The sequence below is a fragment of the Halorubrum trueperi genome, from assembly GCF_042662525.1.
GTDB lineage: Archaea > Halobacteriota > Halobacteria > Halobacteriales > Haloferacaceae > Halorubrum > Halorubrum trueperi.
On sequence record NZ_JBHSXI010000012.1, the window covers coordinates 409,424 to 461,512 of the forward strand.

Annotated in this window: 62 protein-coding genes and 1 tRNA gene; 31 read left to right on the forward strand and 32 right to left on the reverse strand. The window is 68.0% G+C overall.

From position 1 onward, the window contains the following. The coding region (locus ACFQEY_RS12460; RefSeq protein ID WP_379768992.1) for a hypothetical protein at positions 1–227 on the forward strand (227 nt) is incomplete at its 5' end. Between the two features lie 215 nt (positions 228–442). Here ACFQEY_RS12460 and ACFQEY_RS12465 read toward each other — a convergent pair. From ACFQEY_RS12465 to ACFQEY_RS12485, 5 genes are all read right to left on the reverse strand, one after another. After that, positions 443–757, reverse strand: coding sequence for a CGCGG family putative rSAM-modified RiPP protein (locus ACFQEY_RS12465; protein WP_379768995.1), 315 nt, complete (start codon positions 755–757; stop codon positions 443–445). Next, positions 754–1,497, reverse strand: coding sequence for a helix-turn-helix domain-containing protein (locus ACFQEY_RS12470; RefSeq protein ID WP_379768997.1), 744 nt, complete (start codon positions 1,495–1,497; stop codon positions 754–756). Before ACFQEY_RS12470 ends, ACFQEY_RS12465 begins: the two co-directional genes overlap by 4 nt. Before the next feature lie 112 nt (positions 1,498–1,609). Continuing rightward, positions 1,610–2,158 (reverse strand): halocyanin domain-containing protein, encoded by a 549-nt coding sequence (locus ACFQEY_RS12475; protein ID WP_379769000.1) that lies wholly within the window; start codon positions 2,156–2,158, stop codon positions 1,610–1,612. A gap of 250 nt (positions 2,159–2,408) precedes the next feature. Further along, complete coding sequence (locus ACFQEY_RS12480; RefSeq protein ID WP_379769003.1) at positions 2,409–2,579, reverse strand: hypothetical protein; 171 nt, start codon at positions 2,577–2,579, stop codon at positions 2,409–2,411. Further along, on the reverse strand, positions 2,576–2,974 hold the full coding sequence (locus tag ACFQEY_RS12485) for a DUF2249 domain-containing protein (RefSeq protein WP_379769005.1): 399 nt from the start codon (positions 2,972–2,974) through the stop codon (positions 2,576–2,578). The genes ACFQEY_RS12480 and ACFQEY_RS12485 overlap by 4 nt, the downstream gene beginning before the upstream one ends. 148 nt (positions 2,975–3,122) lie before the next feature. On the opposite strand from ACFQEY_RS12485, the gene ACFQEY_RS12490 reads away from it, so the two are divergent. Both ACFQEY_RS12490 and ACFQEY_RS12495 read left to right on the forward strand, forming a co-directional pair. Next, positions 3,123–3,398, forward strand: a complete 276-nt coding sequence (locus tag ACFQEY_RS12490; protein ID WP_379769007.1) for a hypothetical protein — start codon at positions 3,123–3,125, stop codon at positions 3,396–3,398. Positions 3,399–3,633: 235 nt separating this feature from the next. Beyond that, entirely contained in the window at positions 3,634–3,843 is a 210-nt protein-coding gene (locus tag ACFQEY_RS12495; protein WP_379769010.1) for a hypothetical protein, read from the forward strand. A 129-nt stretch (positions 3,844–3,972) separates the two neighbouring features. Here ACFQEY_RS12495 and ACFQEY_RS12500 read toward each other — a convergent pair whose 3' ends face one another. The 7 genes from ACFQEY_RS12500 to ACFQEY_RS12530 all read right to left on the reverse strand — a co-directional run bounded on the left by ACFQEY_RS12500 (position 3,973) and on the right by ACFQEY_RS12530 (position 11,581). Next, complete coding sequence (locus ACFQEY_RS12500) at positions 3,973–4,932, reverse strand: ABC transporter permease (RefSeq protein WP_379769013.1); 960 nt, start codon at positions 4,930–4,932, stop codon at positions 3,973–3,975. Further along, positions 4,925–5,668, reverse strand: coding sequence for an ABC transporter ATP-binding protein (locus ACFQEY_RS12505; protein WP_379769016.1), 744 nt, complete (start codon positions 5,666–5,668; stop codon positions 4,925–4,927). Before ACFQEY_RS12505 ends, ACFQEY_RS12500 begins: the two co-directional genes overlap by 8 nt. Next, entirely contained in the window at positions 5,665–7,275 is a 1,611-nt protein-coding gene (nosD, locus tag ACFQEY_RS12510; protein ID WP_379769019.1) for a nitrous oxide reductase family maturation protein NosD, read from the reverse strand. The genes ACFQEY_RS12505 and nosD overlap by 4 nt, the downstream gene beginning before the upstream one ends. Next, on the reverse strand, positions 7,275–8,102 hold the full coding sequence (locus ACFQEY_RS12515) for a hypothetical protein (RefSeq protein ID WP_379769021.1): 828 nt from the start codon (positions 8,100–8,102) through the stop codon (positions 7,275–7,277). The genes nosD and ACFQEY_RS12515 overlap by 1 nt, the downstream gene beginning before the upstream one ends. 62 nt (positions 8,103–8,164) lie before the next feature. After that, positions 8,165–10,324 (reverse strand): TAT-dependent nitrous-oxide reductase, encoded by a 2,160-nt coding sequence (gene nosZ / locus ACFQEY_RS12520; protein ID WP_379769023.1) that lies wholly within the window; start codon positions 10,322–10,324, stop codon positions 8,165–8,167. Beyond that, on the reverse strand, positions 10,321–10,704 hold the full coding sequence (locus ACFQEY_RS12525; protein ID WP_379769026.1) for a BlaI/MecI/CopY family transcriptional regulator: 384 nt from the start codon (positions 10,702–10,704) through the stop codon (positions 10,321–10,323). The genes nosZ and ACFQEY_RS12525 overlap by 4 nt, the downstream gene beginning before the upstream one ends. A 91-nt stretch (positions 10,705–10,795) precedes the next feature. Next, positions 10,796–11,581, reverse strand: a complete 786-nt coding sequence (locus ACFQEY_RS12530) for a helix-turn-helix domain-containing protein (protein ID WP_379769028.1) — start codon at positions 11,579–11,581, stop codon at positions 10,796–10,798. Positions 11,582–11,802: 221 nt separating this feature from the next. Here ACFQEY_RS12530 and ACFQEY_RS12535 point away from each other — a divergent pair, with 221 nt between their 5' ends. Continuing rightward, positions 11,803–12,618 (forward strand): aldo/keto reductase, encoded by an 816-nt coding sequence (locus tag ACFQEY_RS12535; protein WP_379769030.1) that lies wholly within the window; start codon positions 11,803–11,805, stop codon positions 12,616–12,618. Between the two features lie 117 nt (positions 12,619–12,735). Here ACFQEY_RS12535 and ACFQEY_RS12540 read toward each other — a convergent pair whose 3' ends face one another. Then, entirely contained in the window at positions 12,736–13,806 is a 1,071-nt protein-coding gene (locus ACFQEY_RS12540; RefSeq protein WP_379769033.1) for a phosphotransferase family protein, read from the reverse strand. A gap of 144 nt (positions 13,807–13,950) precedes the next feature. Here ACFQEY_RS12540 and ACFQEY_RS12545 point away from each other — a divergent pair, with 144 nt between their 5' ends. After that, positions 13,951–16,050, forward strand: coding sequence for a hypothetical protein (locus ACFQEY_RS12545; RefSeq protein ID WP_379769035.1), 2,100 nt, complete (start codon positions 13,951–13,953; stop codon positions 16,048–16,050). Positions 16,051–16,132: 82 nt separating this feature from the next. Next, positions 16,133–16,282: a DUF7557 family protein gene (locus ACFQEY_RS12550; RefSeq protein WP_379769037.1), complete on the forward strand. Its 150-nt coding sequence runs from the start codon at positions 16,133–16,135 to the stop codon at positions 16,280–16,282. A gap of 46 nt (positions 16,283–16,328) precedes the next feature. Here ACFQEY_RS12550 and ACFQEY_RS12555 read toward each other — a convergent pair whose 3' ends face one another. Then, a complete protein-coding gene (locus ACFQEY_RS12555) occupies positions 16,329–16,790 on the reverse strand; it encodes a DUF5799 family protein (protein WP_379769039.1) in 462 nt (153 codons plus the stop codon). Positions 16,791–16,879: 89 nt separating this feature from the next. Between ACFQEY_RS12555 and ACFQEY_RS12560 the strand changes: the two genes are divergently transcribed. Then, a complete protein-coding gene (locus ACFQEY_RS12560) occupies positions 16,880–17,302 on the forward strand; it encodes a halocyanin domain-containing protein (RefSeq protein WP_379769041.1) in 423 nt (140 codons plus the stop codon). Between the two features lie 63 nt (positions 17,303–17,365). Here ACFQEY_RS12560 and ACFQEY_RS12565 read toward each other — a convergent pair whose 3' ends face one another. Continuing rightward, a complete protein-coding gene (locus ACFQEY_RS12565; protein ID WP_379769044.1) occupies positions 17,366–18,469 on the reverse strand; it encodes a mandelate racemase/muconate lactonizing enzyme family protein in 1,104 nt (367 codons plus the stop codon). Positions 18,470–18,474: 5 nt separating this feature from the next. Further along, the gene (locus ACFQEY_RS12570) at positions 18,475–19,404 is read right to left on the reverse strand and encodes a 1,4-dihydroxy-2-naphthoate polyprenyltransferase (RefSeq protein ID WP_379769047.1); all 930 of its coding nucleotides are present in this window, start codon (positions 19,402–19,404) and stop codon (positions 18,475–18,477) included. A gap of 167 nt (positions 19,405–19,571) precedes the next feature. Here ACFQEY_RS12570 and ACFQEY_RS12575 point away from each other — a divergent pair, with 167 nt between their 5' ends. The 3 genes from ACFQEY_RS12575 (at position 19,572) to ACFQEY_RS12585 (ending at position 21,034) form a co-directional block, all read left to right on the forward strand. Beyond that, the gene (locus ACFQEY_RS12575; protein ID WP_379769049.1) at positions 19,572–20,114 is read left to right on the forward strand and encodes a carboxymuconolactone decarboxylase family protein; all 543 of its coding nucleotides are present in this window, start codon (positions 19,572–19,574) and stop codon (positions 20,112–20,114) included. Positions 20,115–20,221: 107 nt separating this feature from the next. Next, complete coding sequence (locus ACFQEY_RS12580) at positions 20,222–20,500, forward strand: DUF7111 family protein (protein WP_379769051.1); 279 nt, start codon at positions 20,222–20,224, stop codon at positions 20,498–20,500. A 42-nt stretch (positions 20,501–20,542) separates the two neighbouring features. Then, positions 20,543–21,034: a VOC family protein gene (locus ACFQEY_RS12585; protein ID WP_379769053.1), complete on the forward strand. Its 492-nt coding sequence runs from the start codon at positions 20,543–20,545 to the stop codon at positions 21,032–21,034. A 20-nt stretch (positions 21,035–21,054) separates the two neighbouring features. Here the strand turns inward: ACFQEY_RS12585 and ACFQEY_RS12590 are convergent, their stop codons facing one another. The 5 genes from ACFQEY_RS12590 to ACFQEY_RS12610 form a co-directional block, all read right to left on the reverse strand. After that, positions 21,055–21,264 carry a DUF8141 family membrane protein gene (locus tag ACFQEY_RS12590; protein ID WP_379769055.1) on the reverse strand — a complete coding sequence of 70 codons (210 nt, stop codon included), beginning with the start codon at positions 21,262–21,264 and terminating at the stop codon, positions 21,055–21,057. A 102-nt stretch (positions 21,265–21,366) separates the two neighbouring features. Further along, positions 21,367–23,514 (reverse strand): methionine--tRNA ligase, encoded by a 2,148-nt coding sequence (metG, locus tag ACFQEY_RS12595; protein WP_379769058.1) that lies wholly within the window; start codon positions 23,512–23,514, stop codon positions 21,367–21,369. A gap of 139 nt (positions 23,515–23,653) precedes the next feature. Continuing rightward, entirely contained in the window at positions 23,654–24,589 is a 936-nt protein-coding gene (locus ACFQEY_RS12600) for a thiamine-phosphate synthase family protein (RefSeq protein ID WP_379769061.1), read from the reverse strand. Beyond that, positions 24,586–25,248 carry a dCTP deaminase gene (gene dcd, locus ACFQEY_RS12605; protein ID WP_379769063.1) on the reverse strand — a complete coding sequence of 221 codons (663 nt, stop codon included), beginning with the start codon at positions 25,246–25,248 and terminating at the stop codon, positions 24,586–24,588. The genes ACFQEY_RS12600 and dcd overlap by 4 nt, the downstream gene beginning before the upstream one ends. 140 nt (positions 25,249–25,388) lie before the next feature. Continuing rightward, complete coding sequence (locus ACFQEY_RS12610; RefSeq protein WP_379769065.1) at positions 25,389–26,138, reverse strand: YIP1 family protein; 750 nt, start codon at positions 26,136–26,138, stop codon at positions 25,389–25,391. Between the two features lie 133 nt (positions 26,139–26,271). Between ACFQEY_RS12610 and ACFQEY_RS12615 the strand changes: the two genes are divergently transcribed. After that, on the forward strand, positions 26,272–26,985 hold the full coding sequence (locus ACFQEY_RS12615) for a diphthine--ammonia ligase (RefSeq protein WP_379769067.1): 714 nt from the start codon (positions 26,272–26,274) through the stop codon (positions 26,983–26,985). 51 nt (positions 26,986–27,036) lie between these two features. On the opposite strand, the gene ACFQEY_RS12620 is transcribed toward ACFQEY_RS12615, so the two are convergent. Further along, positions 27,037–28,290, reverse strand: a complete 1,254-nt coding sequence (locus ACFQEY_RS12620; protein WP_379769069.1) for a Glu/Leu/Phe/Val family dehydrogenase — start codon at positions 28,288–28,290, stop codon at positions 27,037–27,039. A gap of 121 nt (positions 28,291–28,411) precedes the next feature. Then, positions 28,412–29,284, reverse strand: coding sequence for an HpcH/HpaI aldolase/citrate lyase family protein (locus ACFQEY_RS12625; protein WP_379769071.1), 873 nt, complete (start codon positions 29,282–29,284; stop codon positions 28,412–28,414). Between the two features lie 100 nt (positions 29,285–29,384). Between ACFQEY_RS12625 and ACFQEY_RS12630 the strand changes: the two genes are divergently transcribed. Continuing rightward, positions 29,385–29,858, forward strand: coding sequence for a MaoC family dehydratase (locus ACFQEY_RS12630; protein WP_379769073.1), 474 nt, complete (start codon positions 29,385–29,387; stop codon positions 29,856–29,858). Between the two features lie 24 nt (positions 29,859–29,882). Here ACFQEY_RS12630 and cyaB read toward each other — a convergent pair whose 3' ends face one another. Then, on the reverse strand, positions 29,883–30,479 hold the full coding sequence (cyaB, locus tag ACFQEY_RS12635; protein ID WP_379769075.1) for a class IV adenylate cyclase: 597 nt from the start codon (positions 30,477–30,479) through the stop codon (positions 29,883–29,885). Between the two features lie 114 nt (positions 30,480–30,593). Here cyaB and ACFQEY_RS12640 point away from each other — a divergent pair, with 114 nt between their 5' ends. Then, entirely contained in the window at positions 30,594–31,541 is a 948-nt protein-coding gene (locus ACFQEY_RS12640) for an FKBP-type peptidyl-prolyl cis-trans isomerase (protein ID WP_379769077.1), read from the forward strand. 108 nt (positions 31,542–31,649) lie between these two features. Continuing rightward, the gene (locus ACFQEY_RS12645; protein ID WP_379769078.1) at positions 31,650–31,910 is read left to right on the forward strand and encodes a hypothetical protein; all 261 of its coding nucleotides are present in this window, start codon (positions 31,650–31,652) and stop codon (positions 31,908–31,910) included. 27 nt (positions 31,911–31,937) lie between these two features. On the opposite strand, the gene ACFQEY_RS12650 is transcribed toward ACFQEY_RS12645, so the two are convergent. The 4 genes from ACFQEY_RS12650 to ACFQEY_RS12665 all read right to left on the reverse strand — a co-directional run bounded on the left by ACFQEY_RS12650 (position 31,938) and on the right by ACFQEY_RS12665 (position 34,630). Further along, a complete protein-coding gene (locus ACFQEY_RS12650; RefSeq protein WP_379769080.1) occupies positions 31,938–32,576 on the reverse strand; it encodes an RAD55 family ATPase in 639 nt (212 codons plus the stop codon). 74 nt (positions 32,577–32,650) lie between these two features. Next, on the reverse strand, positions 32,651–33,412 hold the full coding sequence (locus tag ACFQEY_RS12655) for a MinD/ParA family ATP-binding protein (RefSeq protein WP_379769082.1): 762 nt from the start codon (positions 33,410–33,412) through the stop codon (positions 32,651–32,653). A gap of 61 nt (positions 33,413–33,473) precedes the next feature. Then, complete coding sequence (locus ACFQEY_RS12660) at positions 33,474–33,866, reverse strand: YlbF/YmcA family competence regulator (RefSeq protein WP_379769085.1); 393 nt, start codon at positions 33,864–33,866, stop codon at positions 33,474–33,476. A gap of 113 nt (positions 33,867–33,979) precedes the next feature. Further along, positions 33,980–34,630, reverse strand: a complete 651-nt coding sequence (locus tag ACFQEY_RS12665; protein WP_379769272.1) for an alpha/beta hydrolase — start codon at positions 34,628–34,630, stop codon at positions 33,980–33,982. Between the two features lie 148 nt (positions 34,631–34,778). On the opposite strand from ACFQEY_RS12665, the gene dph2 reads away from it, so the two are divergent. After that, positions 34,779–35,822: a diphthamide biosynthesis enzyme Dph2 gene (gene dph2, locus ACFQEY_RS12670; protein WP_379769087.1), complete on the forward strand. Its 1,044-nt coding sequence runs from the start codon at positions 34,779–34,781 to the stop codon at positions 35,820–35,822. A 327-nt stretch (positions 35,823–36,149) separates the two neighbouring features. On the opposite strand, the gene ACFQEY_RS12675 is transcribed toward dph2, so the two are convergent. Together ACFQEY_RS12675 and ACFQEY_RS12680 are read right to left on the reverse strand one after the other, a co-directional pair. Further along, entirely contained in the window at positions 36,150–36,974 is an 825-nt protein-coding gene (locus ACFQEY_RS12675; protein WP_379769089.1) for an SAM hydrolase/SAM-dependent halogenase family protein, read from the reverse strand. Positions 36,975–37,140: 166 nt separating this feature from the next. Next, complete coding sequence (locus ACFQEY_RS12680; RefSeq protein WP_379769091.1) at positions 37,141–37,671, reverse strand: nicotinamide-nucleotide adenylyltransferase; 531 nt, start codon at positions 37,669–37,671, stop codon at positions 37,141–37,143. Positions 37,672–37,841: 170 nt separating this feature from the next. On the opposite strand from ACFQEY_RS12680, the gene lonB reads away from it, so the two are divergent. The 5 genes from lonB (at position 37,842) to ACFQEY_RS12705 (ending at position 43,292) form a co-directional block, all read left to right on the forward strand. After that, positions 37,842–40,244 carry an ATP-dependent protease LonB gene (lonB, locus tag ACFQEY_RS12685; RefSeq protein WP_379769094.1) on the forward strand — a complete coding sequence of 801 codons (2,403 nt, stop codon included), beginning with the start codon at positions 37,842–37,844 and terminating at the stop codon, positions 40,242–40,244. 52 nt (positions 40,245–40,296) lie between these two features. Beyond that, positions 40,297–41,079, forward strand: a complete 783-nt coding sequence (locus ACFQEY_RS12690) for a CBS domain-containing protein (protein WP_379769096.1) — start codon at positions 40,297–40,299, stop codon at positions 41,077–41,079. Positions 41,080–41,239: 160 nt separating this feature from the next. Continuing rightward, on the forward strand, positions 41,240–41,497 hold the full coding sequence (locus tag ACFQEY_RS12695; protein WP_379769098.1) for a hypothetical protein: 258 nt from the start codon (positions 41,240–41,242) through the stop codon (positions 41,495–41,497). A gap of 138 nt (positions 41,498–41,635) precedes the next feature. Next, positions 41,636–42,661, forward strand: coding sequence for an NOP5/NOP56 family protein (locus ACFQEY_RS12700; protein WP_379769100.1), 1,026 nt, complete (start codon positions 41,636–41,638; stop codon positions 42,659–42,661). Next, positions 42,654–43,292 (forward strand): fibrillarin-like rRNA/tRNA 2'-O-methyltransferase, encoded by a 639-nt coding sequence (locus ACFQEY_RS12705; RefSeq protein WP_379769102.1) that lies wholly within the window; start codon positions 42,654–42,656, stop codon positions 43,290–43,292. Before ACFQEY_RS12700 ends, ACFQEY_RS12705 begins: the two co-directional genes overlap by 8 nt. A 66-nt stretch (positions 43,293–43,358) precedes the next feature. Here ACFQEY_RS12705 and ACFQEY_RS12710 read toward each other — a convergent pair whose 3' ends face one another. Continuing rightward, on the reverse strand, positions 43,359–43,667 hold the full coding sequence (locus ACFQEY_RS12710; protein ID WP_379769104.1) for a transcription initiation factor IIB family protein: 309 nt from the start codon (positions 43,665–43,667) through the stop codon (positions 43,359–43,361). Between the two features lie 135 nt (positions 43,668–43,802). Between ACFQEY_RS12710 and ACFQEY_RS12715 the strand changes: the two genes are divergently transcribed. The 8 genes from ACFQEY_RS12715 to ftsY all read left to right on the forward strand — a co-directional run bounded on the left by ACFQEY_RS12715 (position 43,803) and on the right by ftsY (position 48,887). Then, on the forward strand, positions 43,803–44,501 hold the full coding sequence (locus tag ACFQEY_RS12715; protein WP_379769106.1) for an endonuclease III domain-containing protein: 699 nt from the start codon (positions 43,803–43,805) through the stop codon (positions 44,499–44,501). Positions 44,502–44,629: 128 nt separating this feature from the next. Further along, positions 44,630–45,769 (forward strand): M20 family metallopeptidase, encoded by a 1,140-nt coding sequence (locus tag ACFQEY_RS12720; RefSeq protein WP_379769108.1) that lies wholly within the window; start codon positions 44,630–44,632, stop codon positions 45,767–45,769. A 92-nt stretch (positions 45,770–45,861) separates the two neighbouring features. Then, positions 45,862–46,014, forward strand: coding sequence for a 50S ribosomal protein L39e (locus ACFQEY_RS12725; protein ID WP_004050128.1), 153 nt, complete (start codon positions 45,862–45,864; stop codon positions 46,012–46,014). After that, entirely contained in the window at positions 46,015–46,293 is a 279-nt protein-coding gene (locus ACFQEY_RS12730) for a 50S ribosomal protein L31e (RefSeq protein ID WP_379769110.1), read from the forward strand. Position 46,294: 1 nt separating this feature from the next. Further along, positions 46,295–46,960 (forward strand): translation initiation factor IF-6, encoded by a 666-nt coding sequence (locus ACFQEY_RS12735; RefSeq protein WP_379769112.1) that lies wholly within the window; start codon positions 46,295–46,297, stop codon positions 46,958–46,960. A gap of 188 nt (positions 46,961–47,148) precedes the next feature. After that, entirely contained in the window at positions 47,149–47,325 is a 177-nt protein-coding gene (gene rpl18a / locus ACFQEY_RS12740) for a 50S ribosomal protein L18Ae (protein ID WP_267664168.1), read from the forward strand. Continuing rightward, complete coding sequence (gene pfdA, locus ACFQEY_RS12745; RefSeq protein ID WP_379769274.1) at positions 47,325–47,780, forward strand: prefoldin subunit alpha; 456 nt, start codon at positions 47,325–47,327, stop codon at positions 47,778–47,780. Before rpl18a ends, pfdA begins: the two co-directional genes overlap by 1 nt. Before the next feature lie 9 nt (positions 47,781–47,789). Next, on the forward strand, positions 47,790–48,887 hold the full coding sequence (gene ftsY / locus ACFQEY_RS12750) for a signal recognition particle-docking protein FtsY (RefSeq protein WP_379769115.1): 1,098 nt from the start codon (positions 47,790–47,792) through the stop codon (positions 48,885–48,887). Positions 48,888–48,947: 60 nt separating this feature from the next. Here ftsY and ACFQEY_RS12755 read toward each other — a convergent pair whose 3' ends face one another. Then, entirely contained in the window at positions 48,948–50,564 is a 1,617-nt protein-coding gene (locus ACFQEY_RS12755) for a long-chain-fatty-acid--CoA ligase (RefSeq protein ID WP_379769117.1), read from the reverse strand. A 104-nt stretch (positions 50,565–50,668) separates the two neighbouring features. Between ACFQEY_RS12755 and ACFQEY_RS12760 the strand changes: the two genes are divergently transcribed. The 3 genes from ACFQEY_RS12760 (at position 50,669) to ACFQEY_RS12770 (ending at position 51,954) form a co-directional block, all read left to right on the forward strand. Further along, positions 50,669–50,944, forward strand: a complete 276-nt coding sequence (locus ACFQEY_RS12760) for a hypothetical protein (RefSeq protein ID WP_379769119.1) — start codon at positions 50,669–50,671, stop codon at positions 50,942–50,944. 105 nt (positions 50,945–51,049) lie between these two features. Then, a tRNA-Met gene (locus ACFQEY_RS12765) sits at positions 51,050–51,124 on the forward strand. A gap of 218 nt (positions 51,125–51,342) precedes the next feature. Next, the gene (locus ACFQEY_RS12770; RefSeq protein WP_379769121.1) at positions 51,343–51,954 is read left to right on the forward strand and encodes a translation initiation factor IF-2 subunit beta; all 612 of its coding nucleotides are present in this window, start codon (positions 51,343–51,345) and stop codon (positions 51,952–51,954) included. Positions 51,955–52,089 lie beyond the last annotated feature (135 nt).

Below are 52,089 nucleotides of genomic sequence, written 5' to 3' on the forward strand. Positions count from 1 at the left end.
ACGACCACAGTGAGAACCACGCTGTGACCCACACAGAAACACCGCGGTGGCGCGCCTCCGAGCGGCCGCTTATAAGCGGCCGCGAGGAGCCCGCGAGGTCGCCGGACTACGTCCGGCTGCCAGAGAATCTCCGATTCTCGCTGGACGCGGTGAGCACTCGCAGAGCGCGAATCGCGAGGCTGGGGAGGTATGAGGTGCTGTGCAGTTGCGGTCGGCTGGGGCTTTGAAAGTGTTCACCGCGCCAGCAACGATATATAAACAGCCGACAGCAACACCACTCGTTCAGTTATAAACGATCACCCCAACACGATGAGATCCATACTCCCGTATTCGCTCGCCGCTGTTCCCGTATTGACCGTAATCAGGCCAACAGATATCACCAGTTGAGGATTTCAACAGAGACGAATAGGAGGCACTCGGGTCGGCGAGACCTCGGATTCGATCAGCCTACGCGGACTCGGCTAACGTGCCCCCCGCAGCCGCACCGCTCGACGTACTCCACCGAGAGACCGTCACTCTCGGCTTCGAGCGCGTCGTAGAGGAACGTTTCCGGGTGCCCGAGGTCACCATGGGTGACCAGGTTGACGTGATTCCCTGGCGCGGTGTGTTCGACCGCGACGAGCGCGTCCCTGACCGCGAGGTCAGCGTCGTCCGCGTACTTCGGTCGCTCGAGGTTCGCCGACCAGGAATTGTGGTGGACCTCGTCGGTGATCGGTTCGGTCGTCTCGTCGTGATCGTTCCTGTCTGTGGTGCTCATGTGCGGTGTGTGGTGTGGTTCGGTTCGGAGCGGTCCGAATTCGATTCAGACGCCGAGTCTGCGGCCGTGACGGTCGCGGGATTGGCGTCGATCCCGTCGTCGAGCGGGCGGTGCGGAAGGTCGTCGACGAACTCTCGTACCACGGTCCGTTCGACGCGCTGGAGCGTCTCGCTGCACGTCGACTTCGCGATCCCGACGTGCTCCGCGACCTCCGTCAGCGTGGACCGCCGCGGCACGTCGTAGTATCCCCGGTCCACGGCCGTCAGGAGCAGCTCTCGCTGTCGGTCCGTCAGCAGCTGGGCGGGGTCGACTCGCTGTCGGACGCGTTCCACGTTGAACGTCAGCCCGAGATCGCCGAGCCGCCGCCCCAGTTCGGCGACGCGTTCGTGTTCTCCGGTGACGTCGACCTGCGCCACGCCGTTCTCGATGTCCAGCGGCATCTCGATCGGCAGCCCGGAGCGCTTCGCGGCGACGAGTAACAGGGGTGCGTCCGTCTCGATCCGGACGGTCGCGACGCCCTCCTCGGTGGCCATCACCGACACCGAGGCGAGCGCGTCGTGACCGCGCATCGCCTCCACCACCCCGTCGACGTCGCGCGCCGTGACCCTCACGAGCGCGAAACCGGCACCCTCGCCGGGGACCGCGGTGAGCACCCGGAACCCCGCGTCAGAGTACTCGCGAGAGACGTCGGCTATCCACGGTCCGTCGGGCAGGTCGACGAGGAGGCGTGCCTGTGGCATGGGTGGTCGTCAGCGGCTGTGATTTATCGGCGTGGTCGTCATCGGCTGTGATCCGTCGGCGTGGCCGTCGTTCGTCCATCGTCGCTTCCGATACTCTCCGGCATCGATTCCGTCACTCCACGTGGACGGCACCCTTCATGCCGGTCGCCTCGTGGGGGGTACAGACGTACGTGTACGTCCCCGACTCCTCGAAGGCGTGTTCGAACGTGTGTCCCGCCTCGCCGACCGTCTCGCTCTCGAACTCGCCCTCAGAGGCGGAGACGTTGTGATCGCCGCCCTCGCCGGTCCATTCCCAGACGACGGTCGTACCGGACGAGATGGCCACCGCGGCCGGTCCGAACGAGAGCCCGTTGCCGGCACCGACCTCGACGGTCACCTCGTCGGCGTCGGTCATGTCGACCGTCGCCTCGTAGTTCCCCACGCCCTCGAACCAGCCGTCGTAGTTCGGCTCCTCCGAGAGGAACTCCTGATCGCTGCCGTCGGAACCGTCACCGCCGCTTCCGCCGTCGGAACCGTCACCGCCGCTCCCGCCGTCGGAACCGTCGCTGCCGTCGCTGCCGTCGTCGCCGCTCCCGCCACCGCAACCGGCCAGCGCGGTGGCGACGCCGAGCGCCGCGGTCGATTTGACGAACGTTCGCCGCTCGAGAGTGCGTCGTGTCATGCGTGTCGACGTTGGGGAGTAGGGGGAATATCTTCGGCGGGAATTCCCGAGTTTCGAGTCGGTGAGCCGAATAATTCGGACGGTAGTATAAAAGGGAATGTGCGGAGCGCAACGCTCGCGGGCGACTGCTCTTGCCGGTTCGTCACGTCTCGTCGGTCCGCTACGTCTCGTCGGTCCGCTACGTCTCGCCGGTCCGTCACGTCTCGCCGGTCCGTCACGTCTCGTCGGTCCGCTACGTCTCGCCGGTCCGTCACGTCTCGCCGATCGCGGGGTCACTCACGGCTTCGATGGATATCTCACCGAACTCGAGCCCGGCGAGAACCTCGTGCTCCGCGACGAACGCGCCGGGATCCGGGACGCGAGCCGGGACGAACGCGTCGGCCGGATCGATCTCGGGCTCGGACCCGCCGAGGAAGCTCATCTATCAGCCCCCTCGATGAGTCCCTTTCCGTCGGACCTCCCTTCCTCGTCGACTTCACCCGCCTCACCGTCCTCGCCGCCGTCCTTCCAGATCGCCGTGACCACCGCGTCGTCCGTCTCGGCCGTGTCGTGGACGTACCCACGGTCCGCGAGCTTCGGGAACAGGAACTGCGGCGTGCGGTCGTTCCGCTGGACAAGCACCGTCTCCGCCGGGAGGTCGGCGAGCAGTTCGAGCGTTCGGCGGAGCGGTTCCGGCGGCCCAAGGTCGCGGACGTCGAGCGTCTCGATCGGGCGGTCCGCCGGCACGTCGGCAGCGACGGTAGCGTCGGGGGCGTCGGGGGCGGCCGCGTCGCGAGTGGTGTCGGCCGCGTTGGGGGCGGTCGGTTCCCGTGACATACCCGACAATCGGGGCGCGACCAGCCCGTCAGTTGTCCCGAACGTGTTCGGACACAGCCCCTGGGACGCGGGACGCGTACTCGCGGACATAAGTGGTATCCCGTGGGATCTCACGACAGCGACGCGCCCGACGCACCGGCTGCACCCGATGCATTCGAAGCGTCAGACGCTCCTGTCGCACCTGATGCACCCGACGCACTCGAAGCGTCAGGCGCGACTGGTCCACTTGATGCACTCGAAACAGCCGAAGCGCCTGAAACACTCGAAGCTCCTGAAGAGCCCGAAGCGCCCGAAGCATCCGAAGCTCCTGAAGAGCCCGAAGCATCCGAAGCTCCTGAAGAGCCCGAAGCGCCCGAAGCATCGAAGCGTCGAGAGCGTCCGAAGCATCGAAGCGTCGAGAGCGTCCGAAGCGGCGGCCGATTGACCGTCCGATCGGTGAGATGGCGATCGTTGCCGACCGCCGAATGGGTGGACGCGCGCGATTTAAAAGGATGCAACGGCGAAAGCCGCGGAAGTGTAACCTGGCCGCGACGGCGAAAGTCGCGGGAGTTTAAAAGGATCGCGAGGTCGATCACCTGCGGCAGCGCGTGCCAGATCCGGATGGGAGTGCCATGTCCGGATGGGAAAGAGATATGCAGGCTCGAATCGAGGGCTCTCGCATGGACACGCCCTCGACGTTCGACAGATCGCTCGCGGTACGGCAATCGATCGTCTACATCGTGGCGTTCTCCGCGGTCTTCGCGATATTCTCCTACTCCACAGGCGGGAACGTCGCGTACGGCGTTGCGACCGGCGTCGTCATGGCGGCCATCGTGATAGCGGTTCAAGCGTGGTCCGGCGATCTCGGCACTCGGGAACAGTCCGAGTGAGCGCCGACGCGCTGCACCGATCGACCGCCCCCGCCGTCGGCGTCGTTTAAAAGGAAGCTACCGAGTGTCGACAGGCGGGAACCAACAACCCGCCGGCTAGGGTGTGGACTTAAAAAGCAGTCCGTTCGTTCAGATCCGCTGCGCGCGGAGCGCGCCGGCGGCGACGGCGACGCCGAGGCCGACCCACCCGAGCAGGATCGCGACGAGCGCGGCCACGGAGAGCCCGCTGGCGTCGAGCGCAGCCGCCAGGCCCGCGCCCCCCGCGTCGGTCGGCGCGAGCGCGAGCAGGCGGTACGTCGAGACCGGGTTCGCCGCGACCGCGACCGCGACGAGGTCGCCCGCGCCGTCGACGGCGGCGAGGACGCCCAACGCGAGCAGGTCGTGCACCAGGGCGAACCACGCCCAGACGAGCAGGGCTCCCGCCAGCGCCACCGTCGAAGTGGACGCCGCCGCGGAGATGGCCACCCCGATCCCGAGGATCGCGACGGCGACCGCGACGGTGGCGAGCAGGAACCACGCGAACGTCGGCCAACCGGCCAGCCCGTGCTCCCGGAGCAGCAGCAGCCCGGGAAGACCGAAGCCGAGAACCACCGCGGCCGAGAGGACGGCGGCTCGCCCGACGAACACGCCGATCGCGGTCTCGACGCGAGAGACGGGGAGCGTCAACACCACGCCGAGACGGCCGCGCTCGGCCGCGCCGACGATCGCGCCGTGACCGAACGCCAGCGCGGCCAGCGGGATCAGGTACGTCGCCAGCTCGACGTAGCTCGCGACCACGGGCTCGTAGCCGGTCGGTGCGACGCTCGACCCGCTGAACGTCGCCAGCAAGAGGCCGAACACCGCGACGACCGCCGTCAACCCGAGCGCCCACCCCCGACGGGTCGTCAGCCGGGTCTCGCGGCGCGCGATCCGCAGGACGATCCCCGGGCGCGGGAGCGGGACCGAGACGGTGTCGGCGGTCGCGGCGGCGGTTTCCTCCGTCACGGTCGCGGCGGTCGCGGTCGCGTCGTCGAGAGCGACTCCGCCATCGGGGGTCGGCTCGGTCGGAGGCGTGTCAGTGGCCGCTGTCTCGGTCTCCGCGTCAGGCATCGCGACCACCCCCGGTGAGCGAGACGAAGGCCCCTTCGAGCCCATCATCGTGGCCCGTTGCCAGATCGTCGGGTCTCCCCTCCGCGACGAGCCGACCGTCGTCGAGGACGCCGACGCGGTCGCAGACGCGCTCGGCCTCGCGGAGCGCGTGCGTCGCCATCAGCAGCGTGACGCCGGTCTCGTCGCGGACGCGGGTCAGGATCTCCCGCAGTGCGGCGACCCCGTTCGGGTCGAGCCCGGCGGTCGGCTCGTCGAGCAGGAGCACCGCCGGATTCGCCAGCAGCGCGGCCGCCAACCCGAGCCGGCGACGCATCCCCTTCGAGTAGCCGCCGATGGGTCGATCGATCGCGTCCGCGAGGCCGACCGTCGCCGCCGCGCCGGCGATCCGCTCGGCCGCGTCCCCGGGACCGGATCCGATCCCGCGGACGTCGGCGTGAAACGCCAGCGTCTCGCGTCCCGTCTCCCCCGGTGGGAAACCGGGGTTCTCGGGGAGAACGCCGATCGACTCTCGGATGCGCCAGCCCGTCTCGCGAACGTCGCGTCCGCCGACGGTGATCCGGCCGTCGTCCGGGCGGTCGTGGCCGGCTATCAGTCCGAACAGCGTGGACTTGCCGGCTCCGTTGGTTCCCACGAGGCCGTACGCGTCGCCCGAATCGACCGTGAGATCGAGCCCGGCGAGGGCCTCGACGTCGCCGTACCGTCTGTGAACGTCGGTGATGTCGATTCGCATGGTCATTGGTGGTGATCGTCTCCGGGGTCGTCGTCGTACTCGGCGGTCGCGTCGACGGCCGCCGCGTACGGGCGGTACGGTTCGGCGTCGTGGGCTGGGCTCGCCAGCGGACGGTGGTCCACGATCCCGGCGGTCTCGACGGCCGGGAACCGGCTCTCGACGAGCCGGATCGCGTCGAACGCGGGGCCGTCGGCGAAGACGGCGGCGGCCGGGTGCTCCTGGACGAGGCGCTCCGCCGCACCCGCGGGTCGGTGTCGGGTGTCGCTCAGTCCGTCGCCGTCGGTGTCCGCGACGCGGGCGTCCGACCAGTAGTTGCCGTGGTCGGTGCCGTTCCACGCCACGAGCTCGCGGGTCGTCGTCAGCACCTGCTCGTCGTTGTCGACGAAGCCGTTGCCCGCGACCGCCGTCTCCTCGGTACCCGCGGTGTGATGGACACCCACGCCGTTCGCGTACAGGAGGTTGCCGCGCACCTCGTTGTCCTGTGCGTTGTACAGGAACAGGCCGTCGTCGTTCGCGACGAGGTCGTTGTCGCGGACGACGGTGCGATCGATCTCCTTGAGCAGGATCCCGTGGCCGCTCTCGCCGCGGTTCGCGACCGCGGTGTTGTTGACCAGCTCGATCGATTCGCTGACCATCAGCGCGTACCCGACGTCGTTCTCGAAGGCGACGTTGTCCGCGAGGCGATTGTCGTCGGAGTACATGTAGTGAACCCCGTACCGAAGGTCCCACAGCGTGTTCCCCGTCGCCTCGACGTTCGAAGCCCACGAGTAGTAGATCCCGTCGCGGACCCCGGTGATCTCCGTGTCGCGGATCTCGGAGCCGTTCGTCTCCCAGAGGTTGATCCCGTTGCCCCGATTCGCGAACCGCGGGGCCTCGGTTCCCTCGATCCGAGAGTCGCGGATCGTCACCGCGTCCGCCCCGTTGACCCACACGCCGAACGCGGCGTCGGTAAGGTAGAGGTCCGAGAGCGTCGGTTCCGTGGCGTTTTCGGCGACGTACACCCCGGCGTCCTCCGATTCGAGGTCCTCGCCAGTGTCGTCGATCCAGACGCCCTCGACGGTCGCGTTCGGCGCTCGAAGCACGAGGACCGTGTCCTCGCCGCCCCCGTCGATCAGGGCACCGTGGGTCGTCTCCGCCCGGATGGTCACGTTCGGCTCGTCGACGACGACGGGCGCTTCCGGCTCGAAGACGCCCGAGAGTTCGATCGCGTCTCCCGGCTCCGCGGCGTCGACCGCGGCGGCAAGATCGTCGTAGGTCCGCGTCGCTTCGGCCGCGCCGTCGCCCTCACCGCTGTCGTCGTCGGCGGTCGTGTCTCCGCTCGCGCCGTCTTCGCCACCGCGCACGACCGTGGCGGTCCCCGGCTCCGTCGGCCGCTTCGGGTCGTACGTCGGCGGGTCGACGATCCGCTCGTCGGTTCCGTTGGCGGCGTCGACCCCGCTGGTGGCGTCGGCTCCGCTGGCGGCGTCGGTCGCGTCGCCCCCGCCGATCGCGGTCCCCACACCGCCGCCGGCCGCTGCAACGGTGACGGCGAGAACGGTCGCGAGAACGACCGCGGCCGCGAGAAGCACCGTGCGCGCCGAGGCGAGCCCACCGATCGACGGGAGTCGAGTCATCAGTCACCCCCCGTGTGCGGTTCGTCGACGGTCGCATTCCGCTCGGCTCCGTCGCCGGCGGCGGGAGCCTCCTCGCGTTCCGCTCCACGTGGGTGGGCTACCTCTTCGCGCCCCTGTCCGCGAGACCGAACTCCCCCCTCGCGTCCCGCTCCGCCGGGAAGCCGCTCTCGAATCGTGCCGGTGGCTTCGCCGATCGTAACGCGAGAATCGCGCAACAGGTACGCGACGACGAGCAGCAGGAACCCGGCCCCGGCGAGATAGCCACCGGGGCCGAACCACGCGACCCCGCTGATGTTGGCGATCTCGTAGGCTCCCAGAAGCGGCGGGGTGAACTCCTCGACGCCGACGACCGGCGCGCTGTCGCCCAGCGCGTGACCGGCCTGGTACAGGCGGTACTGGACAATCGCGAACGTCCCCACGAACGCCACCGTTGCCCCGATCAGCTGACCGAGTAGCCCGAGGCGGAGCTTCCGATCCGTGGGCGCGACCGCGACGAAGACGCCCGCGGCGGCCACCGCGAGGAAGACGATCGGACCGAGAATCCACTCGGGGGCCGCGATCGCGTCCGGATGGACCGCGTAGTTCGGATCCACGAACACCGGGTCCGGGTAGTAGAACCCGACGTAGTGGTTCAGCGCCTGCACCTCGGCGAAGTCGCCGCCGAGACGCGGGTATGCGTACAGTTCGACGAGCAACCCCTCGGGGTACTGGGGCGCTTCGAAGGCGATCCGCCAGACGGGCACCGTGAGCGCGACGACGAACATCGCCGCCGCGATCACTGGGAGGGCCCGCCTGAGCTCCGTCAATCGGCCGAGTGAAACAGTCATGGCGTGTGGATGGGGGATCGGGATTGAAGTGATGAGGTGGCAGTGGTGGGGTGGCGTTCGGCTCAGTCCTGCGGCTCGACGAGGATCCGCGAGCGCATCTCCAGGTGGAGCGCGCTACAGAAGTACGCGCAGTACGCCCAGTACACGCCCGGCTGATCCGCGGTGAACGTCACCTCGCGGGTGTCCTGCGGCGCGAGCGCGAGATTGACGTCGTACTCCGGAATCGCTATCGAGTGGATCACGTCGCTCGTGGTTTCCACGTTGGAGATTCGGATCGTCACCTCGTCCCCCTCCTGGACCGTGACGTCGGGGAAGGCGTACTGGTTGCGGCGCGCCCACATCTCGATCTCGACGGTGCTGTCGTCGATTCGCTCTATCGACTCCTCGCCCTCGGCGACGTAGTCGAGCTCGTAGTCGGCCGGGTCCCACGTCTTCGCCGGCTCGATCTTGTCCTTGTGAACGATGCTGGCGTCGTGGGGCTCGGGGTACGACGGCTTGTCCTTGATCAGCTCCAAGCCGGCGTCGTCGTCGCCGATGTGGAACAGCTGGTCGTTCTCCGGGTGGATCGGCCCGACCGGGAGGAATCGGTCCTTTGAGAGCTTGTTCAGCGAGATCAGGTAGTCGCCCTGCGGCGAGGCCGTGTACGACTCCGAGGCGATGAGGTGCCCCGGGTTGTAGTGGACGTCGTGGCGGTCGACGACCGGCTCCTCGGAGCCGGCCTCGGCCTCGACGGCCGCCTCGTAGTCCCACTTGACGACCTCCGAGTCGATGAACGTCGTCGTGTACGCGTGCCCCCGCCCGTCGTAGGCGGTGTGTAGCGGTCCCATCCCGATCCGGGGCTGCCCGACGATGGCGTCCTGCGGGTCGTCGACCTCGGCTATCGCCTCGACGTCGATGACGGTACAGCTCGGGTCGAGCTTGCCCGAGGCGATCGCGTAGTCCCCGTTCGGGGTCACGCTGACCCCGTGGGGGCTCTTCGGCGTCGCGACGTACCGCACGATCGGCCGGTCGCCCTCGTTGAGCGAGCTCTCCATCGTGCCGTCCACAACGGGAACGCCGCTTATCTCCTCGTACTCGCCGGCCTCGACGGCGTCCCAGATGGCGGGGATGTCGAACGCCTTCACGTAGTCGCGGTCGGAGCGGGCCATCTCGCCCTCCGTGACCCCCTCCTCGCTGTTGTAGCCGGTCGCGAAGAACCAGCGACCCTCCTTCCCGCCGTCTCCGTTGTCCATGTTGCCGTCGACCTCGACTTGCCACTCGACGTCCATCGTCTCCGGATCGATGGCGGTGAGGACGGAACCGTACGCGTCGGGGTCGTCGACGTCGCGGCCGTCGTTGGGCATCGGCACCCGGAACTCACCGACGCCGAAGACGAGCTGCGTGTCCGGCAGCTGCATGCACGCGCCGTGGACGGCCTGGCTGTTGGGGACGTTCGTGATCGCGTCCGTCTCGAAGTATTTCAGGTCGACGCGGGCCATCCGCCCGTTCGCCTTGTCGTTGACGAACAGCCAGCGGCCGTCGTAGTCGTTGTCGGTCTGAGAGACGCGCGGGTGGTGGGTGTCGCCCCACGTGTAGCCGCCGCCCTCTTCCAAGATCGCGCTCGATTTCGCGTCGTGACCGAAGCCGCGCGCGCTCTCGGTCTGGAACACGGGAATCCGCATCAGCTCGCGCATCGAGGGGATCCCCACGACGCGGATCTCCCCGGTGTGGCCGCCGCTGAGGAACCCGTAGTACTCGTCGTGTTCGCCCGGCGCAACCGAGTGGTCGCCGCTGGCCGCCGCCCCGCCCGAGTCGTCGCCCTCGTCGTCGGCGAGGATGCTCGTACAGCCGGCGAGTCCGCTCATCGCACCGACGGCCGCGCCGGCCTTCATGAAGTCGCGTCGCCCGAGCTCCAAGCGCGGCAGGTCGAGGCTCGGCCGCTTCGCCGCGGTCGCGTCGGTCCCCTCGGCGGTCGCGGCGATGTCTCGCTCGTGATCGGTGAGCAGGTGCTCGATCGTCCGACCGTCGACGATCTCGGGGCCGTCGTCCGAGCGTTCCGCACCGTCCGCGGCCTCCGCGCCGTTCGCGGCCTCTGCAGCCCCCGCACCGTCCGCGGCCTCTGCAGCCCCCACACCGTTCGCGGCCTCTGCGGCCCCCGCGCCGTTCGCGTCCGTCGACTGCTCGTCGCGTTGTTCGTCGGTCCGTGCCGTCCGCTCGTCGCTCGGGTTCGGATCAGTAGTCATTGTTGAATGGTGACGTCGGCTCCGTCGTCGTCGTCGCCGTCGGATTCCGTTCGGACCGTTCGAGCGAGCCGCTCGACCGCCTGGTCACCGAGCACCGCCCGTAGCTCGTCGGCGAACTCCGGAACGAGTCGGTCTCGTGCGGTCGCGGCGTCGAAGCGGTACCGGTGACGCGTCGTCCCGCGGTACCGTTCCGCCTCGCGGTCGACGAGCCCCTTCTCCACGAGTCGGTCTGCGGTCCGCTTGACCGTCGTGTACGCGACGTCGTCGCCGCGGCCCACCACCGCGTCCAACAGGTCTCGGGCGGTGAGGGGATCGTCGGCGCGCCGCAGGACGGCGAGGAGCTCGCGTTCCCGCGGTCCGAGCTGTGTCCACTGGGTCATGGGTTCCCGGAGCCGAACCGATCGGTTCGACTCCGCTACTGATCACTACGGTCTAACACCCCGGGTACTTGGCGGCGAACTGTTCGGGACTTTAAGTACCGTCCCCGTCGCCGAAGAGCTGCGAGAAGACGTCGGCCGTCACGGCCCGGAGGTGTTCCGAGACCGTGGACTTCGCGAGGTCGAACTCCGCGGCGACCTCCGCCGCTGACGCGCCGCCGCCGTCGAAGTAACCCTTCTCGGCCGCGACGGTCGCGATCTCCGCCTGTCTGTCGGTCACGCTCGCGATGTCGACGGGGACGACGGTTCCGCCACGGTCGTCCGCGTCGCTGTCGCGTCCACGGTCGACGCAGAGCCGGCGGAGCTCCACGTCGAGCCCGGCGGCCTCGCACTCGTCCACGATCGCTCGGAGCTCCTCGTGGCCGGTGAGCACGAACGAGACGCGCAGTTCGCCGTCGACCATCTCGGTGTGCCGCGGGGAGTTCGGAAAGTTGGCGAACGCCGACGGCAGCCCGCCGCACGAGCACCCGCGACAGATCCCGTCGTCCCCGTCCGGTGACGATTCTGTCTCCGCGGCGTCCGCCTCGCTCACGTCTCCCGTGGCGTCGACCGCAATGCCCCCCGCGGCGTCGACCGCAACGCCGCCGTCTGTCGCGGCCCGCTCGCAGTCGATCTCGTACCGACCGTGCGTCCGACCCGCGAATTCGACGAGGTCCAGCCCGCTCGGCGGGTCGTCCGGCGGGTCGTCGGCGACGAACTCGACTCGGTCGTCCGCCGAATCGACCCGGAGTTCCTCGACGACAGTGCTCGACGAGAGCGCCGCCACGGGACAACCCTCGCAGGCGGACACCGCGAGCTCGACGTGGATCCCGTTGCTCATATGCGACGTTCGGTTCTCCCGGTTCAAATAACGTCGAGCGGTTTCCTGTCCGATGAAAACACCGTACCTGCGCTTCCCCACCGTGCCGCGCTTCTTCGCGGATTTCGCTTCCCCACCGTACCGCGCTTCCCCGCTGGGTTCGCTTTCCCACCGTGCCGCGCTTCCCCGCGATCCGTTCCGGCTCGCGTAGATTTTTGACCCCTCCGCGGGAACGGGCGGGTATGCCGCCGCTCGATCTCCCTCTCGGACTCGGTACGTCCGGACTCGACGATCCCGCGGAGTGTACCGAAACCGTCGCCGCCGCGCTGGCGGCCGGCTACCGCCACGTCGACACCGCTCAAATGTACGACAACGAGGCCGCGGTCGGCGAGGGGATCGATCGGGTTTGCTCCGATCCCGACCTCGACGTCGACCGCGACGACGTGGTCGTCGCCACGAAGGTTCATCCGGACAACCTCTCGCCCGAAGACGTCCGCGAGACGGCCCGCGAGAGCCTCGAACGCCTCGGGCTCGACCGGATCGACCTGCTGTACGTCCACTGGCCGATCCGGACCTACGACGCCGAGGCGACACTCCCCGTCTTCGACGAACTCCGCGAGAACGGGCTCGCGGACCACGTCGGCGTCTCGAACTTCACGCCGGACCTGCTCCGGGAGGCCCGCGAGATCCTCGACGCGCCGATCGCGGCCCACCAGGTGGAGTGTCACCCGCGATTCCAACAGTCCGAACTTCGCGGGCTGGCGGCCGAGTTCGATCACCGGCTCGTCGGCTACTCGCCGCTGGCGAAGGGAGCGGTCCTCGACGACGAGGAACTCGTCGAAATCGGCGAGCGCAACGGAGTCTCGCCGGCCCTCGTTGCGCTCGCGTGGGCACTCGACCGCGACGTGTCGCCCATCCCGAAATCGTCCGGCGACCACGTGATCGAGAACCTGCGCGCCGCCGAGGTCGACCTCCCGGAATCGGACCTCGCCGCGATCGACGCGCTGGGTCCCGGCGAGCGGCTGATAGATCCGGACGACGCGGCGTGGAACCGCTGACATCCGGCGGTCGAGGTCCGGTGGTCTCCAGCTCGCGTTATACTTCGCCGAGCCGCGTCACACCTCGTCGAGCCGCGTCACACCTCGTCGAGTCGCGTCACACCTCGTCGAGCCGCGTCACACCTCGTCGAGTCGCGCGCGCAGTTCGGCGTCCGCACGCTCGACGAGCGAGTCCATCGGCTCGTCGAGGTACGAGGTCCACTGGTCGATGAATCCCGAGCGCCCGAGCATCCGGACGACCTCGTAGATCGGGCGTCGTTCGTCGAACCCCTCCGGGAGCCCGCCGGCGCGGTCGCGGTACCCGGCGTATAGCGCCTGGGAGAACCGCTCGGGACCCGTGCTGTCGAATCCGTTACAGAGCTGGTCTTCTGCCCGCACGAGGTCGCGGGCCGGGTCGCCGACGTGGGCGAGCTCCCAGTCGATCGGGACGATCCCGTCCGAGCGGTACTGGCCGGACCCCGGGTCCGGTTCCTCCGGCACGTCGACGACGAACAGGTTCGGCGGGGCCACGTCCCCGTGGAGCAGCGCCGGCTGCGCGTCGGAGAGTCGGTCGCGGTTCGACTCCACACAGTCGAACACGGCGTCGTAGTGGTCCGCGAGCCGCTCCGAGGTGCCGATCTCGCGGGTCCGTTCGATCGTCGCGCGGAGTACGTCCGGCCACGGGGCCGGGTCGACGTCGAGACGAGGGAAGTCGTCCGCGGCCGCTTCGCCCGTCGCACCGCTGGCCGCTCCGTCCGCCGCACCGTCTTCCGGTCCAACCGATTCGAGTCCGACGACCTCGCCGTGCGCGTCGAACCGGCCGGCGTGCAGGGTCGCGAGCGCGGCCCCGACGCGACGGAGGAGCCCTTCTCGCACCGCGTCGTCCGCGCCGTCCCAGACGCCGCGAAGCTCCCGACCCGGAGCCGGCTCCGTGACGAGGTACGGCACCGCGGCCTCGGGGTCGGCTGCGACCACCTCGGGGACCGGGAAGAGCCGCTCGGCGGCGAGATACCGCAACACGGCCCGTTCGCGAGCTATCCGCGTTCCGTCGCCGTCGACGGCAACCTTACAGAACGCTCGGCTCCCGTCCGCGAACTCGACGCCCACGGTCTCGTTGGCACCGTTCCACGAGGGACCGACGCCGCGAAAGCTCGCGACGGGCCGGTCGGGAACGGCCTCGTCGAGCGCGGTCGTCACGGCCTCGTTCATGTTCTCGCGTCGCACTCAACGCATGTTAAGGCTGCTGTCACTCCTCTCCCCACAATCCCTTATCATCGATTATTACCGGGTATCGACCCCGAAGGAAGGGTATCACCGACACCCTCATAACTGTCCCAAATCTATCAAGAGGCATTGACAGACGACGAGCTTGAAGGTCGGGTCGGCTTCGGGACGGACGGGGAGACGCTCCGCGTTCGCGACGCCTTGGAAGGCGAGGAGCTCCGACTTCGGCTGGATCGAGAGCCCGAGACGCGACCCGCGCTCCCGGAGCTGTTCCCGGTTCCGGTCGACCGAGCGGTTAGTTTCGAGGCGGAGTCGATCTCGATCGCGGACTACTCGTCGGTGAACGTTCGCGAGGCCGGCGGGGAGTTCATCGCGCAACTGAGCGAGCCGATGGAACTCCCGCGCGGGTCGTACTGCTTCGACGTCAACAGCGTGACGAAGGCCCTCGTTCGCGTCGTCGACGTCGACGTGTCGACGACCGGAATGGCCGGCTCCGAGCCGGTTCGCTTGGAGTTCGATCGACCGACCACCGTCACCGTCGGCGCGCGATCGCTTCACACCCGCCCGGAGGCGACGATCACGGTTCCAGACGACCCGACGGCGCTCGCGGAGGCGGTCTCCGTGCTGGGATCGTCTATAAAAGAGTTCTCGCCGGAACGCTCGTGGCCGACGTTGCGGGGGTACCCGCCCCGCATCGAGCGGGGTGACGAACTCGATGTCCCGAGCCCGCTCGTCCATCCGGACACCGGCGTCGAGGTCGTCGTCCGGCCTACGTACGCAGACGTGTACCGGCTCTCGACGCTCACCTACTATCTCGGCGCGGAGATGGTGATCGGCGACGAACCGGCGGTCCGTCTCGACACGGGGTACGTCGAGTCGCTGCCGACTGACTGTCCTGCCCTCGAAAAACGGGTCACCGAACTGCTCCGAACGTGGTTCTTCCTGGACACGCTCGCGCGAACGGAGGGGTACGTCCCCTCGAATCGGTACGAGTACGATCAGATCGGGCCGGAGCTCCCCTTTTATCCGCCGAACCTCGCCGACCTGTCGATGAGCGAGCGGCTGATGGAGTACCTCGAAGTCGATCCCGGGACCGTCGATCCGTTCGCGCCCGCGTGGCCGACCGAGGCCGTGCTCCGGCCTGGACCCGGTGGCGCTGAACTCCTCCCGCACCTCGCGCACGTGCTCGCGCCGGTTCGGGTTCGCGGCGGCGCGGAACCGCCGAGGCCCGACGCCCCGATCGCTCTCGCGACCTCGCCGTGGCTCGCCCCCGAGGACGGGGTCCCGAACCCCGACGCCGACCCGGTACCCGCCAGCGCGTCGGTGATAACCCCGGAGAGCTACGACAATCGGTTTCGTCGGTCGCTGACGCCGCGAGGCGAAGTCCGAGTCGTGGCGATTGTCGAATCCGCGGAGCGCGCCGCCGATCTCCGCCGTGCGCTATCCGATCCCGCGGTACCCGAGGCCGTGGGCTCGTGGGAGGTCTTCGATCGATCCGACTGCGAGACGGTCGAATCGATCCTGTCCGATCCGGAGACGGACCTCGCGTACTGTGGGCTTCCGACCGACGGCAACCGATTGATGACCGGCGACGGGTCCATCGCAATTGAGGATCTCGACGACGCGCCGTCGCTGACGATATTCGAGGGAACGAACGACGTCGAAGCGGGAGTATCGGTCGTGCAAAATGGTTCTGTGTCGGCCATCTGTGCGGCGAGGCCGCTGGGAATGCGGTCGCTTCGCACGCTGATCGGGACGATATCCCGCGGCGTTCCCGTTTCGATGGCCGTGTCGGTACTGACCGCTGAACGCGACAACGCGATCAGGGTAGTGGGAGATCCTGGCACGGCAATCACCACCGTGCAAGGCCTGCCGATCCAGATATTCTCCGTCAGGTCCGTTGATCAAAACAGCCACCAAGCGACGCGCTCGACGGCTCTCACAATGTGCCACCGGATCGGCGGAGAGCAGAAAATTTCCTTCGACGAGTATTCCGATCAGGTCGAACTTGCGGGCGTCGAAGAGAGAGAGACGGTGACGGTAGACGCCGCGGAATTGATCGAGATATTCGCGGAGCCCGACACCGTCCTCCATTTAAACGGCGAAGTCGTCATCCCGAGCGACGGGATCACAAAAGAACAGATAGTCGAATCGGCGCGTCGAGGGCTCGCGAACGATTCGGTACCGGACCTCACGATCCGATCCGCATCGGACCGGTCGTCTAATTGACCGCGACGCGTTCGAGCCGACCGTCGTCGATGCATCGACATCCGCCGTTGCCTTTTATATTTCTCCCGAGAAACCCTTACGTATGCCCCAGATTCACCTCGACGAGGAGACGATCGAGCGGCTCGACGCGCTCCGGGTCGACGACGAGGAGTACGACGACATCGTCAGCGAGCTTATCAGCATCTACGAAGCCGAGGAGCTGACGCTGTTCCGAAGCGGCGATATGGAGTAGGGCGGGTTCGGCCCCGCTTCCGGTGACTCTTCGCCCGTACCCGCCGTCACTCCTGATACGCGACCCTGACCCGCTCCCACTTGCCGACATCTGTTAAGTGCGCCTGCAGTTCGTCCGCGTACTCCCCGACGAGCCGCTCCGCGGCGGCGAGTTCCTCGTCCGAGGGCTCGTCGCCTCCGCCCCCACCGAGCCCAAGCGCGGCCTTGATCGAGTCGACGAGTCCGCCGCCAGAGCCGCCCGATCCCCCCGATCCTTGAGATGGCGCGCCTCCCATGGCGGCGACCTGCGATCGCACGTTCTCGAGTTCGGGCATGATCGTCGGGAGGTTCGAGGTATCGGCGACGATGCGGGCGTTCTCGGGATCGTCGGCGTCTTCGATCTCGAAGTCGGTCGCGGTCATGATGAGCCCCCACTCCTGACTGGAGAAGCGCGAGGCGGCCACGCGGTCGTTGAACTTGTTGTCGACGGTCATCCGCTCGCCGACGATCGCGTCTGTCCACTCGCTCATAACCGTTCGTTCGAGAGTCCCGATTAAAAGCCCGTCCCCGTCGCCGCGTTCGCGAGGTCATTTATACCGTCGGGGCCCTCGAATCGGACATGACCGAGCGAACGCGCCGATCCCTCCTCGCCGCTGCCGGGTCCGTCGCCGCAGTGCCCCTCGCGGGCTGTGCCGACGCGATCCTGCCGGGCGGCGGAGACGACGAGGACAACGGGAGCGACGAGGAACCGGTAGATCGGACCGGCGAGGAGACCGTCGACGTCGCCGTCGGCGGAGACGGCGGGCTCTCTTTCGTCCCCGCGAACGTCGTCGTGGACGCCGGAACGACCGTGGTCTGGGAGTGGACCGGCGTCGGCGGCACTCACGACGTCGTCGCGAGGGACGGGACGTTCGAGTCCGATCTCTCCGGAACGGAGGGATACACCTTCGAACGCGCCTTCGAGGAGCCGGGCGTCTACGAGTACGTCTGCACGCCCCACCAGACGCGGGGGATGGTGGGCTCCGTCGAGGTCGTCGAGTAGCCTCCCGTCGCTGCGTGCGAACACACGTCAGCGGGGGAATCGCCTGAACGGAGGGCATCGCCGTCAACGAAGAGCATCGAACGCATCGCCCGCGAGCCCCGGACCGCTCGGCACCAGCGTTTCGCCGCTCGCGATCGGACAGGGGTCCGCGGCGAGGTCCGATTCAAGCAGCGAGCCGGTGGCGAGTCCGCAGGGGCCAACATTCGGGATCGCGGCGGCGACGTGGACCGCCGCGCTCCGCGCGACGACGGCGTCGATCGTCGTGGTGACGACCGGTTCGACCCCCGCCTCTCGGGCGCGAAGCGCCGCCGACAGCGCCCGGTCCGGCCCGCCCAGCGCCATCGGCTTCAACACGACGACGTCGGCCGCGCCTGCGTCGAGAACCCGGTCGAGATCGCGACCCGCGAGCGACTCGTCGAGCGCGATCGGTACGTCGGAACCGTCTCTGAGACGGGCCGTTCCGTCGAGGTCGCCGGGCGGGAGCGGCTGTTCGACGTACGCGAGGTTCAGCGGCTCCAACCGATCGAGCGCGCGTTCCGCGGTCCGTCGGTCCCACGAGCCGTTGGCGTCGGCCCGAAGCGCGATTTCGTCGCCGACCGCGCGACGGACCGCACGGAGTCGCTCCGCGTCGGCGTCGAGCGAACGAGCGCCCACTTTCACTTTGAGACAGCGGAAGCCGTCGTCGACGGCGCTCTCGGCGGCCCGAACCGTCTCCTCCGCGTCGGCGTCACCGACGGTCGCGTTGACCGGAACCGACTCACCGGGCGAGCGGAGTCCGCGGTCGTCGGCGAGGTGCGACGCCAGCGATCGGTCGGCGTCTCGGGCCGCGGCGTCGGCGAGCGCGAGCGCGACGCCGTGACGAGCGGCGGGGGTCTCATCGGGGTCGAGTCGGGAAAGCGCGTCGTGGGCACCGACGCCGCAAGCGCGTGAGGCGCTCGCGGAAGACGCCACGGCGGCGGACTCCTGGAGCGCCGACTCGCACGCCGACCGCGATTCGGTCCAATTGGGGAGCGGAGTCGCCTCGCCGAGGCCGGGCGACGAGTCGGGGGCGTCTGTACCTCCGTCTCCGGATGCGACGGAGACGAGGAATCCCTCGCGGGCAGCTATCGGTCCGCGCGCGGTTTCGAGCGGGGACGTCAGATCGAGCGAGAAGGGACGGAGACGCATCGTGATCAGAGCGCGAGGCCGACGGCGAAGGCGACGGCGTACGCCGCGAGGAGCTTCCCGGTCGATTCCAACGCGGGATTGAGCGCCTCACCGCTCGTCTCCGTCAGAACGGTCCGGGCGACGGCGGCCGCGAGCGGGAGCGTGACGAGCGGGAGGAGCACGGTCGGTCCGTTCCCGTTCGCGAGGAACCAGAACGGGGTCAGGTACGCGAGCGCGAGCAGGGAGAGAAACTGGAGCCGGGAGAACCGATAGCCGAACCGCACCGCGAGGGTGCGCTTGCCGGTCTCGGCGTCCTCCTTCAGGTCGCGGACGTTGTTGACGACGAGGATGTTCGTCGAGAGCGCGGCGATCGGAAGGCTGGCGACGATCGCCGCGAGCGTGACGGTTCCCGGCGGAAGCCACAGCGGGAACGCGGTTCCGGCGAGTGCGGCCGCCTGCACGTAGTAGGTCCCGGTGACGGCGATCACGCCGAAGAAGACGAACACAAACACGTCGCCGAGCCCGTGGTAGCCGAGCGGGTACGGCCCGCCGGTGTACGCGATTCCCGCGGCAACGGACGCCAGTCCGATCACGAGGATCGGGACGCCGCCGACGGAGACGAGGTACGTGCCGACGAGGATAGCTGCCGCGAACGTCAACCACATCGCCCGCTTGACCTCGGACGGCTCGATGAGGCCGCTGGCGACGACGCGGGTGAATCCCTCGCGATCGTCGGTGTCGGCCCCCTGAATCGCGTCGTAGTAGTCGTTCGCGAAATTGGTCCCGACCTGAATCAGTGCCGCGCCGACGAACGCCGCGAGCGCGGGAAGCGGGGCGAACGCGCCGGCCTCGACCGCGAGGCCGACGCCGACGATCACGGGAGCCGCCGCCGCGGGCAGCGTCTGCGGCCGGGCGGCGATCACCCACGCCCGCCGTCGCGACACCTCGGTGCTCATTGCACGTGGTTGGGCCGTCGGCTCCCTTAAGGTTACCATCGTCGACGCCGGCGGGGAGGACGCGCCGTAGGGGTCGAGGGATTGATTCCCGCGAACACCGAACGGCCGATTCCGGCGAACGCTACCGAATCGCACACACCTAACCCCTCACTCAGAGATGGGCGCTCATGGCCCGCGTTCCCTACGCCGACGCGTCGGACGTCCCGGACGAGTACGAGGACCTCCTGGAGTCGAAGCTGCAGGGGAAGCCGCTGCACGTCTACGAATCGATCGGCAACAACCCCGAAGTGCTCGCGGGGCTGCGCTCGTTCCTCGGGTCGCTGTGGACCGACAGCGGCCTCTCCGACCGCGAGCGCGAGCTCGTCATCCTCGCAGCCGCCGCCGAGACCCGGAACCGCTACGAGTGGCACCAGCACGTCAACATCGCCCGGGGCGTCGGCATCGACGACGGCGTCATCGCCGCGATCGGTGCTGGCGATCTCGGACCGCTCGACGTCGGCGAGACGGCTCTCGTCGAGTACGCGCTGGCTGTGCTCCGAGGCGACGTCGACGCGGTCGTTCACGCGTCGATCGCCGAGCGCTACGACGACGAGGTGATCGTCGGGATCGCCGCGATCGCACGCGGTTACGACGCTCTCGGCGGGATCATCGACGCCTTCGACCTGGAGCTGGAGTCGGGGTCGTCGTTCCACGGTTGGGACCCGCGATAACGGACGAAACGGACCGCCGGGAATCACGCGCGATCTCGGAGGGAAACCGATAGCGATGATCACGACTGCATCGACAGATACGACAGCGTTCGGCTCGTGCCGTGGGTATGAGCGACACGACGGCCGTGGAGGCGAACGGGATCGCCGCGCGCTACGAGGAGTCGGACGGCGAGCGGCTGCTCACGTTCTCCGGCACCGGTGGATCGGCGACGGTCGCCCAGAACGTCGACGGCTACGCGATGCTGAAGGTTCGGACGGGCCCTGACGGCGACGAGGTGGAACGGTACTACGGCTTCGACATGGCGCTGGATCACGCCGCGGAGCTGCTCGGCGTCCCGGCCGGCGACCTCCCGGTTCCCGATGTCGCCGCGGACATGGGGATGTAAGGGTCCGACACGGTTTTCTCGTCGGTGACCGATCCACCTCGCGTGGCAGACTCACCATCCGCGTCCGACTCACCATCCGAATCCAATGCAGCACCCGCGTCCGACTCACCGTCCGCGGCCGATCCGACCGCACACCACGTCGGCGTCACCGTCTCCGATCTCGACCGCGCGGTCGAGTTTTACACCGACACGTTCGACCTCGACATCGTCGCCGAGTTCTCCGTTAGCGGCGAGGCCTTCGCCGAGGCAGTCGCCGTCGACGGCGCGTCCGCGGAGTTCGCCCACCTCGACGCCGGCGGCGCGATCGTCGAGCTCGTCGCGTACGACCCGCGAGGCAAACCGGAGTCCGATCCCGAACTGAATCGCCCTGGAACGGTTCACTTAGGGCTCTCCGTCGACGACGTCGACGCCTTTTATACCGCCCTCGACGACGGCGTCACGACGCTTTCCCCGCCGCGGACGACGTCGAGCGGCACGACGATCCTGTTCGTCGTCGACCCCGACGGGAACCGGATCGAAGTGCTCGACGCCTGAATCGGACTTCGGTTTACGGGCTACCGCGCGCTCGCCTCACGCATCACGAGCAGCGACATCGGGACGCTCGCCGCGACGAACCCATAGACGCCGCCGATGATCGGCTCGACGCCAAGTGACGGTCCGAGCAGGTAGCCGGCGACGAACCCGATGGGGTCGAAGACGAACGCGGTGACGAGAATCTTCGTCTGGAAGGGCAGTGCCTCGAACCAACGGGGAAGGAGGGACATGGTCGCCCATGGATTCGAGCGTCGTATTGATAAATGATGGCGGAACGCGATCGGCTTTTTCGGTCGCGAAGCGGGTCGATCGGCCTCTCGCGACGCTCCGGATTACTTCACCTTCGTGCCCGGACCGGCGTCCTCGTAGGTCGTCAGGAGGTCGGCCTCCTCGCCGGCGGCCAGTACCATGCCGTTCGACTCGACGCCGAACAGCTCCGCTTTCTCCATGTTGGCGAGGACGACGACCTTCGTTCCGGGCAGGTCTTCGACGTCGTGCAGCCGCTTGAGCCCCGCGACGATCGTCCGGGTCTCCGCGCCGAGGTCGACGCGGAGCCGCAGGAGGTCGTCCGCGCCCTCGATGCCCTCGGCCTCCTCGATCCGGCCGACCCGGATGTCCAGTTCCTGGAACTCGTCGAAGCTGATTCGGTCGTCGCTGAGGGGTTCGATGTCGGTCATGTCGTCAGGGGTGTCGCCGTCGGTGGTGTCGCCGTCAACCGCCTCTCCGCCGTCGTCCGCGTCGTGCCCGTCGTCCGAGTCGGCGTCGTCCGTGGCTTCCGCCGCGGCGACCCGCGACTCCAGCTTCTCGTTCAGCGCCTCGACGCGGTCGTCTTCGATCTTCTCGAACAGCTCGGTCGGTTCCGCGAGGTCGCCGGCGGGGCCCTCTCGCGCGGCCTCGACGGTGACCTCGTGAACGGAACCGTCCTCGCCGAGCTGGTCCCACAGACGCTCGCACTTCTCGGGGGCGATCGGCTCGAAGAGCACGGCGATCGCCTTCGCGATCGCGACGCAGTCGTGGATGACCTGCGCGGCCTCCTCGGGATCCTCGTCGACGAGGTTCCACGGCTCGCTGCGCTGGATGTACTCGTTCCCGAAGCGAGCGAGGTCGGTGACCGCGTCGCCGAGCGCGCGGACCGAGTAGTCGTTGACGGCGGCTTCGACGTCGGCTATCGCCTCCTCGATCCGCTCGGCCACGTCGTCGCTCGTCGCGTCCGCGATAGGCGCGTCGTCGTAGTTTCGGTGGGCAAAGAGGAGGGAGCGGTAGAGGAAGTTACCGACGGTCCCCACCAGCTCGGTGTTCACGCGGTCGCGGAACTTCTCCCACGAGAAGTCGACGTCCTGCTGGAACCCGCCGTTGGTCGCGAGGTAGTAGCGAAGCGGGTCGGGATGAAAGCCCTCGTCGAGGTACTCGTCGGCCCAGACGGCGCGATCGCGGCTCGTGGAAAAGCCCTTGCCGCCGAGGGTGACGAAGCCGCTCGCCATCACGGCCCGCGGCTCGGTGTGATCGGTCGCCTCCAGCATCGCGGGCCAGAAGATCGTGTGGTGCTGGATGATGTCGCGGCCGATCACGTGGACGATTTCCCCGCCTTCGGGGTGGTCGTCGATCGCGCCCTCCTTCCAGGCGGCCTCCCAGTCGAAGACGTCGCTGCCGACGCGCTCCGTGTACTGCTTCGTCGAGGAGATGTACTCTATCGGCGCGTCGACCCAAACGTACAGAACGAGGTCCTGCGGGTTCTCTCCGGGGTAGTCGATCCCCCAGTCCATGTCGCGGGTGATACACCAGTCCTGGAGGCCCTGATCGATCCACTCGCGGGGCTGGTTCCGGGCGTTCGAGGTCCCCTCCAGTCGGTCGAGGAAGCCGGAGAGGTACTCGGAGAACTCGGAGACCTCGAAGAACTTGTGCGTGCGTTCGCGGTACTCCGCGGGGTTCCCCGAAACGGTCGAGACCGGGTCTTCGACCTCACCGGGTTCGAGGTGGCGCTGGCACCCCTCGTCGCACTCGTCTCCGCGGGCGTGCGCGCCGCAGTACGGGCACGTGCCCTCGACGTAGCGGTCCGGGAGGTACTGGTCGTCGACCGGGTCGTACGCGACCATGATCTCCTTCTCGTAGACGTGGCCGGCGTCCTCGAGATCGCGGACGAGAGCCTGGGTGATCTCCGTGTTCGTCTCGTCGTGGGTGTGGCCGTAGTTGTCGAACTCGACGTTGAACTTCGGGAACGTCGCGGCGTACCGCTCGTGCCAGTCGAGCGCGAACCGCTCGGGCGAGACGCCTTCCTGCTCGGCGTTCACCGCGACGGGGGTCCCGTGCATGTCGGAGCCGGAGACGAAGGCGGTCTCCTGGCCGAGTCGTTCGAGCGCGCGGCTGTACACGTCGCCGCCGACGTAGGTGCGCAGGTGGCCGATGTGGAGGTCGCCGTTGGCGTACGGCAGTCCACAGGTCACCACCGCGGGATTGTCGGTGGGAAAGTCGTCGTGGCTCATGTGGTGTGTGTATGTCGTGTGACGACCGATCGGGCCTAAAGCCCGCTGGTTCGGTGCCGACGATCCGCGACCGTCGATTCGGCGTCGTCGATCGCGGCAGTTTGCGACCGGTCGGTCACAGTAGCTCTCGACCGGTCGGTCAGAGTAACTCCCGGACGATCTGCGCCGCGTCCACGGCGGTCGGCGCGAGCACGTAGACGATCGGCTCGACGCCGACAGCGCCCGTCTGATAGAGGACGAGTCCTCCGCGTCCCTCGTCGCGGTCCGCCGGGAGATCGGCGGCCGGGAGGTCGGCGGCCGCTATCGCCTCCGCGACGGCCTCCTCGGTGGCGCGTTCGGGGTCGAACTTCACCGTCGGATACGACGCGGCGAGACGCTCAACCGTCTCCGCGTCGTACCGGACGTTCACCGCGCCGCGCGCGGTCGACCCGGCCTCGCGGGCGGCGAGCAGGACCGTCGCGACGTGTTCGCTCACGCCGAACTCTGGCTCGCCGGGCACCATCGCCCGTCCTTTCACGTCGACGAGACGGCCTGGGACGGCGGCGACGTCGTCGACCGTCGCCGCATCGTCGAGACACTCGACGACGTTCGCGCCCACGTTCGGAATGAGTCCGGCGAACCCCGAGGCGTTCGTCAACGTGCGGAGCCCGCGGCGCACGGAGGCGAGCACGCGTTCGCGATCGCGGAGGCCGCTGTCGGGATCGTGGACGGCGAACTCGACGTCGGCGGCCGAGAGCGCCGGCATCGCCTCCTCGTGAAGCTCGGCGAGGAGGTCACCCTCTTCCAGCTGCCGGATCAGCACTTCGATCTCGACGAGCGCGGCGACGGGGGTCACGTCGCCCGCGGCGAGCCCCTCGCCGATCCGGTCGACCAGCTCTCGGACGCGCGCGTCGGCGACGATCCGCTCGTGGCGCGCCACGTCGCCGTGGGCGTACTTCGACACCGCCGACTGGGAGATGCCGAGCGCGTCGGCGACCTCGCGCTGCGTAAAGCCGCGCTCGCGGAGGTCCTCCGCTAGCATCGAGCGAACGGTCGGGAGGAACTCGTCGACGACGACCTCCTCGATGAACTTCATCGCGTCCCCTCGGTGCGGTCGTCCTCCTCGGCGCGGTCGTCGCCCTCGGCGGGGTCATCGCCCTCGGCGCGGTCGTCCTCCTGGTCGAACTCCGGATCGTCGCCGATTCGGGAGGCCTGCGGCCCATCCTGGTCTTGATACTTCGAGCCGCGCTCCGCGCCGTAGGGCCGGTCTGCGGGCGAGGAGAGCTCCGTGAACGTGAGCTGCGAGACCCGCATCCCCGGCGAGAGCGCGACCGGTGCGGTTCCCAAATTCGACAGTTCCAGGGTGATTTGCCCCTTGTAGCCGGGGTCACACAGGCCCGCCGTCGCGTGCACGACGATGGCGAGCCGCCCGAGCGACGAGCGCCCCTCGACGTGCGCGACGAGGTCGTCGGGGATCTCGACGCGCTCCGTCGTCGTGCCGAGAACGAAGTCTCCCGGGTGGAGAATAAACTCGTCACCCTCCGGAACCCGCGTCTCCGTGACGTACTCGCCGACCTCGTCTGCCTCGGTCGGATGGATACAGGGGATGTTGGCGCGCTGGAACTCCAAGAATCGCTCGCCGAGCCGCAAGTCGACGCTCGCGGGTTGTACCTGCTGGTCGACGTCGTCGAGCGGCTCGATGACGAGCCCCCCGTCCGCGAGTCGGTCGAGGATGTCCGCGTCCGACAGGATCATACCGGGAGAGGGTGCGCGGCCGGCTTAAAAACTCCCGAATCGTCGGGCGGGGCGACGGGAGTCGCGACGAGCGGCCCATCGGAGGCGACGGCTCCGTCGACGGCCGTCGTCGTCGGAACATCTTCGGACCACCGCGGTCGTCAGATCGCCGCCATCAGGAACCCGAGGACCGCGAACAGCCCCGCGACCGCGCCCGCCGTGTCGCGTTCGAGATCGTGAGCCGACTCCAGCCCGCCGACGACGAGTACCCACTGGATCGCGAGGACGACGGCGGAGACCGCCAAAAGCGGCCCCTGCATCGTCGAGATGGCCGCGACCACTTCGTTCGCGATCGCCTCGATAGTGGTCCCCTCGACCGTCGTCGTCGCGAGCGCGTACCAGATCGCGGCGACCCCGGCGACGAGGCGAAGCAGCTCCGCGGCGATCGCCCATCCCGCGATCACGAAGGAGTCGCCGACCGAACCGGTTCCCCCGGCGAGGCGCGCGCCGGCGTGGAGCACGACCGAGAACACCACCCACCAGATCGGCACGCCGATCAGTCCGTAGCCGAGGTACCCGCCCGTCGCGCTTCGTAGCTCCTCGCCGACGTTCGCCTCAATCCGCTCTGGCTGGTCGCACTGCTCGGCGAACACCGAGTCGTCGTCATCGCCGAACCGCTCGCAGGTCGACTCCGATGGGCGGTCGGGATTGTCGACGGTGATCTCGGTGTCGATGGTCGCATCGAAGGCGACTCCGAGTCCGACGATCCCGAGGGTCGTCGCCGCGGTCACGAGGACGACGAGTCCGAACGCGACCGCGCCGGATCCGGGTCGCACGTCCCGGAAGTGGTCGCGGGAGCGATCGAGGAGGTGGCTGACGAGTCCGAAGAGGGCGGCGAGCGGGGAGGGCATATTCGACCGATCCGAGACGGGATACATGTGTTTTGTCCCTTCGAGCGGTCGAACGGTCGTCGGTCGTGTCGTTCGTACCCGACGGCCGCTGACGGACCGTCGGCGCTTTACCCGCGGGCCACGTTTCCCGGGTATGAGCGACTGGGTGAGCCTCTTTTCGGGCGGCAAGGACTCCTCGTGGGCGCTGTACCGCGCGCTGGAGGAGGGCCTCGACGTCTCTCGGCTCCTGACCGTCCATCCCGCGGGCGACTCGTACATGTACCACACGCCGGCGACGGAGCTCGCCGGACTCGCGGCTGAGAGCGTCGGGATCGACCTCGTCGAGGTCTCACCGGAGGATTTCGGTGCCGACGACGTCGACGACGCCGGCGCTCAGGGCGACGCCGAACTGGAGCCGATGGAGGCGGCGGTACGGGAGCTCGCCGCCGCGGACGACGTCGACCTCGCGGGCGTCACCGCGGGCGCGGTGGAGAGCGAATTCCAGACGAGCCGGATTCGAGGGATGTGCGACCGGCTGGAGATCGACCTGTTCGCGCCGCTGTGGCGGGAGGATCCGGTCGATCTCGCGAGGGCGATGTTCGACGCCGGGTTCGAGATCCGGATCGTGCAGGTCGCGGCCTACGGGCTCGACGAGTCCTGGCTCGGCCGCCGGTACGACGCCGACGCGCTCGCGGAACTCCGCGACCTCCGCGAGGAGTACGGGGTGCACCCGCTCGGCGAGGGCGGCGAGTTCGAGACGTACGTCGTCGACGGGCCACACATGGACCGCCGAATCGAAATGGAGTACGAGGCCGTCTGGGAGGGCGATCGCGGCCACGTCGAAGTCAGAGACGCGCGACTGGTGTGACGCTCAGAGTCGCGAGACTGGTGTGACGCCCGATCCTATCTCAGTGACCGACTACGGCCAGTTACCGGCCTGTTCGTACGCGGTCACGATCCGGTCGATCGCGACCACGTAGGCCGCGGTCCGGAGGTTCGGCACGTCGTTCGACTCGTAGGTGTCGATCAGCTCGTCGAACGCGTCGACGATCACGCGCTCCAACTCCTCGTTCACTCGCTCTTCCGTCCAACTGAACCGCTGACGGTTCTGGACCCACTCGAAGTACGAGACGGTGACTCCGCCCGCGTTCGCGAGGATGTCGGGGACGACCGTGACGTCGCGGTCGGTCAGCACGTCATCCGCGTCGGGAGTGAGCGGCCCGTTGGCGGCCTCGACGATCACGTCGGCCTCGACGTCGGCGGCGAGGTCGGCGTCGATCGCGTTCTCCAAGGCGGCCGGGACGAGAACGTCGACGTCGAGCGTGAGCAGTTCCTCGTTCGTGATCGACTCGGCCTCGCCGTACCCCGAGACGGAGCCGGTCTCGGTCTTGTGCGCCTTCGCGTCGCGGGGGTCGATCCCGGTGGCATCGTGAATTCCGCCGGAGGAGTCGGAGACGGCGACGATATCGGCTCCGAGGTCGGCGAGCAGCGCCGCGCCGATCGACCCCGCGTTGCCGTACCCCTGCACCGCGACGGTCGCGCCGTCGAGGTCGCGGTCGAGCCAGTCGAACGCCTCGCGGGCGGAGAGCGCGACCGACCGACCCGTCGCCTCGACGCGCCCCTCGCTGCCGCCGGAGTCGAGCGCCTTTCCGGTGATGACGCCCGGCGCGGTCGTGTTCTCCAACGTCTCGTAGGTGTCTTTGATCCAGTTCATCTCCCGCTGGCCGGTGTTGACATCGGGCGCGGGAATGTCGCGGTCCTCGCCGATGAGCGGACGGAGTTCTTTCGCGAACGCGCGCGTCATCCGTTCCAACTCGCTCTCGGAGTAGTCGCCCGGATCGATCGCGATACCGCCCTTCCCGCCGCCGTAGGGGACGTCGACGATGGCGCACTTGTACGCCATCCAGCCGGAGAGCGCCTTCACCTCGTCGCGGGTGACGTTCGGGTGGTACCGGATACCCCCTTTGTACGGGCCGCGGTCGCCGTTGAACTGCGACCGGTACGCGCGGACGGTCTCGAGCGACCCGTCGTCCAGTTCGAACGTCAGGTTCGTCTCCAGTACCCGCTCCGGGTTCATCAGCCGGGTGAGTACTCCCTCGTCGGCGTCGAGTGCCGTCGCGGCGTCGTCCACCTGTTCCTGTAAGCTCTCGAATGGGTTTGCCTGGTCAGCCATGCGTGAACGTCCACCGCCCCCCGGGTTAATTGTGACGAACGGGCCGGAAATTGGGACGAACGGATCCAGAGGTGCCGAATCGTCCACTATTCGGCGTTATTCGGGGCGGAACACCCCGATCTCACGTGGTATCCCTGGCCGCCGCGAGATCGCGGATCCGCTCCGCTTGAGCGATAAGCGGCGCGTCGATCATCTCACCGTCGACCCGGAACACCCCCCGTCCCTCGCGCTCCGCCTCGTCGCGGGCATCGAGGACCCGCTCCGCCCATTCGATCTCATCGTCGTCGGGCGTGAACGCCTCGGTTATCGGCGCGACTTGCGCGGGATGGATCGCCATCTTCCCGTCGTAGCCGAGCGTGAGCGCGAACTCGGCGTCCGCGCGAAGCCCTTCCAGATCGGAGAAGTCCGTGTACACCGTGTCGATCGCGTCGACGCCGGCGGCCCCGGCTGCGAGGACGACGTGCTCGCGGGCGTACAGCACCTCCGTCCCGTCCTCGGTCCGCGTCGCGCCCACGTCGGCCGCGAGGTCCTCCGCGCCGAAGACGAGCGCGTCTGTCGGCTCGGCGGCGGCGATCGACTGGGCAGAGAGCACTCCGGCGGCGGTCTCGACGAGCGCGAAGACGGCCGGATCGAGGCCCCGGTCCGCACACAGGGCCGCCGCGTCGGCGACCCGAGCGGCGCTCTCCGCTTTCGGAAGCATGACCGCGTCGAGACGGAGGTTCCGTCCGTCGGTATCGGCCGCGGTCGCCGAACCGAGCAGTCCGTCGAGGTCCGCCGACGGCTCCGCCTCGGTCAGCCGAACGCACACCTCCGCGGCGGGATCGAACTCGGGGTCGACGAGTATCTCGCGGACAGCAGTACGAGCCTCGCCCTTGCGGCGGGGCGCGACCGCGTCCTCGAGGTCGAAGCAGATCACGTCCGCGCCCGCGCTCGGTGCCTTCCGCATCAGCTCCGGACGGTCGCCGGGGGAAAACAGGACGCTTCGTCGGGCCATGTCGGCCGGTCCGTCCGCACGAACATAAATCGATCCGAGGACTCGACGTCGCCGAGGTCGGAGCGGCAGCGATTTCACGGGGCGGGACCACCGTCGACTCATGACCGGGCGTTACTACGAGGAGTTCGACGTCGGCGAGACGATCGAGCACGCCACGCGGCGAACGATCAGCGAGGCCGACAACCAGCGCTTTTGCGACATGACGATGAACCAGCAGCCGCTGCACCTCGACGACGACTTCGCGTCGGGGACGCAGTTCGGCGAGCGGCTCGTCAACGGCCTGTACACGATGTCGCTGGCGGTCGGCGTGTCGATCCCGGAGACGACTGACGGGACCATCGTCGCGAACCTGTCGTACGACAACGTCGAACACCCGAATCCGGTGTTTCACGGCGACACCGTCCGCGCGCGGTCGACCATCACCGACAAGCGCGAGACGAGCGACGGAGCGCGCGGGGTCGTCACGATGCACGTCGAGGCGTTCAAGCTCGTCAAGGACGGCGACGACGTCCTCGTCTGCGAGTTCGATCGCACCGCGCTGTCGAAGAAGCGACCCGACGGCGACGGACCGTAGTCGAGCCGCGGTCCGTCCCTCCGCTCACTCTGATTGTCCCTCGCCCGCCAGCAACAGCCCCAGGTACGACGTGCGGACCTGCGAGGACCCGTCGAGTCCGAGCCGAGAGAGCGCGGCGCTCGCCTCGTTTCGCGTGCGTTCGATCGTGTCCTCGTCGTCTACCTCGCGCTCGATTTCGACGAACTCCCCCACGCCGTCGACGGCGTCGAGCGCGACGGTGAACCCCTCGTACGCCCAGAACTCGCGGCGCTTCTCGACGGTCGCGGCCGGTTCGAACCCGAGCCCCGAGAGGATCCCCGCGACCGCCTCGGCGTCGTCGACGCCGGTCTCGCGTTCGACCCGCGTCTTCGACCCGTCGTCCAGCAGCGGTCCTTTATACGTGATCTTCGTCGTCTCCTCCTCGCCGCCCACTGGCCACGCGTCGGATGGCTCGTCGGAGTCATCGAGCGGCACCTCGCGACGAACCCGGAGCGCCTCGTCCGTCTCGGCGAAATCGCGGTGCGGGGCGTCGTAGTACACGTCCCGCTGTCGACGGGTACCGACGCGCTCGGCTCCGGCGTCTCGGAGTCGCCGGCGGACCGCGTCGACATCGGCCGGAACCTTGATCTCGACCTCGTACATACCCGAGATCCGCCGGGTTCGTTCTTAAGCGCCGCGGACCACCGCGCTCCAATGCGACGGCCGCCGCCGGGTCGAACCGTGCGCCTTAAGGGTGTAACAGGTGACGTTCAGGGTATGAGCGATCAGGAGCAAGCGGACGCGGCCGAGGACGACGTCGAGGCCGAGACCGACGCCGAGACCGAGACCGCCGGACTGGAAGACGGCGACTTCGTGCGGGTCGCCTACACGATCCGAACCGCGGACGACGACCGCGTCATCGACACCACCGACGAGGCCGTCGCCGAGGAGGCGGAGATCGACACGGAGGAACACGAGTTCGAGCCGCGCATCATCTCGCTGGGCGCTGGGCACGTGTTTCCGTCCGTCGAGGAGGCGTTCCTCGGCGCGGCCGTGGGTGACGAGGGCGTCGTCGACGTCCCCGCTGACGACGCGTTCGGCGCGTACGACCCCGACGAGGTCGAGACCGTCAAGGCCGACAAGATCCCCGAGGACAGCCGCTACCCCGGCGCGCAGGTCCAGATCGACAACCGCCAGGGCTACCTCGAGACGATCATCGGCGGTCGCGCCCGCGTCGACTTCAACCACCCGCTGGCCGGCGAGGACCTCGAGTACGAGTACGAGATCCTCGAGGAGATCGACGACCGCGAACAGCAGGCCGCCGGCATGCTCGGGATGTACCTCCAGGAGGCCCCCGAGGTCCGAATCGAGACCGTCACCGAGGAGGAGGAGACGGTTTCCGAAGACGACGACGGCGAGGAGATCGTCGAGACCGAGGACGTCGAGAAGGACGTCCTCTACGTGACGGCGACCCAGGCGATGCAGATGAACCAGCAGTGGATGTTCCAGAAACAGCAGATCGCCCAGGACCTCATGAGCCGACTCGACCTCGACCGCGTCGTCGTCGAGGAGGTCATCGAGGGCGGCGGCATGGGCGGCCTCGGCGGTATGATGGGCGGCATGGGAGGTGCCGGCGCGGGAGACATCGAGGAGGCGCTCGAAGACGTCGACGTCGACGCGGACGAGATCGTCGACGAACTCGACGAGGACCTCGACGAGGAGTAACTGCGACCGCGGCCGTCGCGTCACCGGGCAGCCGACCGAGATCTCGTCTGCGACCCGATCCCTTTTGACCGACGGTCGAGCCACTCACAGACACGGACACTCACAGACATGGAACTTGAACGTGCGCGCGAGGACGTCGTCGTCGCGGCGAGCGCCGGCGCGACGACGATCGCACTCGCGCTGCTGTCCGGCGTCGTCGGTGTCGTCCAGGTCGCCACGCTACACACGTTGGCACCGCTCGCCGTCTACGCGGTGTACCTGTTCTCACGGAAGGGCGGCCCGTACGGGCCCTTCGACCGGCCGCGAAACTGGGCGCTCGCCGCGGTCGTAGTCGGGATCGCCGTGATCGTCGCGTCGACGACGCTCTAACCATGAACGGTCCGAAGAGCGGCCGATTCAGGCGATATCTCGACTCGTGTCCACCGACACGGTGTCGGTGAGCTTCAGTTTGAGGGGCTCCTCGAGGGCCGCCCCCCCGCGGAACTTCGGAACGACGAGTCGGTTCGCGATCTCCGTGCCCGTCACGGTGGTTCGGAGATCGAAGACGACGTCAGCGACCTGCTCGGTGACGACTCGGTTCTGTCCGATCGACCCGCCCTTGAACGCGTGGAGCACGGCGATGCCACCGGCCTCGTCGACGTGCTGCCGGACGTCGTTGAGGAGGGTTCGGTAGCGATCGCGTTCCTTGGCCTCGAACGGCTCGACGGAGTCGATGACGAGCGTTCCGCGCTCCGGGAGATCGGCGGCGACCGACAGCGCGTCCTCGAACGGATCGTCGCCGTCGACGGATCGAACGACCGTCTCCTCGGCCGCGTCCGCGGCCGCGGTCCCTCCGTCCAGTGTCAGCCCCGCTTCGACCGCGTCGGGCGAACGGACCGTTGTCAGGTATCGACACTTCCGAACGCGCGAGAGGCGGTTGATGATCAGTTCGGATTGGCTCGCCGGATCCGCCTTCAGCGCGACGACGCTGCCGCTCGGGAGTCCCCCGCCGAACTCCCTGTCCAGCACCGAAATCCCGGTCGGTAGCGTCTCCATACGATCGCTGCCGGCTCCGGAGGTTTGGCTCTGTCGATGGGACGCGGTGCGGTTCCGAACACCGCCCTCGCCGCTCACGCTATCCGCCAGCGCCCCGCGCCGTACTCCTCGACGAGCCGGCGCGCGAGGCCGTCGTACGCCGCCGTGACGGCGGGGGCGGAGAGCGGCTCCGGACTCGCTGACGGGATCCGTTCCACCACCAAACATCCGAACAGGTCGGCTACCGGCTCCGGGACCGAATCGGTCCGAACGGCGACGACGCCCACCGGCGGACAGTTGAGACGGCGAGCGATCGCCGCCGTCTTCGCCGCGTCGCGCAGCGCGGGCCGACGCAGCGGAGTCACGAGGAGACACCGGTCGGCGACGCGGAGGGGTGCCGCGGCGTCCGGCGACGCGCCGGCCGGACAGTCGAGAAGCACCGGCGTCTCGTCGGGCAGGACGCCGTCGAGCGAGTCGAGGATCGTTCTCGCGTCGACGCTTCGGGGGAACTTCGGCGCACCGAGTACCGTCGGTCGCGAACGGTCGAGGGGGATCGGTTCATCGTTTCGAAGCGCCTCGACGACGGTGGACGCCTCGTTCGGTCGGGTGGACGCCTCGTTCGGTCGGGTGGTCGCCGCGTCCGGACCGGTGATCGGATCCGGATCGGCGGTTCCCCGATCCGTCGCCGATCCGGTTCCGCTCGCTCTCGTTTCCGCCGCTAGCTCCGTGAGGTTCGGGAGGTCCCAGTCCGCGTCGACGGCGACGACGGGCGCTCCCCGCCGCGACAGCGCCCGTGCGAGGCCCACGGTCGTGGTCGTCTTTCCGCTTCCGCCCTTTCCGCCGGCTACGGCTATCACTGGGGGGACTGTGCCGTCACTGGGTATAAAAAGACGGACGCCGGCGGAGTCGGCCGCGCGGTCAGTCCTGACAGCAGCCGCCCGCCTCGCCGCCGAAGTCGACCGCGAGGGGGTCCGAGATTGCCTCGTTGACCATTTCGAGGGTGGCGGTCAGCTCGTCTTGTGCGTCGAGGAACTCGCTCATGACGGGCATCGAGTGGAGCTCGTCCTGCGCGTCCTGCACGTGGTTGAGGTCGGCGTTCGTCGCCTGTCCGGTCTGACGAGCCTGCATGAACTCCGCGCGGAGCCGTTCGAACTCGTCAATCTTCGCTTGGACCTCCTCGTCGCGTTGCACCGCCTCGCGCGTGTCCTCGAAGCGCTCGTACTCAGGGGTTCGGGCGATCCGCTCGCCGAGTTCGCGACCGAGGTCCTCGATGGAGGCCTGTTCGTCGACTGGGGCCCGTTCGACGCTCATGGATCACCGTTGGTCCGAACCGGTTTGAACCTGCCGGAGCCGGGAATATCGTGTCGCGGGAGATGAGCGCTCTCGCGCTGTTCCTACTGCGTGTGACTCTATCGGGTCTGACGCTACGCGTGCGACTCCACGAACGCGATCACGTCGGCCAGCTCCGCCTGTCCGATGCCGTGGCCGCCGGGATAGCTCCCGCGGGTGACGTCCGCGCCGATCGCCTCGAACCGATCGGCGGCCGCGGCCGAGCGCGACTCCGGGATCACACGATCACCGGTCCCGGCACCGACGAAGACGGGCTTCCCTTCGATCCCCTCGGGCGCGAGGTCTGCGTGCGAGTCCGCGAGGTACCCGTGGAGCGCGACGACCCACGCGTAGCGGTCGGGGCCCTCCAACACGAGCGAGAGGCTCGTTATCGCTCCCTGACTGAATCCGAGCAGACCGATCCGGTCGGCGTCGAGAGCGTACGCGTCGATCGCGGCGTCGACGCTCTCCGCGACGAGGTTGAGGCTCCGACGGAACTCCGCGGCGTGCGGCTGGCTCTTCTCCAAGCCGCCAGCGGAAAGGTCGAGCTCGTACCACGTATAGCCGCCCTGCAGCGGGTCCGGGGCGCGAAGACTGATGACGTGCAGTTCGTCGGAAAGGCGTCGAGCGACCGGAAGCAGGTCTTCCTCGTCGGCTCCGCGGCCGTGAAGCACGAAAGCGGCGGGGGCGTTCTCCGGATCGTCGTCGGGCGCGACGTGGACGTGTTCCAGGGGAATCTCGGACATGTGGAGGTCGTTCGTCGGCTCGGCGGTTGTATCCGTCGGCCGCGGCAGCGGAGGGCTCGGCTCGCGCCGGCGTGCGTTTGCCACGATCGATCGCCGGTCTCGTCGTCGAACGCGCGGTTTAACCGTCCAGCCACACAATTCGTTCGACATGAGCGGCTCCACGGAGGGCGACCTCACGAAGACGGGGATGGCCCTGAAACACGACCGCGAGTGGGACTACGAGCTCGATCGGATCGTCGAGGCCATCGATGAGCGCGACGCCTCGAAAGTCGGCCTCCAGTTCCCCGAGGGACTCAAGCGCCGCGGCCCGAAGGTCGCCGACGACCTCCGCGAGGCGGCCCCCGACGACGTGACGTTCATGCTGTCCGGGCAGCCGTGTTACGGCGCTTGCGACCTCGATACGTATCTGATGCGCCGAACGGATGTGTTCGTCCACTTCGGACACACGCCGATGAAGGAGTCCGACAGCATCGTCTACGTCCCCCTGTTCTCGAACGTCGACCCCTTCCCGATCATGGAAGACGCGTTGGAAGCGGAGCTGGCTCCCCCGGAGGAAGACGCCGACGTGGGTCTCGTCACCACGGCCCAACACATGAACCGGTTCGAGGAGATGACCGACTGGTTGGAGGAGCGCGGCTACGAGGTCCACACCCGCCGCGGCGACGACCGGCTCACGAAGGAGGGACAGGTGCTCGGCTGCAACTACGCCTCCGCAGACATTCCCGCCGAGCAGGTGCTCTACGTCGGCGGTGGAAAGTTCCATCCGGTGGGCCTCGCGATGGAGCACCCGGACAAGCGCGTCGTCATCGCCGACCCCGTCAACAACGCCGTCTCGGTCGCCGAGCATGACCAGTTCCTGAAGCAGCGCTACGCCTCGGTCCACAAGGCGATGAGCGCCGAGAAGTGGGGCGTCATCTTCTGTACGAAAATCGGCCAGGGTCGCTGGGAGAAAGCGCAGGAGATCGTCGACAACAACGAGAACGCCTACCTGATCACGATGGACGAGGTGACGCCTGACCGCCTCCGCAACTTCGACATGGACGCGTTCGTCAACACCGGCTGTCCGCGGATCACGACCGACGACGGTCCGCGCTTTCACAAACCCATGTTGACCCCCGGCGAGTACGAGGCCGCCATCGGCGAGAAACCGCTCGACTCGATCGAGTTCGACACGTTCCACGACACGTGGTGAGTCGGTCGCCTCGCTGACTGTCGCCGCGTTTCACTTCCTTCGAGAGCGTCATCGATCGGCTCGGCTACGTTGTTGTGACCGCCGGTGAACGCTCACTACCGAAGCGGCAGGGATGGGTTTCGGGAGTGCGTGTTGCAGGCCGCCTGCGACCTGGTACGTAACGAACGCGAGAGCGACGGTTGTTTATAAATACCACTTTCTCACGTATAAACAACCGCTCCAACACAATACACCGACTCCCGCAATCGATCAAGAGGCAACTTTCAACGATCGTCCGAATCAGTTGCAAATCCATCTGACGGGTAGGATTTCACCGATGTCGCCGTGCTACAAACTCACGTTGTCGGCGACGAGCCGCACCTCGCTGCCGGGTCGGAGATCGAACGCGCCGTCGCCCCGCCCGTCGTTCACGTCGCACTCGACGTAGCCGTGGCTCCCGACGGTCACGAGCCGGTCGCCGGAGTCGACCGCGCCGAACGTCTCGGCGACGGGCGTGAGTTCGCCGTTCACCCGGATCCACTCGCGGCCGCGGATCAGTTCTCCCGGGACGTTCGTGACGGCGTTGCCGAAGCGGTCGACGACGAGGACCTCGCCGTCGACGGCGACGGCGTCTCCGTCGCCGTCGCGTTCGACCGACGGCTCCGGGAGAGTGAGATCGACGGGATCGGCCGCCGGCGAGAGGTCGTCCATCGCCGCGAGCGCGTCGGCGACGTCCGCCGGAGTCGTCGCGTCGGGTCCGCCATCGAGCACCGCGCGGATCCGCGTCGCGGTGGGCGCGAACACGTCGCGGCCGTGGAACGTCGCGCTCGCCGGGTCCTCGACGTCGACGACGAACGCCTCGGGGCCTTCCTCGCCGGCGAGCGCCCGAGCGGGGGGCATCGTGAGTCCGTTGTCGGGGGCGACGAGGACGTGGGAACCCGCGTGGACGACGAGCGCGTCCCGATCGGTCCCGACGCCGGGATCGACCACGGCGCAGTGGACGGCGGGCGGGAACTCCGGGAGGACGAACCGGAGCCAGAAGGCGGCCGAGCGAGGGTCGCCGCGGGGCAAGTCGTGGGCGACGTCGATCATCTCGGCACTCGTGTGCCGCCGGATCACTCCCTTCATCGCGGCGGGGTACGGCGAGCCGAAGTCGGACGCGAGCGTGATCATACGGGATCGCGTTCCGGCGACCGCTTAAAGGGCGGGTGGATCGGAAGCGGGGAGCTGAGGCGGAAGCGGGGAGCTGAGGCGGAAGCGGGCGACGAGGGTGACGAAGGTAACGAGGGCGACGAGGGTGACGATGCGGAAAGGTCAGCGGGAGAGTTGCGAGCGATGGCTACGCGTCTGTCGGCGGCTCCCCGTTCGTGTCGGTCTCGGCGATCCGACGGATGCGCTCGACGCCGTCCACCTCTTCGATGACGTCGACGACGGCCTCGGGGACCAGCACCTCCCAGTCTCGGCCGTGGATCATCCGCTCGCGAAGTTCAGTTCCCTCCAGCACGTCCCGCCGGAACATGGGGGAGCCGCGGACCTCCACGCCGGCCTCCTCGAACAGCCGGACGACGAGTGGATTGTTCGAGTAGGCGATGTCGAACCGCGGGGTCATACTCTGGACGTGACTCACCCACACGGAGTTGCGGTCGAGGTCCTCGATGGGGACGACATAGGTGGTCACCGGAAGGTCTTCGACCGCCTTCGTCACCATCATCACGCGCTCTCCGGCCGTGAACGGGTTCCGGGTGGTGTGGGAGTCGCCGGCGGAACCGATCCCGAGGACCAGCTCGTCCACCTCCGCCGCGATCTCCTCGATCATGTGCCGGTGGCCGTCGTGAAACGGCTGGTACCGCCCGATGTAGAACCCGCGCATGGATTCACGTAGCGGGAGCATGATTTATAAACCCCGTGGGAGCCATCGGAGGGAGATATCCCGCGTGAAAGAGCCTCTCGTGTCCGATTCCGAGACTGTCGACGGTTCGTCCGCGGGGAGAAAGTATATCAGTAGCCGACCCCTCGTTTTCGGTAGCGATACCCGATTCTATGAGCAACGAAAAGGACGCGAACGACCCGCCGACCGAGGACCCCGAGAACGCGGACGGGAGCGATTCGGGATCCCCGGATCCGACGGGAAACGGCGAGGACGCCCCCGACGACGGTAGCTCCACGCCGGGCGACGGTACTCCCGCGCCTGACGACCGCGTCGTCGATGAATCTCGCGTCGTCGATGGATCCGGTGCCGACGGCTATTCGGCCGTCGATGACGCGGAGGTCGACGACGATGATGAGTCCGGCGGGGGTGCATCGTCTGACGAGAATGCACGGTCCGGCGAGGACACAGAGGTCGTCGACGGGACGGCCGACGACGACGATCCGGACGAGGTCTGGGACGACGGAGTCGTCGTCGACGGCGATCCGAACGGCGTCACAGCGGGTCACGAGGAAACGAACGGGACCACTGCGAAGGAAGTCACCGAATCGACCGACGACGGCGACATCGACGACCTCGGCAGTTCGGTCGAGGTCGAGGGCGCGGAGATCGACGAGGACCCGGACGAGGACGACCTCCTCGGCGGGCTCAATATCGACACGACCGCCGAGCTCGAGATCCCGGATCGCCTCGTCGATCAGGTGATCGGTCAGGAGCACGCCCGCGACGTGATCATCAAGGCGGCCAAGCAGCGCCGCCACGTGATGATGATCGGCTCGCCCGGGACCGGGAAGTCGATGCTGGCGAAAGCCATGTCCGAGCTGCTTCCTAAAGAGGAGTTACAGGACGTCCTCGTCTATCACAACCCCGAGGACGGCAACAAGCCGAAGGTCCGGACGGTCCCCGCCGGCAAGGGCGACCAGATCGTCGACGCCCACCGCGAGGAGGCGCGCAAGCGCAACCAGATGCGGTCGCTGCTGATGTGGATCATCATCGCCGTCGTGTTGGGCTACGCGCTCATCATCGTCGGCCAGATCCTCGTCGGCATCATCGCTGCCGGGGTCGTCTACCTCGTCTTCCGCTACCTGAACCGCGGGTCGGACGCGATGATCCCGAACCTGCTCGTGAACAACGGCGACACGAAGACCGCGCCGTTCCGCGACGCGACCGGCGCGCACGCCGGCGCGCTGCTCGGCGACGTCCGGCACGACCCGTTCCAGTCCGGCGGGATGGAGACGCCCAGCCACGACCGCGTCGAGGCGGGCGCAATCCACAAGGCGAACAAGGGCGTGTTATTCGTCGACGAGATCAACACGCTCGACATCCGGAGCCAGCAGCACCTCATGACGGCGATCCAGGAGGGCGAGTTCTCGATCACGGGCCAGTCCGAGCGTTCCTCGGGCGCGATGGTCCAGACGGAGCCCGTCCCTACCGACTTCGTCATGATCGCGGCCGGGAACCTCGACGCGATGGAGAACATGCACCCGGCGCTCCGCTCCCGGATCAAGGGGTACGGCTACGAGGTGTACATGGAGGACACCATCGAGGACACCCCGGAGATGCGCCGGAAGTACGTCCGGTTCATCGCTCAGGAGGTCGCGAAGGATGGACGCCTGCCGGAGTTCACTGCCGAGGCCGTCGAGGAGGTCATCCTCGAGGCCAAACGCCGCTCCGGCCGGAAGGGCCACCTCACCCTCCTGTTCCGGAACCTCGGCGGGCTCGTGCGGGTCGCCGGCGACATCGCCCGCGGTGAGGACGCCGAGTTGACCACCCGCGAGCACGTGCTGTCCGCGAAGGGTCGCTCGCGCTCCATCGAACAGCAGCTCGCGGACGACTTCATCGAGCGCCGCAAGGACTACGAACTACAGGTCTCCGACGGCTACGTCGTCGGCCGCGTCAACGGACTCGCCGTGATGGGCGAAGACTCCGGGATCATGCTCCCGGTGATGGCCGAGGTCGCGCCCTCGCAGGGCCCCGGCGAGGTCATCGCCACAGGCCAGCTGAAGGAGATGGCCCAGGAGTCGGTGTCGAACGTCTCCGCGATCATCAAGAAATTCTCCGACGAGAACATCTCGGAGATGGACATCCACATCCAGTTCGTGCAGGCGGGCCAGCAGGGCGTCGACGGCGACTCCGCGTCCATCACGGTCGCGACCGCCGTGATAAGCGCGCTGGAGGACGTCGGCGTCGACCAGAGCCTCGCGATGACCGGCTCGCTGTCCGTCCGGGGCGACGTGCTCCCCGTCGGCGGCGTCACCCACAAGATCGAGGCGGCCGCGAAGGCCGGCTGTACCCGGGTCATCATCCCGCAGGCGAACGAGCAGGACGTGATGATCGAAGACGAGTACGAGGACATGATCGAGGTCATCCCGGTATCGCACATCAGCGAGGTCCTCGACATCGCCTTGGAGGGCGAAGCCGAGAAGGACTCGCTCGTCTCTCGGCTCAAGTCGATCACCGGCTCGGCCCTGAAGGAGGGAAGCGTCTCCGGCCCCTCCAGTCCGAGTCCGCAGTAGGACGGAACGACACCCCACCCCCTTTTTGTCCCGGCGGGGCTTACCGTCGACGATGAGCGGGAAACCGACCGTCGGCGAGTACATGACCCGCGACGTCGAGACGGTGAGTCCTGACGAGACCGTCGGGGAGGTCGCGCGGCGGATGGCCGAGAGCGACGGCCACAACGGGTTCCCAGTCACGCAGGGGCGAACGGTCGAGGGATTCGTCTCGGCGGCCGATCTGCTGTTGGCCGACGACGACGCGCCCGTGTTCACGGTGATGTCCGACGACCTCATCGTCGCACACCCGGACATGAAGGTGACCGACGCCGCCCGCGTGATTCTCCGGTCGGGGATCCAGCGACTCCCCGTCGTCGACGACGCCGACAACCTCGTCGGGATCATCTCGAACACCGACGTCGTGCGCTCGCAGATCGAGCGCGCGACCCCGAGCAAGGTCGGGAAGCTGATGCGGACGCTCGAACAGATCCACGGCGTCACGCTCGCCGAGGAACGCCGTCAGGTTCGGCTCACGGATCTCACGCCGACGCAGGCGCGTGTGTACGCCGACGAACTGGAGGGACGCAAGTACGAACTAGAGCGGGGGCTCGCCGAGCCGCTCGTCGTGATCGACAACGACGGCGAACTTCACCTCGCCGACGGCCACCATCGGGTCATGGCCGCCCACGAGGCCGGCATCGAGGAGATGGACGCGTACGTGATCGTCCCGAGCCGCCCCGTTGACCTCGGAATGGCCAAGACCGCCGAAAAGGAGGGACTCCGCGACATCACCGACATCGAGATCGTCGACTACGCGCGCCACCCGCTCGTGGAGACGACCAAGCGGCTGCAGTGACGATCGGACGTGGAAGCGGCTGTAGTGACGGTTCGCGTGTCGCATCACCTCAGTCCTCACACCTCGCTCGGCCTCACCCCGAAGCCGGCGTGGTTCCCGTTCCAGACTTTCGTCCCCACACCGACGACAGATTTTTGTGAACTCGCGAGGAAATACGAACATGAAATCCCGCATCAAGGGCGCGCTGTCCCGGGCGAAGTACGCGGCGGTCGGTGCCGCCGTCGGTGCCGCCGTCGGCGGACTGATCAACCGAAACGCGGCGAGTACCGGCGGTGCGCTCGGCGGACTCGCGGGCGCGACGCTCGCCGACTTCCGAACCGGTGCCGACGGCGTGTTCGCGGAGTTCCGATCCGATTCGGAGGACGCTTCTGCGGATGCGGACGGCCCGTCCGAATCGACCGAATCGGCCGCGAAGTAGCCACACAGCCGACCGCCGAAGCGACGGTGGGATTTTCACTCTTCCGACGCCGTCTCCGCGGACCTCTCGGCGACGTGTCCCCCGTTCTTGCGACAGCTTCGGGAACGCCTATACGACCGGGCCGAGTAGCGACCGCTAATGACCGATATCGACGCCGATACCGAAGCGGGCTCATCGCCCGAATCGGAACGCGGTCTCGACGCGGGCTGGTTCGCCGGGGGGCCGCCGGACCACGCCGATGAGACGGGAGACGCCGCTGCCGTCCGCGACCGGATCGCGACCGGGTCGACCGACGGGCCCCGCGACTGGCCGCGGATCGCCGTCGAGTCCGGCTTCGCGGACACGGAGAGCGGCTACTACGACCGACTTCACGAGGCGACGATAGACGCGACCCGCGAGACGGTCCGCGAACGCGAGCGGGCCGACGATCAGCAGCTCGTTCACGCGATCCGGGCGATGGACGACTGCGAGCGAACCGCTAACGAGCTGGCCGAACGCGCGACCGAGTGGGCCGGGAGCCTCTTCGACGAGGTCGATCCGGGGATCGACGGCGTCCGCGACGTGGCAATGCGCGAGCCAGATGGCGAGATTGAGCGTCGGACGGTGTCGCTCGCGGAGCGCGTCGTCGACCTCGCGGCCGAGCGCGACGCGCTCGCGGATGCGATCGACCGAATTGCGCCCGCGGTCGCGCCGAACCTCGCCGAGATGGCGGGCCCGGAGCTGGCCGCGCGGCTGATCGCCCTCGCGGGAGGACTGGAGTCGCTCGCGAAGAAGCCCTCGGGGACCGTACAGGTGTTGGGTGCCGAGGACGCGCTGTTCGCGCACCTCTCCGGGCGCGCGCCCTCGCCGAAACACGGAATCATCTACACGCACGAGTACGTCCGTAACACCCGACCGGAAGACCGCGGGTCGGCGGCGCGGGCGCTCGCGGGAAAGCTGACACTCGCGGCGCGCGTGGACCACTACTCGGGAGAGCGCCGCGAGTCGCTCCACGAGGATCTTCGAGAGCGGATGACGACGATACGTGCGCGCGAGGAGGCGGACCGCGAGCGCGACGGCGCAGAGGACGCGGAGGGCGCAGAAGACGCGGAGGGCGCAGAAGACGCGGAGGGCGCAGAGGACGCGGAGGGCGCAGAGGACAGAGCGGAGGACGACGATGAGTGAACCCACGCTCCCGACCGGCGTCGAGCGCCGGGAATTCGATGGGAAGACGCGTCTCGCGACCCGCGGACCGCCCGTCTACGGCGAGCCGACCGCGGACGGCTGGCGCGCGTGGGATCCGGAGCGCTCGAAGCTCAGCGGAATGATAGAACTCGGGTTCGATACCGGGCTCTCCGGCGGCGAGACAGTGTTGTACCTCGGGGCCGCGAGCGGGACGACCGTCAGCCACGTCGCCGACTTCGTCGGTCCGACCTATGCGGTGGAGTTTGCGCCCCGACCGGCCCGAGACCTCGTCGGTGCGGCGGAGCCCCGGGAGCGACTGTTTCCCCTCCTAAAGGATGCGCGGAAACCGCGGACCTACGCGCACGTCGTCGAGGCCGACGTCGACGCCATCGTGCAGGACGTGGCGACGCGCGGACAGGCCGACGTGGCGGCGCGGAATCGTCAGTTCCTCGCGGACGATGGACGGCTGATCCTCGCGATCAAGGCGCGCAGCGAGGACGTGACCGCGACGCCCGCCGACGTGTTCGAGGGCGCGCTCGACCGGCTGCGGGAGACATACGAGATCTTGGAGACGCAGCGGTTAGATCGGTACCACGAGGACCACCTCGGAGTCGTCGCGACGCCGCGGTAACGGGGTAGACCGATGTCCGGTGACGGACGGATTCGGCGGTGAGGTACCAGTACGGATCCGGTCCGCCTACCACGTCGGCGGAGAGAACCCGGCGTCCTCGAGGATCGGCTTCCAGTGCTGTTGCACCGAGAGTCGAGAGACGTCCATCGCGTCGGCGACGGCGGACTGTGACCGCTCCTGCCCGCGGATCAGCGCGGCGGCGTAGAGACTTGCAGCCGCGGCGACGCGCTTGCCCCGCTTGTCGTCGGGGGCTCGCGAGAGGAACAGATCCGTCGCCGTCGACTGCGCTTCCTCGTCGAGGTCGAGCGTCGCGCACGCGTCGCCGAGCCGCTCTATCCACGCCGCGTTGTCGACTCGATCGCTCGCCCGATACATACCCCGCCGTAGAGCGCTCCGGTATAAAAAGGCCCCGCGGTCAGGGAGCAGCCGGCGGCAGATCGCGGGTCGTCGGCCGGCGGTTGTCAGCTGCCGGCCGTCGCCCTCAAGGTTCCGCCGTCTGTACGCCGGTGTATGTCGACGCACGCGTGGACCGAGGGTCGCGTTCGCGAACTCCACGAGGACCTGGTGTCGCTGTACGAGCCCGTCGATCGGGTGGCCGAGCACGGCGCAGACCCGACCGCCGAACCCGGCGAGGGAGTTCGCCAGCTGGTGACGACGATTCTGTCACAGAACGTCGCCGACGAGAACACGAGCCGGGCGTCCGCGGCGCTATTCGAGCGGTACGACGACTTCGCCGCTATCGAGGAGGCCGATCACGGTGAGCTGGTCGAGACGATCAGGGTTGCGGGGCTCGCGGAGCAGAAGGCCGTCCGGATCCAGCGCGCGCTGGCCGCAATCCGGGAGGAGACGGGCGGGGCCTACTCGCTCGCGTTCCTCGACGCGATGGCGACCGACGAGGCGAAGGAGTGGCTCATGGCGATCAAGGGCGTCGGCCCGAAGACCGCGAGCGTCGTGTTGAACTTCCACTTCGGAAAGCCGACGATGGCCGTCGACACGCACGTCGAGCGTGTCTCGAAGCGGTTCGGTCTGGTTCCGGAATCGGCGTCGAACGAGGCCGCACACGACGGGCTCGACGAGCTGGTTCCCGACGAACTGATCTACTCGCTACACGTCCTGTTGATCCGCCACGGCCGGACGCACTGCTCGGCGCGAGGCGCGGACTGCGACAACCTGGTCTGTGAGGCGTACTGCGACTGCGAGTTCTGTTGATATCCGCGTGACGGGATCGGTGTCGGTGAGTCCGCAGTCGGGGTCTCAAGTGTCGGTAAGTCCGCAGTCGGGGTCTCAACCGGAATCGGCGGCGTTTACGTTCTCGGAGCGCCGAGGTCGCTCATCGGATGAACGAACTCGCCGATCTGACCGAGACGCTGGTCGCGATCCCCTCTCACGTGGACGAGGCCGCCGCGGGGGACGCGATCGAGGGGTGGCTCCGCGCCGAAACCGACGCTCGCGTCGAACGGGACGCCGTCGGCAACGTGCTCGCGTATAAGGACGGTGCGGAGGCAGAACGCGCCGACGGCGACGCCGGCGAAAGTGACACGCTCGCGCTCGTCGGACACCACGACGTCGTTCCGCCGGCCGCGCGGCAGACGACCGGCGAGGGGACCGCCGGCGAGTACGTCGTCGAGCGCCGCGACGGTCGGATATACGGCCGCGGCGCGGCGGACATGAAGGGCGCGGTGGCGGCCTGCATGCTCGCGTTTCGGGACGCGGAGCCGCCGGCGGATCGCGAACTCGCGTTCGCCTCGTTCGTCGGCGAGGAGATCGGCGGAACCGGGGCCCGCCACGCGATCGACGCGGGGTTCGTCCCGGACCGCGCGGTCGTCGCGGAGGGATCGACGGACTACTCGAAACCGGGCGTCACCGACGTCGTCGTCGCGCACAAGGGCCGGCGTGCGTCGACGCTCGTCGCGCACGGGCAAGCGGCGCACGCGTCGGAGCCCGAACTGGGCGAGAATGCCGTTTACCGCGCGAGCGACGCGATAGACGTGATACGGACGCTCGACGCGCCGGAGTCAACCGTCTTCGGCGAGACCGTTTCCGGGTCGCTCGCGGTGACGATCGTCGAAGGCGGCGAGACGTGGAACGTGATCCCGGAGCGCTGCGAGGTCACGATCGACGAGCGGACCGTTCCCGGCGATCGGGCCGACATCGGGCGAGCGGTGGCGGCCGTGGCGGGCGTCGAGTGGACGGTCGACCAGGACCTCCCGCCGATGGGGTGTACGGACGACGACTTCGCGGACGCCGCGCTCGCTGTCGCCCGAGAGGTCCACGCGGATCTCGGACTCGACGCGCCCGAACACGTGGTCAAGCCGCACGCGACCGACGCCGGTTGGCTCGCGGAGGCGGGCACCGAGTCCATCGTGTGCGGGGCCTCCGAGTCGGGCGAAGCGCACACCGACACCGAGAGCGTCGGTATCGACGTGCTAGAGCGGTGTTATCGAATGTACGCGGCGATCGCCGAACGAGCGTTTTAGGCGGCGTCCGCGGTGTGGGCCGGTGGCGGACTCCCCGCGAGCGACGCGGTATGGAAGGGGTTTTATGCGCCCCGCGGAAACTGTGGGCTACTATGGGAGACAAATCGAAGGCTCAAAAGAAGCGTCTGGCGAAGGCGGAGCGCCAGAACACCCGCGTCCCTGCGTGGGTCATGATGAAGACCGATATGAACGTCACGCGAAACCCCAAGCGGCGCAACTGGCGTCGGAACGACCTGGACGAGTAAATGAGCACCAGTGAATTCGAGGAGCGCGTCGTCACCGTCCCGCTCCGCGACGCCAACGACAAGCCGGTACAGGAACGGGCCGACTTCGCGGTGAAGATCGTCCGCGAGCACCTCGCACAGCACTTCTCCGTCGACGAGGCGGACGTCGTCCTCGACACCTCGGTCAACGAGGCCGTCTGGGAGAACGGGCGGCAGCACCCGCCGAGCAAGCTCCGCGTCCGCGCGGCCCGGTTCGTCGAGGACGGCGAACCCGTCGTCGAAGCCGAGCACGCCGAGTAACGTGTTACGGGCGACCTTCACCGGCTCGTCGTACGTGGGCGTGTTCGCCCGCGCGATCGACGATCTCCTGTTGGTGCGACCGGACGTCGACGAGGACCTCGCCGACGCTCTCGGTGAGGAGCTCGGTGCGGACCCGCTCCTCACGACTGTCGGCGGGGCCAACACCGTCGGCTCCCTCGCGACGGGTAACGAGAACGGCGTGCTCGTCTCCGAGCGGGCGACCGAACGGGAGCAGACGCGGATCGCCGAGGCCGCCGACCGCGAGGTCCGCGAGCTCCCCGGCGAGATCAACGCGGCCGGCAACGTCGTCCTCGCGAACGACTACGGCGCGTACGTCCACCCGGACCTCCCGCGCGAGTCGATCGTGACGATCAGGGAAGCGCTGGACGTCCCCGTGGTCCGCGGCGACCTCGGCGACGTCCGGACCGTCGGCACCGCGGCGGTCGCCAACAACACGGGCGTCCTCTGTCACCCCAATTCGACGGAATCGGAGCTACAGGCCGTCGAAGAGGCGCTCGACGTCCGCGCCGATCTCGGCACGGTCAACTACGGCGCGCCGCTCGTCGGCTCGGGACTCGTCGCCACCGACGAGGGGTACGTCGTCGGCGAGGACACCACCGGCCCAGAACTCGGGCGGATCGAGGAGACGCTCGGGTTTATCGACTGAGATCGGCGGACGCCCGGCGGCGGCCGACCGGGTTCCCTCTTCACCGTTTCCGGCGAGTCGTCCGTTCTGTCTCCACTCCGTATTCGGTTCTTTCGGCGGCTAGAGACGTCACTAAGGGAGTTTAGGCGATGTTCTCGAATCTCTACTTTTTAGGAAGATACTTCCCTGTCCCTGCCGGATCGATGAACATGAGTACCTACACGGTGAGTGGACGGTTCCAGAGTCGAGGCGACTTCCAGCCGTTCACGAAGGACGTCGAGGCGGAGAACGAGGACCTCGCCCGCGAGCGCATCTACACCACGGTCGGGAGCCAGCACAACCGGAAGCGCACCCAGATCGAGATCGAGGAGGTGTCCGCGGCATGATGGGCGGCGGACAACAGCAGCTCCAGCAGCTCTCCCAGGAGCTGCAGGCGCTCGACGAGGAGATCGAGGCGCTCGAAGCCGAAATCGACGGGTACCGAGAAGAGCAGTCCGACATCGACGACGCGGTCGAGGCCATCGAGACCCTCGACACCGGCTCGACGGTGCAGGTCCCGCTCGGTGGCGGCGCATACGTTCGCGCCGAAGTTCAGGATATCGACGAGATCATCGTCTCGCTCGGCGGCAACTACTCCGCCGAGCAGAGCGAGGGCGACGCGATCGACGTGCTCCGCCGCAAGCAGGAGGCGCTCGACGACCGCATCGAGGAGACGCAGGCGGAGGTCGACGAACTCGAGTCCGAGAGCGACGAACTCGAACAGCAGGCCCAGCAGATGCAACAGCAGATGCAGCAACAGCAGATGCAGCAGATGCAGCAGGCGCAGGGCGACGAGGAGTAACGACCGACCGTGTTCGACGGACTGAAAGACAAGCTCTCCGGGTTCCGGGAGGACGTCGAGGAGAACGCCGAGGTCGAGGAGCCCGCGGAGCAGGGCGAGCCAGATGGGACCGAGAGCGCCGCCGTAGCGCCTTCTGAAGCCGATCAATCCGCTGAGAGCGAGGCTGCCGCCGAGAAACCGGAACCGACGGGCGGCGACGCGAACGCCGACGGCGACGAGCCCAGCACCTTCCAGCGCGCGAAGGCGTTCGCGACCGGCCGGATCATCATCGAGGAGGAGGACCTCGAGGAGCCGCTGTGGGACCTCGAGATGGCCCTCTTGGAGAGCGACGTGGAGATGAGCGTCGCCGAGCGCATCCTCGACTCCGTCCGCGAGACGATGCTCGGCGAGTCGCGCAAGCAGGTCAGGACGACCGGCGAGCTCGTCGAATCGGCGCTTCACGACGCGCTCCTCGACGTGATCGCGGTCGGCCAGTTTGACTTCGAACAGCGGATCTCGGAGGCGGACAAGCCGGTCACCATCGTCTTCACCGGGGTCAACGGCGTCGGGAAGACGACGAGCATCGCGAAGCTCTCCGAGTGGCTCGCCGACCGCGGCTACTCGTCGGTGATGGCGAACGGCGACACGTACCGGGCGGGCGCGAACGAGCAGATCGCTGAGCACGCCGACCGGCTCGACAGGGAGCTGATTTCGCACGATCAGGGCGGCGACCCGGCGGCCGTCATCTACGACGGCGTCGAGTACGCCGAGGCGAACGACATCGACGTCGTGCTCGGCGACACGGCCGGCCGCCTCCACACGAGCGACGATCTGATGGCGCAGTTGGAGAAGATAGATCGCGTGGTCGACCCCGACATGACTCTCTTCGTCGACGAGGCCGTCGCGGGACAGGACGCGGTCAATCGCGCGAAGGAGTTCAACGACGCCGCCGAGATCGACGGCGCGATCCTGACGAAGGCGGACGCCGATTCCTCCGGCGGTGCCGCGATCTCCGTGGCGTACGTCACCGGCAAGCCGATCCTCTTTTTGGGAACCGGACAGGGCTACGACGATATCACCCTGTTCGACCCGGAGGAACTCGTCGAGAGCCTGCTCGGTGGGGACTGAGTCCGGCGCGCCGACGCGCCGAGATGGAGTCCACGCGCCGACGCGGCTCGTTCGAGGGATCTACCCCTCTCCGACCATCCGATCCTCGTCGTCCCACTCCCGCTCGCGCAGTTCGTACTTCTGAATCTTCCCGGTCGCCGTGGTCGGCAGGTCGGCGACGAACTCCACCTCGCCGGGCGTCTTGTAGTCGGCGACGCGCTCGCGGACGAAGGTCTTGAGCGTCTCGGGGGTCGCGTCCGCGTCGTCGGGATTGCCACTCTCGGGAACGACGAACGCCTTGGGGGTCTCTCCCCACCGCTCGTCGGGAGTCGGGATGACCGCCACGTCGGCGACGGCGTCGTGTTCGAACAAGGTATCTTCCAACTCGATCGAGGAGATGTTCTCGCCGCCGGAGATGATGATGTCCTTCTTGCGGTCCTGAATGGAGATGAATCCGTCCTCGTCGACGACGGCCAGATCGCCCATGTGGTAGTACCCGTCGAGCCGCTCGGAGAACGCCGCTTCGGTCGCCCCGGGCTTGTTCCAGTAGCGGTCCATCACCTGATTTCCGCGGACGACGACCTCTCCGATGGTCTCGCCGTCGGGTGCCACGTCCGCTCCGCCCTCGTCGACGACGCGGACGTCGGTGCCGAGGTAGCCGATCCCCTGCGTCTTCTTCACGGCGAACCGGTCGTCGGAGTCGACTTCGTAGTGTCGCTTGGCGTCGGAGGTGGTGATCAGCGGCCCCGTCTCCGTTGCGCCGTACACGTGTTTGAGGTCCCAGCCGAACTCCTCCTCGACCGTTCGAATCGTCGCCTCGGGCGGTGCAGCGCCCGCCGTGGCCGCGCGCACGGCGTTGCCGCCGGTCGTCGCGCCGCCGCGTTCGGCGTGGTGTTCGCTCAGCATGTTGAGCACGGTCGGTGCCGCACAGAAGTACGAGACGTCCTCCTCGCGGATGCGGTCGAACACCTCCGCGACGTCGACGCCGCGGGTGCAGATGTGCCGCGCGCCCATCCCCGTGATCGCGTAGATGTGCCCCCACCCGTTGACGTGGAACATGGGGAGCGTCCAGAGGTAGACGTCGTCGTCCGTGATCTCCTGATGGATCGAGATCAGATAGGCGTGGAGCGTCTCCGCCCGGTGAGTCCGGCAGACGCCCTTCGGGTCGCCGGTCGTGCCCGACGTGTAGTTGATCGTGATCACCTCGTCTTCGTCCATCTCCGGGCGGTCGTAGGCCGCGGGGTCGGCGGCCGCCAGCGCCTCGTCGAACGACTCCCACTCGCCGTCGACCGCGTCGGCGTCGTTCGTGATGAACGTCGTCGTCGCCACCTCGTCGCGGATCGCCTCGACGTTCTTCGCGTACTCGGCGTCGGCGTAGATCGCGTCCACGCCGGCGTCGGAAAGCATGTACGAGAAGTCGTCGGGCGTCAGGCGGTAGTTGAGCGGAGCGTGGATCGCGCCGACCTGCATCGCTCCGTAGGCGGCTTCGAGGTGGTAGTGGGTGTTCGGATCCAACACCGCGACGCGGTCGCCCTTCTCAATCCCGCGCGCCTGGAGGACGGCCGAGAATCGATCTGCTCGCTCGCCGAGCTCCGCGTAGGTGTACCGCGTCCCGTCCGTGGCGAGAACGGCCTCCTCGTCGGCGTAGTGCCGTCGCGCCCGGTCCAGAAAGTCCGTCGTCAGTAGCGGTTTTCGCATCAATTTATCACTATTTATCATTGATAAAAGCGTTTGCCGCCGAGTCACGTCGGGGCTTCGCTCGTTCCCGCGGGCTTTTGACGGTCGCACCCGAGAACAGATCCATGAGTGACGGATCCGGTCGAACGACGTTCACCGACGGCTACGTGGTCCCGATAGCCGGACTACTGGGACTGCTATTCGCCCTGATGGCCGGGGTGACCGCCCCGCGGATACTCTCCGGAAATCCCGCGGACGTCCTGCTCCCGATCGGATTCGCCGTCGGCAGCCTCGCAACGATCTGGTTCCGCAGACGGTACGCGGCGGCCGACGCCGACCGTGAGCGGGACGCCCCCAGCGACAACGACACCGAAACCGCGACCGACGACCGAAGGGACTGAATCGCGGCGTTCGACCGCTCGTCCGTATATAAACGCATCGTGGACGAATCGCACACGGGCGACGGGATCAGAACCCTTAACAGTCGCACGCGAGTTTGCTACGATAGCGGGATGGGATAGCCAGGAGATTCCGCCGGGCTCATAACCCGGAGATCGGTAGTTCAAATCTACCTCCCGCTACTTCTGGACGAACACTAAGCGCGTAGGGACGCGTTCCGTCGTTCGCACTCCCGCTCTTCTCGTTGGGGCCTGCACTCTCACTCGTTCACCGTCGGGAGTCCCGTCCACTGCGATCGGCGCGTTCTTCGACGCCGTACTGGCGCGGATCTGTCCCCGTGTCCCCATCGTCCGATACCGAACCCGGAAGCGATTTCCGTCGCGCCGTCGTTCCGTGACGTATGGATTACGAATCGAGCCTCGACCGAGCGATGGAGGAGGTCCCGGACCTCGGCGGATCCGACGAGCGGCTGTCGGTCCCCGACCCGGAGACCCAGAAGGACGGCGCGTTCACCCGCCTGACGAACCTCTCCGCGATCGCCGACGCGCTGAGCCGCGACCCCGAGCACGTCCACTCGAAGATCCAACAAGAACTCGGTACCGCCGGGCAGTACGAGTCCGGACGCGCCCGCTACAGCGGAAATTTCCGCGAGCGCGACTTCCAGGCCGCGATCGACTCGTACATCGAGTCGTACGTCACCTGCTCGGAGTGCGGTCTGCCGGACACCCGACTGGAGACCGAGGATCGGACGCCGATGCTCCGGTGTGAGGCCTGCGGTGCGTTCCGACCGGTCGCCAAGCAGAACACCTCGAACACGCAGCGCCAGGAGGAGGCCATCGAGTCGGGCAAGACGTACGAACTCGAAATCGTCGGCACCGGCCGCAAGGGCGACGGGGTCGCCGAGCGTGGCGAGTACACCGTCTTCGTCCCCGGCGCACAAGAGGGCGAGACCGTCACCGCGTACATCAAGAACGTCTCCGGAAATCTCGCGTTCGCCCGCCGAGAGAGCTGATCCGTCGGTCGGTCCTCGATCACGGGGCCGTGTCGTTCTTCTCTCGCTCGACTGTTCCAACCGCACCGGTCCGCCTCCTGCACCGGTCCGCCTCCCGCACCGAACCACTTCCTGCACTGGTCCGCCTCCGGCACC

What these genes read in the sequence shown, in the direction of transcription:
- ACFQEY_RS12625 (WP_379769071.1), bottom strand. Translation starts at nt 29,284, where the DNA reads ATGGCCCGACGAAGCGTCCTGTTTTCCCCCGGCGACCGTCCGGAGCTG.
- rpl18a (WP_267664168.1), top strand. Translation starts at nt 47,149, where the DNA reads ATGAGTACCTACACGGTGAGTGGACGGTTCCAGAGTCGAGGCGACTTC.
- ACFQEY_RS12555 (WP_379769039.1), bottom strand. Translation starts at nt 16,790, where the DNA reads ATGAGCGAGTGGACAGACGCGATCGTCGGCGAGCGGATGACCGTCGAC.
- ACFQEY_RS12560 (WP_379769041.1), top strand. Translation starts at nt 16,880, where the DNA reads ATGACCGAGCGAACGCGCCGATCCCTCCTCGCCGCTGCCGGGTCCGTC.
- ACFQEY_RS12680 (WP_379769091.1), bottom strand. Translation starts at nt 37,671, where the DNA reads ATGCGCGGGTTCTACATCGGGCGGTACCAGCCGTTTCACGACGGCCAC.
- ACFQEY_RS12600 (WP_379769061.1), bottom strand. Translation starts at nt 24,589, where the DNA reads ATGAAGTTCATCGAGGAGGTCGTCGTCGACGAGTTCCTCCCGACCGTT.
- ACFQEY_RS12650 (WP_379769080.1), bottom strand. Translation starts at nt 32,576, where the DNA reads ATGGAGACGCTACCGACCGGGATTTCGGTGCTGGACAGGGAGTTCGGC.
- ACFQEY_RS12720 (WP_379769108.1), top strand. Translation starts at nt 44,630, where the DNA reads ATGAACGAACTCGCCGATCTGACCGAGACGCTGGTCGCGATCCCCTCT.
- ACFQEY_RS12620 (WP_379769069.1), bottom strand. Translation starts at nt 28,290, where the DNA reads ATGGCTGACCAGGCAAACCCATTCGAGAGCTTACAGGAACAGGTGGAC.
- ACFQEY_RS12470 (WP_379768997.1), bottom strand. Translation starts at nt 1,497, where the DNA reads ATGCCACAGGCACGCCTCCTCGTCGACCTGCCCGACGGACCGTGGATA.
- ACFQEY_RS12700 (WP_379769100.1), top strand. Translation starts at nt 41,636, where the DNA reads ATGACCGATATCGACGCCGATACCGAAGCGGGCTCATCGCCCGAATCG.
- ACFQEY_RS12535 (WP_379769030.1), top strand. Translation starts at nt 11,803, where the DNA reads ATGCCGCCGCTCGATCTCCCTCTCGGACTCGGTACGTCCGGACTCGAC.
- ACFQEY_RS12615 (WP_379769067.1), top strand. Translation starts at nt 26,272, where the DNA reads ATGAGCGACTGGGTGAGCCTCTTTTCGGGCGGCAAGGACTCCTCGTGG.
- ACFQEY_RS12540 (WP_379769033.1), bottom strand. Translation starts at nt 13,806, where the DNA reads ATGAACGAGGCCGTGACGACCGCGCTCGACGAGGCCGTTCCCGACCGG.
- ACFQEY_RS12565 (WP_379769044.1), bottom strand. Translation starts at nt 18,469, where the DNA reads ATGCGTCTCCGTCCCTTCTCGCTCGATCTGACGTCCCCGCTCGAAACC.
- ACFQEY_RS12665 (WP_379769272.1), bottom strand. Translation starts at nt 34,630, where the DNA reads ATGTCCGAGATTCCCCTGGAACACGTCCACGTCGCGCCCGACGACGAT.
- ACFQEY_RS12695 (WP_379769098.1), top strand. Translation starts at nt 41,240, where the DNA reads ATGAAATCCCGCATCAAGGGCGCGCTGTCCCGGGCGAAGTACGCGGCG.
- dcd (WP_379769063.1), bottom strand. Translation starts at nt 25,248, where the DNA reads ATGATCCTGTCGGACGCGGACATCCTCGACCGACTCGCGGACGGGGGG.
- ACFQEY_RS12640 (WP_379769077.1), top strand. Translation starts at nt 30,594, where the DNA reads ATGAGCGATCAGGAGCAAGCGGACGCGGCCGAGGACGACGTCGAGGCC.
- ACFQEY_RS12485 (WP_379769005.1), bottom strand. Translation starts at nt 2,974, where the DNA reads ATGTCACGGGAACCGACCGCCCCCAACGCGGCCGACACCACTCGCGAC.
- ACFQEY_RS12500 (WP_379769013.1), bottom strand. Translation starts at nt 4,932, where the DNA reads ATGCCTGACGCGGAGACCGAGACAGCGGCCACTGACACGCCTCCGACC.
- ACFQEY_RS12480 (WP_379769003.1), bottom strand. Translation starts at nt 2,579, where the DNA reads ATGAGCTTCCTCGGCGGGTCCGAGCCCGAGATCGATCCGGCCGACGCG.
- ACFQEY_RS12645 (WP_379769078.1), top strand. Translation starts at nt 31,650, where the DNA reads ATGGAACTTGAACGTGCGCGCGAGGACGTCGTCGTCGCGGCGAGCGCC.
- pfdA (WP_379769274.1), top strand. Translation starts at nt 47,325, where the DNA reads ATGGGCGGCGGACAACAGCAGCTCCAGCAGCTCTCCCAGGAGCTGCAG.
- nosD (WP_379769019.1), bottom strand. Translation starts at nt 7,275, where the DNA reads ATGACTCGACTCCCGTCGATCGGTGGGCTCGCCTCGGCGCGCACGGTG.
- ACFQEY_RS12715 (WP_379769106.1), top strand. Translation starts at nt 43,803, where the DNA reads ATGTCGACGCACGCGTGGACCGAGGGTCGCGTTCGCGAACTCCACGAG.
- ACFQEY_RS12760 (WP_379769119.1), top strand. Translation starts at nt 50,669, where the DNA reads ATGAGTGACGGATCCGGTCGAACGACGTTCACCGACGGCTACGTGGTC.
- cyaB (WP_379769075.1), bottom strand. Translation starts at nt 30,479, where the DNA reads ATGTACGAGGTCGAGATCAAGGTTCCGGCCGATGTCGACGCGGTCCGC.
- ACFQEY_RS12770 (WP_379769121.1), top strand. Translation starts at nt 51,343, where the DNA reads ATGGATTACGAATCGAGCCTCGACCGAGCGATGGAGGAGGTCCCGGAC.
- ACFQEY_RS12660 (WP_379769085.1), bottom strand. Translation starts at nt 33,866, where the DNA reads ATGAGCGTCGAACGGGCCCCAGTCGACGAACAGGCCTCCATCGAGGAC.
- ACFQEY_RS12575 (WP_379769049.1), top strand. Translation starts at nt 19,572, where the DNA reads ATGGCCCGCGTTCCCTACGCCGACGCGTCGGACGTCCCGGACGAGTAC.
- ACFQEY_RS12580 (WP_379769051.1), top strand. Translation starts at nt 20,222, where the DNA reads ATGAGCGACACGACGGCCGTGGAGGCGAACGGGATCGCCGCGCGCTAC.
- ACFQEY_RS12710 (WP_379769104.1), bottom strand. Translation starts at nt 43,667, where the DNA reads ATGTATCGGGCGAGCGATCGAGTCGACAACGCGGCGTGGATAGAGCGG.
- ACFQEY_RS12630 (WP_379769073.1), top strand. Translation starts at nt 29,385, where the DNA reads ATGACCGGGCGTTACTACGAGGAGTTCGACGTCGGCGAGACGATCGAG.
- nosZ (WP_379769023.1), bottom strand. Translation starts at nt 10,324, where the DNA reads ATGACTACTGATCCGAACCCGAGCGACGAGCGGACGGCACGGACCGAC.
- ACFQEY_RS12755 (WP_379769117.1), bottom strand. Translation starts at nt 50,564, where the DNA reads ATGCGAAAACCGCTACTGACGACGGACTTTCTGGACCGGGCGCGACGG.
- ACFQEY_RS12675 (WP_379769089.1), bottom strand. Translation starts at nt 36,974, where the DNA reads ATGATCACGCTCGCGTCCGACTTCGGCTCGCCGTACCCCGCCGCGATG.
- metG (WP_379769058.1), bottom strand. Translation starts at nt 23,514, where the DNA reads ATGAGCCACGACGACTTTCCCACCGACAATCCCGCGGTGGTGACCTGT.
- ACFQEY_RS12465 (WP_379768995.1), bottom strand. Translation starts at nt 757, where the DNA reads ATGAGCACCACAGACAGGAACGATCACGACGAGACGACCGAACCGATC.
- ACFQEY_RS12495 (WP_379769010.1), top strand. Translation starts at nt 3,634, where the DNA reads ATGGACACGCCCTCGACGTTCGACAGATCGCTCGCGGTACGGCAATCG.
- ACFQEY_RS12725 (WP_004050128.1), top strand. Translation starts at nt 45,862, where the DNA reads ATGGGAGACAAATCGAAGGCTCAAAAGAAGCGTCTGGCGAAGGCGGAG.
- ACFQEY_RS12530 (WP_379769028.1), bottom strand. Translation starts at nt 11,581, where the DNA reads ATGAGCAACGGGATCCACGTCGAGCTCGCGGTGTCCGCCTGCGAGGGT.
- ACFQEY_RS12730 (WP_379769110.1), top strand. Translation starts at nt 46,015, where the DNA reads ATGAGCACCAGTGAATTCGAGGAGCGCGTCGTCACCGTCCCGCTCCGC.
- ACFQEY_RS12505 (WP_379769016.1), bottom strand. Translation starts at nt 5,668, where the DNA reads ATGACCATGCGAATCGACATCACCGACGTTCACAGACGGTACGGCGAC.
- ACFQEY_RS12515 (WP_379769021.1), bottom strand. Translation starts at nt 8,102, where the DNA reads ATGACTGTTTCACTCGGCCGATTGACGGAGCTCAGGCGGGCCCTCCCA.
- ACFQEY_RS12525 (WP_379769026.1), bottom strand. Translation starts at nt 10,704, where the DNA reads ATGACCCAGTGGACACAGCTCGGACCGCGGGAACGCGAGCTCCTCGCC.
- ACFQEY_RS12690 (WP_379769096.1), top strand. Translation starts at nt 40,297, where the DNA reads ATGAGCGGGAAACCGACCGTCGGCGAGTACATGACCCGCGACGTCGAG.
- ACFQEY_RS12550 (WP_379769037.1), top strand. Translation starts at nt 16,133, where the DNA reads ATGCCCCAGATTCACCTCGACGAGGAGACGATCGAGCGGCTCGACGCG.
- ACFQEY_RS12490 (WP_379769007.1), top strand. Translation starts at nt 3,123, where the DNA reads ATGCATTCGAAGCGTCAGACGCTCCTGTCGCACCTGATGCACCCGACG.
- ACFQEY_RS12590 (WP_379769055.1), bottom strand. Translation starts at nt 21,264, where the DNA reads ATGTCCCTCCTTCCCCGTTGGTTCGAGGCACTGCCCTTCCAGACGAAG.
- ACFQEY_RS12570 (WP_379769047.1), bottom strand. Translation starts at nt 19,404, where the DNA reads ATGAGCACCGAGGTGTCGCGACGGCGGGCGTGGGTGATCGCCGCCCGG.
- dph2 (WP_379769087.1), top strand. Translation starts at nt 34,779, where the DNA reads ATGAGCGGCTCCACGGAGGGCGACCTCACGAAGACGGGGATGGCCCTG.
- ACFQEY_RS12610 (WP_379769065.1), bottom strand. Translation starts at nt 26,138, where the DNA reads ATGCCCTCCCCGCTCGCCGCCCTCTTCGGACTCGTCAGCCACCTCCTC.
- ACFQEY_RS12475 (WP_379769000.1), bottom strand. Translation starts at nt 2,158, where the DNA reads ATGACACGACGCACTCTCGAGCGGCGAACGTTCGTCAAATCGACCGCG.
- ACFQEY_RS12705 (WP_379769102.1), top strand. Translation starts at nt 42,654, where the DNA reads ATGAGTGAACCCACGCTCCCGACCGGCGTCGAGCGCCGGGAATTCGAT.
- lonB (WP_379769094.1), top strand. Translation starts at nt 37,842, where the DNA reads ATGAGCAACGAAAAGGACGCGAACGACCCGCCGACCGAGGACCCCGAG.